Origin of the sequence: Novosphingobium sp., from assembly GCF_019748365.1 — a bacterium.
Classification (GTDB): Bacteria; Pseudomonadota; Alphaproteobacteria; order Sphingomonadales; family Sphingomonadaceae; genus Novosphingobium.
On sequence record NZ_JAIEPN010000100.1, the window covers coordinates 1 to 48,353 of the forward strand.

Annotated in this window: 35 protein-coding genes; 24 read left to right on the top strand and 11 right to left on the bottom strand. The window is 65.5% G+C overall.

The genetic code is table 11. The features are described from left to right. The 8 genes from K5Q19_RS12630 to K5Q19_RS12665 form a co-directional block, all read right to left on the bottom strand. Window positions 1-395, bottom strand: a 395-nt coding sequence (locus K5Q19_RS12630) for an FAD-dependent oxidoreductase (protein ID WP_292945695.1), incomplete at its 3' end; no start/stop codon positions are given. A gap of 2 nt (window positions 396-397) precedes the next feature. Beyond that, a complete protein-coding gene (locus tag K5Q19_RS12635) occupies window positions 398-1,639 on the bottom strand; it encodes an aromatic ring-hydroxylating dioxygenase subunit alpha (protein ID WP_292945698.1) in 1,242 nt (413 codons plus the stop codon). A 4-nt stretch (window positions 1,640-1,643) separates the two neighbouring features. After that, window positions 1,644-4,151, bottom strand: a complete 2,508-nt coding sequence (locus K5Q19_RS12640) for an FAD-dependent oxidoreductase (protein ID WP_292945701.1) — start codon at window positions 4,149-4,151, stop codon at window positions 1,644-1,646. Between the two features lie 283 nt (window positions 4,152-4,434). Beyond that, complete coding sequence (locus tag K5Q19_RS12645) at window positions 4,435-6,084, bottom strand: APC family permease (RefSeq protein WP_292945704.1); 1,650 nt, start codon at window positions 6,082-6,084, stop codon at window positions 4,435-4,437. Beyond that, window positions 6,081-7,748, bottom strand: coding sequence for a choline dehydrogenase (betA, locus tag K5Q19_RS12650; protein ID WP_292945707.1), 1,668 nt, complete (start codon window positions 7,746-7,748; stop codon window positions 6,081-6,083). Before betA ends, K5Q19_RS12645 begins: the two co-directional genes overlap by 4 nt. Further along, window positions 7,735-9,144 carry a betaine-aldehyde dehydrogenase gene (betB, locus tag K5Q19_RS12655; RefSeq protein WP_292945709.1) on the bottom strand — a complete coding sequence of 470 codons (1,410 nt, stop codon included), beginning with the start codon at window positions 9,142-9,144 and terminating at the stop codon, window positions 7,735-7,737. The genes betA and betB overlap by 14 nt, the downstream gene beginning before the upstream one ends. Window positions 9,145-9,314: 170 nt before the next feature. After that, window positions 9,315-11,771: a TonB-dependent receptor gene (locus tag K5Q19_RS12660; protein ID WP_292945711.1), complete on the bottom strand. Its 2,457-nt coding sequence runs from the start codon at window positions 11,769-11,771 to the stop codon at window positions 9,315-9,317. 221 nt (window positions 11,772-11,992) lie between these two features. Beyond that, a complete protein-coding gene (locus K5Q19_RS12665; RefSeq protein ID WP_292945713.1) occupies window positions 11,993-14,335 on the bottom strand; it encodes a transketolase in 2,343 nt (780 codons plus the stop codon). 137 nt (window positions 14,336-14,472) lie between these two features. Between K5Q19_RS12665 and K5Q19_RS12670 the strand changes: the two genes are divergently transcribed. The 17 genes from K5Q19_RS12670 (at window position 14,473) to K5Q19_RS12750 (ending at window position 36,857) form a co-directional block, all read left to right on the top strand. Further along, window positions 14,473-14,946, top strand: a complete 474-nt coding sequence (locus K5Q19_RS12670) for an Lrp/AsnC family transcriptional regulator (protein ID WP_292945716.1) — start codon at window positions 14,473-14,475, stop codon at window positions 14,944-14,946. A gap of 246 nt (window positions 14,947-15,192) precedes the next feature. Continuing rightward, complete coding sequence (locus tag K5Q19_RS12675; protein ID WP_292945718.1) at window positions 15,193-16,401, top strand: CoA transferase; 1,209 nt, start codon at window positions 15,193-15,195, stop codon at window positions 16,399-16,401. Further along, window positions 16,398-17,630 carry an acetyl-CoA C-acetyltransferase gene (locus tag K5Q19_RS12680; protein WP_292945720.1) on the top strand — a complete coding sequence of 411 codons (1,233 nt, stop codon included), beginning with the start codon at window positions 16,398-16,400 and terminating at the stop codon, window positions 17,628-17,630. Before K5Q19_RS12675 ends, K5Q19_RS12680 begins: the two co-directional genes overlap by 4 nt. Before the next feature lie 158 nt (window positions 17,631-17,788). Next, window positions 17,789-19,381, top strand: a complete 1,593-nt coding sequence (locus K5Q19_RS12685) for an acyl-CoA dehydrogenase family protein (RefSeq protein ID WP_292945762.1) — start codon at window positions 17,789-17,791, stop codon at window positions 19,379-19,381. After that, window positions 19,381-20,241, top strand: a complete 861-nt coding sequence (locus K5Q19_RS12690) for a hypothetical protein (protein WP_292945722.1) — start codon at window positions 19,381-19,383, stop codon at window positions 20,239-20,241. Before K5Q19_RS12685 ends, K5Q19_RS12690 begins: the two co-directional genes overlap by 1 nt. Further along, window positions 20,238-21,194 carry an NAD(P)H-binding protein gene (locus tag K5Q19_RS12695; protein WP_292945724.1) on the top strand — a complete coding sequence of 319 codons (957 nt, stop codon included), beginning with the start codon at window positions 20,238-20,240 and terminating at the stop codon, window positions 21,192-21,194. The genes K5Q19_RS12690 and K5Q19_RS12695 overlap by 4 nt, the downstream gene beginning before the upstream one ends. Beyond that, entirely contained in the window at window positions 21,194-22,123 is a 930-nt protein-coding gene (locus K5Q19_RS12700; RefSeq protein WP_292945726.1) for an alpha/beta hydrolase, read from the top strand. Before K5Q19_RS12695 ends, K5Q19_RS12700 begins: the two co-directional genes overlap by 1 nt. Before the next feature lie 86 nt (window positions 22,124-22,209). After that, entirely contained in the window at window positions 22,210-23,145 is a 936-nt protein-coding gene (locus K5Q19_RS12705; protein WP_292945728.1) for a YeeE/YedE thiosulfate transporter family protein, read from the top strand. A gap of 163 nt (window positions 23,146-23,308) precedes the next feature. Then, window positions 23,309-26,302, top strand: coding sequence for a TonB-dependent receptor (locus tag K5Q19_RS12710; RefSeq protein WP_292945730.1), 2,994 nt, complete (start codon window positions 23,309-23,311; stop codon window positions 26,300-26,302). Window positions 26,303-26,413: 111 nt separating this feature from the next. Next, a complete protein-coding gene (locus K5Q19_RS12715) occupies window positions 26,414-27,943 on the top strand; it encodes a tryptophan halogenase family protein (RefSeq protein WP_292945732.1) in 1,530 nt (509 codons plus the stop codon). Further along, the gene (locus K5Q19_RS12720) at window positions 27,940-28,659 is read left to right on the top strand and encodes a SapC family protein (protein WP_292945734.1); all 720 of its coding nucleotides are present in this window, start codon (window positions 27,940-27,942) and stop codon (window positions 28,657-28,659) included. The genes K5Q19_RS12715 and K5Q19_RS12720 overlap by 4 nt, the downstream gene beginning before the upstream one ends. Continuing rightward, window positions 28,652-29,683: a cupin-like domain-containing protein gene (locus K5Q19_RS12725; protein ID WP_292945736.1), complete on the top strand. Its 1,032-nt coding sequence runs from the start codon at window positions 28,652-28,654 to the stop codon at window positions 29,681-29,683. Before K5Q19_RS12720 ends, K5Q19_RS12725 begins: the two co-directional genes overlap by 8 nt. Continuing rightward, on the top strand, window positions 29,680-31,182 hold the full coding sequence (locus K5Q19_RS12730; protein ID WP_292945738.1) for a tryptophan halogenase family protein: 1,503 nt from the start codon (window positions 29,680-29,682) through the stop codon (window positions 31,180-31,182). Before K5Q19_RS12725 ends, K5Q19_RS12730 begins: the two co-directional genes overlap by 4 nt. After that, entirely contained in the window at window positions 31,179-32,120 is a 942-nt protein-coding gene (locus tag K5Q19_RS12735) for a glycoside hydrolase family 16 protein (protein WP_292945740.1), read from the top strand. Before K5Q19_RS12730 ends, K5Q19_RS12735 begins: the two co-directional genes overlap by 4 nt. 3 nt (window positions 32,121-32,123) lie before the next feature. Then, entirely contained in the window at window positions 32,124-33,188 is a 1,065-nt protein-coding gene (locus tag K5Q19_RS12740) for a LacI family DNA-binding transcriptional regulator (protein ID WP_292945742.1), read from the top strand. Next, window positions 33,181-34,392, top strand: a complete 1,212-nt coding sequence (locus K5Q19_RS12745; RefSeq protein WP_292945744.1) for an MFS transporter — start codon at window positions 33,181-33,183, stop codon at window positions 34,390-34,392. Before K5Q19_RS12740 ends, K5Q19_RS12745 begins: the two co-directional genes overlap by 8 nt. 80 nt (window positions 34,393-34,472) lie before the next feature. After that, window positions 34,473-36,857, top strand: coding sequence for a glycoside hydrolase family 3 protein (locus tag K5Q19_RS12750; protein ID WP_292945746.1), 2,385 nt, complete (start codon window positions 34,473-34,475; stop codon window positions 36,855-36,857). Here K5Q19_RS12750 and K5Q19_RS12755 read toward each other — a convergent pair. The 3 genes from K5Q19_RS12755 to K5Q19_RS12765 form a co-directional block, all read right to left on the bottom strand. Continuing rightward, on the bottom strand, window positions 36,850-38,424 hold the full coding sequence (locus K5Q19_RS12755; protein ID WP_292945748.1) for a tetratricopeptide repeat-containing sulfotransferase family protein: 1,575 nt from the start codon (window positions 38,422-38,424) through the stop codon (window positions 36,850-36,852). The genes K5Q19_RS12750 and K5Q19_RS12755 overlap by 8 nt on opposite strands. 9 nt (window positions 38,425-38,433) lie before the next feature. Continuing rightward, entirely contained in the window at window positions 38,434-39,324 is an 891-nt protein-coding gene (locus K5Q19_RS12760) for a sterol desaturase family protein (protein ID WP_292945750.1), read from the bottom strand. A gap of 127 nt (window positions 39,325-39,451) precedes the next feature. Then, window positions 39,452-41,845, bottom strand: a complete 2,394-nt coding sequence (locus K5Q19_RS12765; RefSeq protein ID WP_292945764.1) for a TonB-dependent receptor — start codon at window positions 41,843-41,845, stop codon at window positions 39,452-39,454. A gap of 820 nt (window positions 41,846-42,665) precedes the next feature. Between K5Q19_RS12765 and K5Q19_RS12770 the strand changes: the two genes are divergently transcribed. From K5Q19_RS12770 to K5Q19_RS12800, 7 genes are all read left to right on the top strand, one after another. Next, window positions 42,666-43,688, top strand: a complete 1,023-nt coding sequence (locus K5Q19_RS12770) for a putative urea ABC transporter substrate-binding protein (RefSeq protein WP_292945766.1) — start codon at window positions 42,666-42,668, stop codon at window positions 43,686-43,688. A gap of 4 nt (window positions 43,689-43,692) precedes the next feature. After that, the gene (locus tag K5Q19_RS12775) at window positions 43,693-44,508 is read left to right on the top strand and encodes an ABC transporter permease (protein ID WP_292945752.1); all 816 of its coding nucleotides are present in this window, start codon (window positions 43,693-43,695) and stop codon (window positions 44,506-44,508) included. Continuing rightward, window positions 44,505-45,284, top strand: a complete 780-nt coding sequence (locus K5Q19_RS12780) for an ABC transporter ATP-binding protein (protein ID WP_292945754.1) — start codon at window positions 44,505-44,507, stop codon at window positions 45,282-45,284. Before K5Q19_RS12775 ends, K5Q19_RS12780 begins: the two co-directional genes overlap by 4 nt. Window positions 45,285-45,297: 13 nt before the next feature. Beyond that, window positions 45,298-45,771, top strand: coding sequence for a CopG family ribbon-helix-helix protein (locus tag K5Q19_RS12785; RefSeq protein ID WP_292945756.1), 474 nt, complete (start codon window positions 45,298-45,300; stop codon window positions 45,769-45,771). Beyond that, complete coding sequence (locus K5Q19_RS12790; RefSeq protein ID WP_292945758.1) at window positions 45,768-46,607, top strand: urea amidolyase associated protein UAAP1; 840 nt, start codon at window positions 45,768-45,770, stop codon at window positions 46,605-46,607. The genes K5Q19_RS12785 and K5Q19_RS12790 overlap by 4 nt, the downstream gene beginning before the upstream one ends. Window positions 46,608-46,619: 12 nt before the next feature. Beyond that, on the top strand, window positions 46,620-47,258 hold the full coding sequence (locus K5Q19_RS12795) for an urea amidolyase associated protein UAAP2 (protein ID WP_292945760.1): 639 nt from the start codon (window positions 46,620-46,622) through the stop codon (window positions 47,256-47,258). 151 nt (window positions 47,259-47,409) lie between these two features. Then, on the top strand, window positions 47,410-48,353 hold a 944-nt coding region (locus K5Q19_RS12800), incomplete at its 3' end, for a biotin carboxylase N-terminal domain-containing protein (protein ID WP_292945768.1).

Here is a 48,353-nt window from a genome sequence, read left to right on the forward strand (position 1 = left end):
TTGAAGCTCTGCACATCATGCACATTGTGCGCGAGCATCAGCACGCCGCGCTTCGAATACATGATGTTGTAGTTGAGTTCCTGGCTCAGCCCGTCCCACAGCTTCACCGCATGATCGTAGAGATGCGCGCTCTCGTCGTAGAGGTAGTTCGAGCGGATGATCGTGGTGTTGCGGCCGGTGTTCCCGCCGCCCAGCCAGCCCTTCTCGATCACCGCGACATTGGTGATGCCGTACTTCTTGGCGAGGTAGTACGCCGCGCCGAGGCCGTGCCCGCCCGCTCCGACGATGATCGCATCGTAACTCGCCTTGGGCGCCTTGTCGGGCCAATGCTCGGGCCAGCCCTGATGGCTGCGAAACGCCTCGCCGATCAGGTTGAAACCGGAAAACCGCTTCATCGTCAGTCGATCCCCAAGGCAGCGCGGCTGCGCTCGACGTAAAAGGCCTTGAACGCGTCCACCAGCTTCTCCTCGACCGAATACATGCCCGGGCGATAGCCATCGCCCTTGATGCCGGCATGGTTGATCGCCGAGAAATGGCTGTCCTGCGCATTGGTCGCGCGCCACACCGCAACAAGGTTTTCGGGGTCGTAGTCGACTCCTTCAACTGCATCTTCGTGCACGAGCCATGTCGTGCGCAGCAAAGTCTTGTCCGGGCCGAGCGGAGTAAGCGAGAACGTCACCACGTGGTCGCAGCAGAAATGGTGCCACGAATTGGGCTGCGTCCACACGGAAAGGCTGGTCTGCTCCTTGTCGCCGTGCGGCCAGATCAGCTTCTTCGAGGCAGGCTTGCCATCCAGCGTCTGCGACACCGCACCGTTGGCGAGCGGCAGCCGCGCCACACGGTGCCACCAGCCATCCGGAAACTCGACCAGATCGTAATAGATGCCAAGGTCCTGCCAACGCTGGCGCTGCGCTTCGAGCATGGCATCGAATTCTGCATCGTCGACCACGTCGGCCTCGCCGTCCTCGGGCAATCCCTTGCCGAAACCGTACGTCGAAAGCGACTTCATCAACTCCGGATGGCCCGCGTCGCAGTGATAGCACTCGCGGTTGTTCTCCATCACGAGCTTCCAGTTGGCAGGCTCGATCAAGTCATCCTGCACCGCAACCTTGAGCTTCGTCATGTCGAAGATCGCGATCTGTTCCTCGATATCGGCCTTTACCCGGTCGATCGGCGGCGGATTGTCCGAGAGGCAGAGGAAGATCAGGCCGCCGATGTTTTCGAGCGCGACGGGGCGCAGGCCGTTGTCCGCCTTATTGAAGCCTTCCGGCATGTTGCGAGCGGCCAGCAGCTTGCCATCGAGCGCAAAGGTCCACTGGTGATACGGGCAGGTGATACGCGACGCCTTGCCTGCGCTCTCGCACAGCTTTGCGCCGCGGTGGGTGCACGTATTGTGGAAAGCACGGATCTCGCCCTGCTTGTCGCGCACCACGATCACCGATGTTTCGCCGAGTTCGAACAGGAACTGATCGCCCGGGTTCTTCACATGCGCAATCGTGCAGGCATAGAGCCACACCGACTTGAGCATGACCTCGGTATCGAACTTGTAGGCTTCCTCGCTCACATAGAGCTTCTGCGGCAGGGTGAAGCCGGGCTTGTCCGCCTTCAGGCTTTCGGCAATCGCGTCAAAGTGCATCATGGGATCAGCTCCGCAATGCGTTGTTGTCCGGGTCGAACGGCGAGTCCGGGATGATGACCGCGCGGTGCGGCTCACCCAGGATCACGATTTCGAGTTCGGTGCCGACAGCCGCGTGCTCGGGTGCGACCATCGCCAACGCGAGGCTCTTGCCGCAGCGCCAGCCATAGCCGCCCGAAGTCGCGCGGCCAACCAGCGCGCCGTCGCGGAAGATCGCTTCCGAGCCGCGCGCATCGGCATCAGTCACGCCGAAGACTTCGAGCGTGACGAACTGCCACTTGAGGCCCGCTTCCTTGCGCGCCAGCAGCCCCTCGCGGCCCTTGAACGCGGGCTTCTTGAAGCTAACGAAGCGGTCCAGCCCGCTCTCAAGCGCGGCATATTCGATCGAAAGCTCGCGCGGGATGAGCTTGTAGCTCTTCTCGATCGCCATCGCGGTCATCGCGCGGATGCCGAAGGGCTTGATCTGGAACTCCGATCCCGCCGCCATGATCTTGTCGAAGATGTAGTTCTGCATCTCGATCGGGTGGTGGATCTCAAAGCCGAGCTCACCAATGAAGTTGACGCGCAGCAGATCGACCTTGGCCGAGCCCAGCGAGACCGACTGGCCGGTGAGCCACGGGAACGCCTCGTTCGAAAGATCGCTCCCGGTCAGCTTCTGCAGCACCACGCGCGACTTGGGACCCGCCACGACCAGCACGCCCATCGCCGTCGTCAGCCGCTCGAAGCGCACCGAACCGTCGGTCGGCAGGGCCTTGAGCAGATAGTCCTGGTCATGCCGCTCCAGCGCGCCTGCCGAGACGAGGTAATACTGCTGCGGGCCCTTCTTGTAGACCGTGAACTCGGCGCGCACGCCGCCAGCATCCGTCAGCAGGTAGGAAAGCGTCACGCGGCCAGTCTTCTTCGGTACCACGTTGGAAAGCAGGCCATTGAGCCAGTCCTCCGCACCCGGACCCGAAATCAGGCACTTGGCGAACGCCGACATGTCCTGAATGCCGACGTGGCTCGTCACGTGGCGGCATTCGTTGCCGACATGCTCGAAGTAGTTCGAGCGGCGGAACGACCACTTCTCGCGGATTGGCTCGCCCGGCACATCGGGGTGGTTGTGGTTGAGGATCACGTCGGGCCGGTCGAGATCGGACTCGGTCAGCTCGTAGCCTTCCGGCGCGAACCAGTTGGGGCGCTCCCAACCGAACACGCTGCCGAACACCGCGCCCAGCGCCTTCATCCGGTCGTAGCAGGGCGTGCGGCGCAGCGGACGCGCGGCTTCGCGCTCCTCGTCCGGATAGTGGACGGTGAAGACCTTGGCATAGGCCTCCTCGTTCTTCTCGATGAGGTAGCCCTCGCCCGCATAGTCGCCGAAGCGGCGCGGATCGACGCCCATCATGTCGATGCTCGGCTCGCCCTCGACGATCCACTGCGCAAGCTGCCAGCCTGCGCCGCCGGCCGCGGTGATGCCGAACGAGTGGCCTTCGTTGAGCCAGAAGTTCTTCCTGTCCCACGCCGGGCCGACAATAGGCGAACCATCCGGCGTATAGGCAATCGCGCCGTTATAGACCTTCTTGACGCCGACTTCGCCGAACGCGGGCACGCGCGCGATGGCCGAGAGGATATAGGGCTCCAGCCGCTCCAGCGCATCGGGGAAGAGCTCGTATTCGCTGTTCGCCGCCGGGCCCTTCACGTAGCACGCGGGCGCGCCGACTTCGTAAGGCCCGAGCAGCAGCCCGCCGGCTTCCTCGCGCATGTACCAGCTCGCGTCAGACTCGCGCAGCACGCCCATTTCCGGCAGACCCGCCTTGCGCCGCGCCATGATCTCGGGGTGCTGTTCGGTGACGATGTACTGGTGCTCGACCGGCACGACCGGGATGTCGAGCCCGACCATCTCGCCCGTTTGACGCGCAAAGCTGCCGGTGGCGGAGACGACGTGCTCGCAGGTGATCTCGCCCTGATCGGTCGTCACCACCCATTCGCCATTGGCCTTCTGGGTAATGCCGGTCACGGTCGTGTTGCGGTAGATCGTGGCGCCGCGCTGGCGGGCGCCCTTGGCGAGCGCCTGCGTGAGGTCGGCAGGCTGGATATAGCCATCCGCCGGATGCTGGATCGCGCCGATCACGCCGGTCATGTCCGCCAGCGGCCAGATCGCCTTGACTTCGTCCGGGCTCAGGAAATTGACCTCGACGCCGATCGTCTTCGCGACGCCAGCATAATACTTGTACTCGTCCATCCGGTCGCGCGTGGTGGCGAGGCGGATGTTCGAGACGTTGGAGAAGCCGACATTGAGTTCGGTCTCGGCCTCCAGCGAGGGGTAGAGATCGACCGAGTACTGGTGCAGCTTGCCCACCGAGTACGAGAGGTTGAACAGCGGCAGCAGGCCCGCCGCATGCCACGTGGAACCCGAGGTCAGCTCCTTGCGCTCGATCAGGACGCAATCGCTCCAGCCCAGCTTGGCAAGGTGATAAAGCGTGCTGACGCCCACCACACCGCCGCCGATAACCACTACCCGCGCTGTCGTCTTCATCTCGCCCTCGGCTTTCGCGTTTCTATATCAGGTACCCGATATGCCAGCCAAGCGCGCGCGGCTGAACCGCTCATTGCTGCCATCGCGAAGACTAATGCTGGGTATTAGGTTGAAATAGGTTTCTCGCAGAGACGCAGAGGAGACGGAAGAGCGCAAAGAGGATGTGCAAATCCCGCCGGAGGCTCAACCTCATCAACCACAGTGAGGTTAAGGGCAGCTTCGCTGCGAAACCATTCCTCTCTGCGATCTTCTTTGCCTCTGTGTCTCTGCGAGAAACAGGATATCAACCCACCGCCACCGGCAGCTTCGCGAGCGAATGCGCCGCAAACACAACCACCGCAGCCCCCGCCAGCGCCGCCCACGGCAGCACCCCCGCGCGCTTCACCGCCGGGCTTTCGGCGAAATCCTCAGACATCGCCGCCGGAAACACGCCCTTGTCCTGCACATAGTGGCGATAAGCAAAGACCGGCAGGATCAGCAGCACCCCGATCAGCCCATTGCGCAGCGTCCCCGCGCCATAAACGTCCGCCCCTGCCCCCATGAAGGCCATGTTGACGAAACCCAGTACCGCGCCCAGCGCCAGCAACCAGGTCGGGCAGCGGAACGGGCGTTCCCAGTTCGGCCGGTCCATGCGGTGGATCCAGCCCGATTGCAGGTTGAGGAAATTGAACGCCATGTAGCAGACGTTGCTGATCATCAGCACCGCAAAGTAGTCTGACGCGAGCATCAGGATCAGATTGAAGCCAAGGTCGGTCCACATCGCCGCCGTCGGCGCGCCGTGGCTGTTCACCCGGCCCAGATACTTCGGCAGCCAGCCATCCACCGCCGCCTGATAGAGCGTGCGCGAGGAGCCCATCATCGAGGTCATCACGATCAGCAGCAGCGAGAGGATCAGCGTGGCGATGAAGATATTCGCGACCACTACTGCGCCGCCGCCGCTCACGCCCAATCCCTTGATCACGATGTTCGCCAAGGCCTGCGCAACGCCCGAACCATCGGCAATGCGCGGGTCCATCATCGCCTCCAGCCCCAGCGAGGCCTGAAACGCCAGCGGCACCAGCGCAAAGATCACGATGCAGAGAATACCGGAGGCAATCAGCGCGCGCGGCGTATCCTTCGCCGGGTTCTTGAACTCGCGGGTATAGCACACCGCCGTCTCGAACCCGTAGGTCGACCAGCCTGCAGCGAACATCGCAGCGGCCATCAGGGTCAGGCCATAGCCGTCCCATGTGCCGAAATGCACCTGCCCCGCCGCATCGCGCACCATCGGCAACAGCGGAAACAGGTTTTGCGTCGGCAGGTCACCCGTCAACAACGGCACGAAACCGACAAGGATCAGCGGCGCAAGGCACGCAATGCCGAGGATTTTCTGCGCATTGGCCGCCTTCGCCGCACCGCCATGCTGCAAGGCAAACGTCAGCAGCAGAAACGCCGTCCCGATGATCGAAACGGCATTTATCCGCAGCGTCAGCTTCTCGCGGATAAAGCCCAGATCGAGCAGCGTCACATGCCAGGTGTTGATCGCGGCATCCGGCGCAAACAGGCTCGCCATGATATAGCCCGCCGCCAGACTGGTGCCGAGTGTCAGCACCGGCGACCACGCCAGCCAGTTGCACCATACCGAAATCGGCGCGACGAATTTGGAATAGGGCAGCCACGCCGCCGCGCCATAGACCGAGGCGCCGCCCGACTTGTGCGGATAGAGCCCGGCGATCTCGGCGTAGACGAAGCTCTGCAGGAACCCCATCAGGATCGAGGCGATGAAGATCACCCAGCTTGGCTGGCCGATCATCGTGGCGATCCCGCCGATGGTCAGCAGCACCCCCGCCGGAACGCCGCTCGAAGCCCAGAACGCGCCCTTCCAGTCGAGCGAGCGGTGCAATTGGCCGCTCTCGACCTCCGCGTCCAGGGCATCCAGCGCGGCTACGGTCATCGCTGGCTGGTCTCCCAATCGGGGGCCACGTAGTAAGGCGCATTCGAAGGCGCGAGCAGCGGCTTGCCGAGGATATGGTCGGCGCCCTTTTCGCCGATCATGATCGTCGGTGCATTGAGGTTGCCGGTGGTGACGGACGGCATGACCGAGCTGTCGACCACGCGCAGCCCCTCGACGCCGATCACGCGCAGCTCCGGATCGACCACTGCCATCGGATCATCCACCGCGCCCATCTTGCAGGTGCAGGAGGGGTGATAGGCGCTTTCCACCTTCTGGCGGATAAAGGCGTCGATCGCCTCGTCGCTGGTCACGTCCGCACCCGGCTGGATCTCGCGGCCCCGCCACGGCGCGAAGGCCGGCTGCTGGAAGATCTCGCGCGTCAGCCGCACGCAGGCCCGCATTTCCTCGATATCGTCGGGATGCGTCATATAGTTGAAGCGGATCACCGGCTTGTCCGCCGGATCGGCGCTGCGCAGGGTCACCGTCCCCCGGCTCTTCGAACGCATCGGGCCGACATGGGCCTGAAACCCGTGCTCGCTCGCCAGCGAATTGCCGTCGTAGCTCACCGCCATCGGGAAGAAATGATACTGGATATCGGGATAGCGGATGCCCGCCTTGCTGCGGATGAAGCCGCAGGTCTCAAAATGGTTGGTCGCCCCGAGGCCCGATTTCAGGAACAGCCAGCGCGCACCGACCAGCCCTTTGCCGAACATGTTGGCATATTTGTAGAGCGTGACCGGCTGGGTGCATGCCATCTGGAAGTAGAACTCGAGGTGGTCCTGCAGATTGGCGCCGACGCCGGGCCGGTCAGCCACGATCTTGATGCCGTGCCGCGCCAGCTCTTCCGCCGGACCGATGCCGGAAAGCTTCAGCAGCTGCGGCGAATTGATCGGGCCACCGGCAAGAATGACCTCGCGGTTCGCCTTGACGATCGACCGCTTGCCATAGCGCTCGATCTCGACCCCGACCGCGCGCTTGCCCTCCATCACCACCCGCGTCGCCAGCGTATGCTGCAGCACCGTCAGGTTCGGCCGCCGCATCGCCGGGCGCAGGTAGGCCTTGGCCGCCGAGCAGCGCTCGCCATCGCGGACGGTCATGTCCATCCGGCCGAAGCCTTCCTGCCGGTAGCCGTTGACGTCGTCGGTCAGGCTGTAGCCTGCCTGCTGTGCCGCATCGAGCCAGGCCTGATTGAGCGGGTTCTCGAGCGTGCCATAGCGCGTATCGAGCGGGCCATCGCCGCCGCGATACTCGTTCCCGCCTTCGTCGCGCCGTTCGGCCCGCTTGAAGTAGGGCAATACCGAGGCGTAGTTCCACCCCCGCGCGCCTTCCTCTTCCCAGCGCTCGAAATCCAATGGATTGCCGCGGATGTAGACAAGCCCGTTGATCGAGGACGAGCCGCCCAGCCCCTTGCCGCGCGGCGTATGCAGCACGCGGCCATCAAGCCCCGGCTCGGGCTCACTTTCGTAGTGCCAGTTCCAGCGCGTGGTGTTCATCGGAATCGCAAGAGCGCTTGGCATCTGGATGTAGATCGACTGGTCCGACCCGCCGAACTCCAGCACCAGCACCTTGTGCTTGCCGTCCGCCGAAAGCCGGTCCGCCAGCACGCAACCGGCGCTGCCCGCGCCGACGATCACATAGTCGAAATCCCCGTCAGTAAGGGGCATCGATCGGCTCCATCGCAACATAGACGCCCTTCAGGCGCGTGAAGTGCTGGATCGCCTCGCGGCTGTTTTCAAAGCCGATGCCGGACTGCTTGAACCCGCCGAACGGCATTTCGACCGGGCAGATGTTGAAAGTGTTGATCCAGCACGATCCCGCATCCAGCGCCGCAATCACGCGGTGCGCGCGGGTCAGGTCGTTGGTGAAGACGCCGGCCGCCAGCCCGAATTCCGTATCGTTTGCCCGCGCGATCACTTCCTCTTCGCTGTCGAACGGCAGCACCGTCATCACAGGTCCGAAGATCTCTTCCCGCACCACCGTCATGTCGTCGGTGCATGCGGTAAACACCGTTGGCGCCACGTAAAAACCGGCAGCAGGCACGCCCTCGGTCACGCGGTGGCCGCCGGTCAGCACTACGGCGCCTTCCGCCTTGCCCTTCTCGATATAGCCCATGACCTTGTTCAGATGGGCTTCCGAAATCAGCGAACCCATCTGCGTGGCGGGGTTCATCGGATCGCCCAGCTTGATCCGCTCGGTGCGCGCCTTGAGGCTCTCAAGGAACTGCGGCATAATGCTGCGCTCGACGAACACCCGCGTCCCGTTCGAGCAGACCTCGCCCGCCGAGTAGAAATTTGCGAGATGCGCGCCCGAGACCGCGTTCTCGATGTCGGCATCGGCGAAAATGATCAGCGGCGATTTGCCGCCCAGCTCCAGTGTCACGTTCTTGAGCGTCGAAGCCGCGCCTGCCATGATCTTCTTGCCCGTCGGCACGCTGCCGGTGAGCGAAATCTTGGCGATCCCGGGGTGCTCGGTGAGCAGCGCGCCGGTCGGACCGAAGCCGTGGAGCACCTGGAACAGACCTTCCGGCAGACCCGCCTCGAGGTAGATCTTCTCCACCTCGATCGCAGTGAGCGGCGTCAGTTCCGAAGGCTTGAAGATCACCGCATTGCCGCAGGCGAGTGCCGGCGCGGATTTCCAACAGGCGATCTGGATCGGATAGTTCCACGCCCCGATGCCTGCGCAAACGCCCAGCGGCTCGCGACGGGTATAGCCGAATGCGCTGGGCCCGAGATCGATATGCTCGCCCGCGATGGTCGGGGCGACGCCGGCAAAGAACTCGAGGCAATCGATGCCCGAGACGACATCGACCACCAGCGTTTCCTGGATCGGCTTGCCGGTATCGCGCGTCTCGATGGCGGCAAGCTCATCGTTGCGCTCGCGCAGGATATCCGCCGCGCGGCGAAGGATGCGCCCGCGCTCGGTGCCAGTGCGCTTGGCCCATTCCTTCTGCGCCGCCGCAGCTTTTGCGACGGCCGCGTCGACTTCGGCTTGCCCGGCGATGGGCAGTGTTGCGAGCACTTCGCCGGTGGCGGGATTGATGGTCTGGAAGGTGTCGGTCATCATTGTTCCCAATTGAAGGTAGAACCCCTCCGACCCGCCTGCGGCGGGCCACCTCCCCATTTGTCCCTGCGGGAAAAATGGAGAGGACTTCTCTTCCCTCTCCATTTTGGCGAAGCCCAAATGGGGAGGTGGCTCGCGAAGCGAGACGGAGGGGTTCTTCGTCCTTCTCTTTACTTCCCGAAGTGCCACACCGCATTCACACCCCAGGTGCGCGGCTTGGCATAGACGCCCGTCGTATAGCCCCAGAAAGTCGAGGCGTCGAAGGCGTAAACGCGATACCTGCGCTCGAACAGGTTGTTCACGAAGAACGCCAGATCGAAGTTGCTGTCCTTCGGGGTGAAGCCCACCCGCACATTCGCCACGGCATAGGCGCCCTCGCGCTCCACCGGTGCGCACATCACGGTGAAGCAGAACTTGCTCGTGTAGAGCGCGTCCGCCTGCAGCGAGGCGCGGCCGATTGCGGTGTCGAACTCATAGCGCACCAGCGCATTGCCGGCAAAGCTGGGCGCCTGCGGCAGGTCGCTGGTCTTCACCGTCACGCCATCGGGCAGGAGCACGTTCTTCACTTCGCTGTCCTGCACCGCGCCCGAAAGCTGCAAGGTCAGGCCGGGGATCGGACGGCTGGTGATGTCCGCCTCGATACCCTTGATCTTGGCCGGCAGATTGCGAACCACCTGCGCCGCGAAGACCTGCACGAAGGCCTGGTAGTTCTTGTAGTCGTAGTAGAACGCCGAAAGGTTGAACTGCGTGTTCCCCGGCAGCTTGGCCTTCACGCCCACTTCATAGGCATTGAGCGTTTCCGGCTGATAGGGGATGTTGTTGAGCACATCGATCAGCTGGGTCGGGAACGGCGTGCCGGTCGAGAAGGTGAACCCGCCCGATTTCGAACCACGGTTGTAGCTGGCGTAAATCAGCGTGTCCTCGTTCGGCTTGTAGTCGATTTCCGCGCGAGCGGTCACGCCACGGAACGTCGGGTTCGCCGCGCCAGGCGTCGTCGTCACGCCCGAGGTCGCCCCGCTGTTGAAGCTCCACGAACCCGGCGTCACCGTGCCGGTCGTATCGTTGTAGCGGATGTCATCCGGCCCGAAGTAGAGCGACAGCGCATAAGGCCCCGTCGGCGCGACCGCGTTGTAGACGCCGCGCTTCTTGTCCTGCCAGTAACGGATACCGCCGATCAGCTTCCACTGGTCGTTGATCTTGAATTCGTCCTGCGCGAAGAACGCGAAGCTCTCGGTGCGCTGGGTGAAGTTCACATCTGGGTCGTACTGGATGAAGGGCACAGCATACTTGGCGGCAAACTTGCCGTCGATGATCATGCCGAAGCCGCCGATGGTCAGGTAGTTCTGCCCGAAGGTAGCGGCAGCCCGGATTTCCTGGCTCACCTGGTTGGTGCGCGCGCGCTGGAAGAACACCGTGCCGCTCTCATAGCAGGTCACGCTCTGCGCGGGCGCAGGGCACGGCCCAGGCGAGCGGGGAATGCCCTGCGGCACGTAAGGGAACTCGGGCACGCTGTTGCCCTGCTCGATGTAGAACTTCTTGAGGTGCTGGTAGTCGGTGATCGACGTCACGTCGAACGCGCCGATCTTGGCATCCAGACGCAGCGTTGCGCCGAAAACGTCGCGGTCGACATAGGCATCGCCCGTGCCCGCGGTGCGCCACGGATTGCCGCCCTGCGACGGCGTGATCGCCGGGTTAGCATAGCCGTTGCCGGTCGTGCCCGTCACGCCCCAGTAGGAGCAGACCTGATTGGGCCCGAGAAACTCGCCCTGGAACTGCGCATTGGGGCAGGTCGGCTCGAGCGAATAGAGGCCCGCCTGCCGCTCGCGGTCCGCCTTGGCATAGCGCAGCGTCAGCTTGGCCTTGAAATCGCTGCTCGGCTTCCACTGGATGATGCCGCGCAGCGCCCAGTGGTTGTCCGCGCCGCGGTCGGGCTGGCCGGGGGTGATGTTCTTGATGTAGCCGTCATCGCGCGTGTACTGGCCCGAAATACGCGCCGTCAGCGTGTCCGAAAGCGCGCCGGAAAGCGCCCCTTCCAGCACCACTTGGTTGAACCGCCCGTAGGTCGCCGAAAGATAGCCATCGAGCTGCTCGGTCGGCTGCGCGGAGATGAACTGCACCGCGCCGCCCGTGGCATTGCGGCCAAACAGCGTACCCTGCGGCCCCCGCAGCGCTTCCACGCGCGCCAGATCGAAGATCGGGAAGCTCGCGGCCGTGATCGAAGAGGTGTAGGCATCGTCCTGATAGACCGCGACCGGCGGTTCCTGCTGGTCGCCATAATCGTTCTGCGAGACGCCGCGGATATTGTAGACGACCTGGCTCGAGCCATAGGCGTTGAACTTGAGGTTCGGGATCGCGCGCACCACATCGGTCGCGTTCACGATGTTGAGCGCCTTGATTTCCTTGGCACTCAGCACGCTCACGGCAATACCGACGTCGTTGAGCTTCTGCTCGCGGCGCTGCGCGGTGACGACGATCTCGCCAGCCTCGACCGGCGCCGCAGCGGTTTCCGCACCGGCCTGCGCGTCCTGCGCGGCTGCCGGTGTCGCCAGAAGGCCCAGCGAGATACCCGCAAGGGCCGTGCCCGCCAGCATCGCGCGGCGGATGGTGCTCATGTCCGTCATCTTCATATCTTTTCTCCCCGGAGGACAGCGTCCCTCCCGCTTCTCCAGATGCGCAAAGAAGTGCCTGAAGCCTCCGGCACGTGCAAGCGCGCCCGGCACGCGGGAAACCGAAGCTTGCCGGGCGATGCGAAACGGCAACAAGTATTTCAGATACTTAGGCAATAAAGGTCCGCATCATTTGGGATTATAATTCCCATTAGATGTAGAAATGCCAAGCATCTGGCCCGCTAGCCCTCGAGAAACAGCTCCGCCGCCGCATCGATGATCGCATCGGCATCGAGCCGGTACGTGCGGTAAAGGTCGGGCAAGTCGCCGGTCTGGCCGAACCGGTCGACCCCCAGCGGGCTCACGCGCATGCCCTTGACCGCGCCCAGCCACGACAGCGCCGAGGGCGATCCGTCGATCACCGTCACCAGCCCTGCCCCCGGTGCCAGCGCGCTCAGCAGGCTATCGATATGGCTCGGATCGGGCTTCCTGCCCGTCCAGCGCGCCGCGCGCCGGGCCAACCAGCCGCGGTGGAGCAGATCGGGTGAAGTCACGTTTAGCAGCCCCAGCCCCGGCAGATCCTCGCTTAGCGTTTCCCACGCCGCCATTGCCTCGAGCGCAATCGCCCCGGTGAACACGATCGCGGCTTCGGCGCCTTGTGCCGGACGCTTCAGCCAGTACGCACCCTTGAGCGCATCGGCCTCCCAGCTCTCGTCCTCGCGCGTCACTTGCGCAATCGAACGCGTACTGAGCCGCAGATAGACCGAAGCGCCATCGGGCTTTTGCATATGCTCGAAAGCATGGCGCATCAGCAGCGCCACTTCATCGGCAAAGGCCGGCTCGAAATAATCGAGGTTAGGCTGGCCCATCCCGATCAGCGGCGTGTTGATCGACTGGTGCGCGCCGCCCTCGGCCCCCAGCGTCAGCCCCGAAGGCGTACCCACCAGCAGGAACCGCGCATCCTGATAGCAGCCATAGTTCAGCGCATCGAGCCCGCGCGCAATGAAGGGATCGTAGACCGTCCCCACTGGCAGCAGCCGCGTACCGAAATGCGGCGCCGAAAGCCCGAACGCGGCCAGCACAAGGAAGAAGTTGGTCTCGGCAATCCCCAACTCGACATGTTGCCCGGCGGTATTGCCCACCCACTTCTGCGCCGAAGGGATGCGCGCGGCCTGAAACACGTCCTTGAGTTCGCTACGGCGGAAGAGCCCGCGGCGGTTGACGAAACCGCCGAGATTGGTGGTCTGCGTCACATCCGGCGCGGTCGTCACGATGCGGTCGCCCAGCAGATCGCCCGGCCGCGCCAGATCCATCAAGATGCGCCCGAAGGCACTTTGCGTCGATTGCTCCTCACCGTCCGGCACCGGCAGCCGCGCGGGCACCGGGATGGCCGGGGGCGCATGTTCCGCAGGCTTCATCGCCAGCGCGCTGCGCCCCACGAACGCCTTGAGCTCAGCCGCCAGATTATCGCCCAGCCCGCCCCACGGCTCCCATTCCGCCCCCTCGGCAATGCCCATGCTCGCCCGCAGACCTTCAATCTGGGCGGTGTTCATCATGCCGGAATGGTTGTCCTTGTGCCCCGCCAGCGGCAGGCCATAGCCCTTCACGGTATAAGCGATGAACAGCGTCGGCTTGTCGTCATTGGCCTGTGCGAAAGCCTCGATCAGCGTCTCGGCGCAGTGCCCGCCAAGGTTGGTCATCAGCTGCGCCAGCGCAGCGTCGTCGAAGCTTTCAATCAGCGCGCGAGTCTTGGGCTGATCGCCAAGGTCCTTAATCAGCCGCTCGCGCCAGGCTGCCCCGCCCTGATAGGTGAGCGCTGCGAACTCGGCGTTGGGGCAGTTGTCGATCCAATCTTCCAGCGCCGCGCCGCCGGGCTTGGCGAACACCGCCTTCTGCAGCTTGCCGCTCTTGAGCGTGATCACCCGCCACCCGCAAGTCTCGAAGATATCGTCGAAGCGGCGGAACATGCGGTCGGCGGTCGTCGCATCCAGCGACTGCCGGTTGTAATCAACCACCCACCAGCAATTGCGGATATCGTGCTTGTAGGCCTCGATCAGGCATTCATAGATATTGCCCTCGTCGAGCTCCGCATCGCCCATCAGCGCGATCATCCGCCCCGCATCGGCCTCGCTCATGTGCCCCTGCGCGATGCAGTAGTCCTGCACCAGACTGGCAAAGGCCGTAATCGCCACCCCAAGCCCGACCGAACCCGTCGAGAAGTCGACCGGGATCTGGTCCTTGGTCCGCGAGGGATAGCTCTGCATGCCGCCCAGGCCGCGGAAGCGCTGCAATTGCTCGAGGCTCTGGTTGCCCAGCAGATAGTGGATCGCATGGAGCAGCGGCCCCGCATGCGGCTTCACCGCCACCTTGTCCTGCGGGCGCAGTGCATGGAAATAGAGCGCGGCCATGATCGTCGTCATCGAGGCGCAGCTCGCCTGATGCCCGCCGACCTTCATCCCGTCGCGCTTCACCCGGATGTTGTTGGCATTGTGCACCGTCCACGCCGAGAGCCAGCGCAGCCGCGCATCAAGCGCCTCGATGGCGGGAACGAGTTCGACGCGAGGATCGGCAAGGGCGGCGGTCATGGCAGGCTTTCGATTCCGTCATGGAGCGTGGAAAGTGAAATATAGCGAGACACGCAGCGCAGCGTCTTGCGTAGTTTGCCCCGCACAGGCAGACTATTGGCATAATCTGCCAATTCTGGCGCCATGAGTAAAAGATAATGCCGGATACCGATCTCGACGCGATTGACCGCAAGATCCTGCGCCGCCTCCAGCAGAACGGCCGCCTCACCAACCAGCAGCTTTGCGAGGATGTCGGCCTCAGCCCCAGCCCCTGCCTGCGCCGTGTCCGCGCGCTGGAGGAACGAGGGATCATCACCGGCTATGTCGCGCTGGTGGAGCCCGAGACGATCGGCCTCCCCGTCAACGCCTTCGTGCGCATCCGGCTCGACCAGCAGGACGACCACCACCTCGCGACTTTCGAAAGCGCCGTCGCCGAATTTCCCGAAGTGATGGACTGCTATCTGATGACCGGCGAGGCGGACTATCAACTGCGCGTCCTCGTCCCCTCGCTCGCCGCTTTCGAGGATTTCCTCAGAAAGCAGCTGACGCGCATCGCCGGGGTGGCGCAAGTGACGACAAGCTTCGCGCTGAGGCCGATCGTGAACCGGACCGCGCTTCCGGTGCCGGATTGAGCGCCGCTTTCATCTTCCCCTCGAGAGGGGGACCCCAGACCTGAACTTCCCCAACCTTCGTCATCCCCGCGAAGGCGGGGATGACGAGGAATTGAGTTGCAAGCACCAGCAGACCCGTTCGTGTCGAGCGAAGTCGAGACACGGCCCCACGAAATCGACAACTGCACCCCAACCCCCTTCCCTTAACCGCTCGATTGATTACACGGTTGCACCAACCACAGAACAAGCCTGAAAGCCTGCCCATCCATGTATAACCTGCTCTCCGGCATCACGGTGATCGAGGTGTCCTCCTTCGTCGCCTCGCCGACCATCGGGCTCTATCTTGCCCAGTTCGGCGCCGAAGTGATCCGTGTCGACCAAATTGGCGGCGGGCAGGATTTCAAGCGCTGGCCGCTGACGCCGGAAGGCCACTCGCTCTCGTGGGAAAACCTCAACCGCGCCAAGAAGAGCGTCGCACTTGACCTCACGAGCCGCGAGGGGCGCGATGTGCTGACGAAGCTCATCCAGAGCGTCGGCACCCTCGTCACCAACCTCCCCGTCGGCGGCTTCCTCGCCCATGAAAAGCTCGCCGCCGGACGCCCGGACCTGATCACCGTGCGCGTCATGGGTTGGCCCGATGGCGCCATCGCGCTCGACTACACCGCCAACGCCGTCGTCGGCTATCCAGCGCTCACGGGCACGCTCGCCGATCCGTCGCCGGTCAACCATGTCCTCCCCGCCTGGGACCTCCTCACCGGAGCCTACGGCGCCTTCGCGCTCGTCTCCGCCCTGCGCCGGCGCGACGAGACCGGCCTTGGCGGCGAAGTCCGGCTCCCCCTCACCGATATCGCCATGGGCTCGGCCGCCAATCTCGGCCGTGTCGCCGAAGTGCTGCAATCGGGTGAAGACCGCGAGCGCCTCGGCAACGGCGTCTACGGCACCATCGGCCGCGATTTCGTGACCGCCGATGGCGTCCGCGTGATGATCGTCGCCATCAACGAGCGCCAATGGCAAGGCCTCGTCCGCGCGCTCGATCTGCAGGAAGGACTCGCTGCACTGGAAGCGCAGCACGGCGTCTCCTTCACCGGCGACGATGGCGTGCGCTACCGCCACCGCGATGCGATCTACGCCCTGATCGAGCAGGCCATCGCGCCGCTTTCGCACGCCGCGCTGTCGGAAAAGCTCGATACGAACGGCGTCACCCATGGCCCCTACAAGACCATGCCCGAAGCCGTGCAGGACCCGCGCCTTGTCGGCGAAAATCCGATGTTCCAGCACACGGCGGACAACCCCAGCGGCTTCGCCTACCCCGCCGCTGGGGCCTTCGCGACCTTCCCCGGCATGGAACGCCGCACACCCGCGCCCGCGCCCGTGCTCGGCGCCGATACGCGCGACGTTCTGGCCCACCACCTGTCACTCGATCCCCAAACCATAGACCAGCTCCTTGAAGCCGGTATCGCAGGAACCCCCGCATGACCAAGCTCACCCGTGCAGCCATTTGCGCCCCCATCCGCACCGCCGTCGGCAAGTTCGGCGGCGCCTTGGCAGACCTCAACGCTGGCCAGCTCGGCGCCGTGATCCTCAAGGCGCTGATGGAGCGCACGAAGATCGATCCCGCGCGCGTCGATGATGTCGTATTCTCGCAAGGCTACGGCAATGCCGAGGCCCCCGCCATCGGCCACTGGTCCTGGCTCGCCGCCGGGCTTCCGCTCGAAGTCCCCGGCTATCAGCTTGATCGCCGGTGCGGCTCGGGCCTGCAAGCCGTCATCAACGCCGCGATGATGGTGCAGACCGGCCAGTCCGATGTCGTCGTCGCGGGCGGTGTCGAATCCATGTCGAACGTCGAATACTACACCACCGAAGGGCGCCGCGGCGTGCGCGCCGGGGGCCTCATGCTGCACGACCGCCTCACTCGCGGCCGCCTCATGTCGCAGCCGATCGAACGGTTCGGCGTCATCTCCGGAATGATCGAAACCGCCGAAAACCTCGCGCGCGACTACAATATCAGCCGCGAGGCATGCGACGCCTATGCCGTCCGCAGCCACCAGCGCGCCGCCGCCGCATGGAAGAACGGCCTGTTCGACGACGAACTCGTCCCGGTCGAAATCCCGCAGCGCAAGGGCGATCCGAAGATCTTCGCGCACGATGAAGGCTACCGCGCCGACGCCACGATGGAATCGCTGGGCGCGCTGAAGGCGCTGGAGGCGAAGAATATCCCCGGCGCGGTCGTCACCGCCGGTAACGCCAGCCAGCAGAACGATGCCGCTGCTGCCTGCCTCGTTGTCGCCGAACACAAGCTCGAGGAACTCGGCCTCGAACCCATCGCCTGGTTCCATTCGTGGGCCGCCGCCGGCTGCGACCCGGCGCGCATGGGCATCGGCCCGGTCCCGGCGGTCGAGCGTCTGTTCGCGCGCACCGGCCTTGGCTGGGGCGATATCGACCTTGTCGAACTCAACGAAGCCTTCGCGCCGCAAGTCCTTGCCGTGCTCAAGGGCTGGGGCTGGAGCGACGACGACAGCCGCCACGATGTGCTCAACGTCAACGGCTCGGGCATTTCGCTCGGCCACCCCATCGGCGCAACCGGCGGGCGCATCCTTGCCAACCTCGCGCGCGAACTGGTGCGCCGTCAGGGCCGCTACGGCCTTGAGACGATGTGCATCGGCGGCGGTCAGGGCATCGCCGCCGTGTTCGAGCGCGCGGCCTGATCCTCACCGCCTATGAACCATTCCCCCTCCCGTTCGTGTCGAGCGAAGTCGAGACACCACACGCCGCGCATGGTGTCTCGACTTCGGGTCTTCGACCCGAAGTTTATCCCGAGCTTGTCGAGGGGCTCGACACGAACGGTTTTGACATGATGATGAGCATGCAGATGGACTTGGGCGCCATACTCTCCGCAGCCCAAAACTACCGCGAAGCAGCCCGCGCCGCGCTCGCCCGCCGCCTTGCCAATCGCCCGGTGGACGCGGAGCAGCGCGCCGCACACGGCTTCGCGTGGATTGCCACCAGCGTCGCCGCGCTGGAAGCGGTTGCCGAATGGGCCGAGGGCAGCACCAACCCGCTCGACGCCCACATAGCGCAGCTCGCTTTCGCCGAGACGCTGGGCCAGCTCACCGGCGCGCTCCTCATGGGCCCCGCCGAAATGCTGCGTCCGGCGGACCTCGGCCTCACCGCTGAAGCCCGCGCCCTTGCCGATGCCGCCGCGCCCATGCTCGATGCCGACCTTGCCGAAACCCGCGCCGTGCTCGCCGCCGCGCTGGCGCAAGGCCAGTGGCCGAGCGAGACGCTCCACGACGAAGCGCTCGATGAAATCCGTGCCCAGTTCCGTCGCTTCACCGATGCCGAAATCATCCCCCACGCGCACAAGTGGCACCTCGCCAATGCGCTGATCCCGGACGAGACTGTCCACGCCATGGCCGATCTCGGCACCTTCGGCGTGTGCATCCCGGAGGAATACGGCGGTCTCGGCCTCGGCAAGCTCGTCATGTGCCTCGTCAGCGAGGAATTGTCGCGCGGCTGGATCGGCGCGGGCTCCTTGGGCACTCGCTCCGAAATCGCGGGCGAACTGATTATGCTCGGTGGCACCGAGGCGCAGAAGGCGCACTGGCTCCCGCGTATCGCTGCGGGCGAAACGCTCCCCGTCGCCGTCTTCACCGAACCCGATGTCGGCTCCGATCTCGGCGCGCTCACCACCCGCGCCGCGCAGGATGAAACCGGCGACTGGCATATCCACGGCGCCAAGACGTGGATCACCCACGCCGCGCGTTCAGACGTGATGACCCTCCTCGTCCGCACCCAGCCCGATACGCCCGGTTACGCCGGCCTCTCCATGCTGCTCGTCCCCAAGCCGCGCGGCACCGAGGACAATCCTTTCCCGGCAGAAGGCATGACCGGAAGCGAGATCGAAGTCCTCGGCTACCGCGGCATGCGCGAATATACCTTGCAGTTTGACGGCATGCGCGCGCCTGCCGATGCGCTCCTCGGCGGCAAGCAGGGCGCGGGCTTCAAGCAGCTCATGCAGACCTTCGAAGGCGCCCGCATCCAGACGGCCGCGCGCGCTGTCGGCACCGCCCGCCGCGCGCTGGAGCTGGGGCTCGATTACGCGCTCCAGCGCAAGCAGTTCGGGCAGGCGCTGATCCACTTCCCCCGCGTCGCCGACAAGCTCGCCGTCATGCTCGCGGAATACGTGACGGCGCGCGAGCTTTCCTATGCTGCCGCGCGCGCCAAGGATGCGGGACACCGCTGCGATATCGAAGCCGGCATGGCCAAGCTCCATGCCGCCCGCGCCGCATGGACCGCTGCCGACGCCTCGCTCCAGATCCACGGCGGCAACGGCTATGCGCTCGAATACGAGATCAGCCGCGTGCTGTGCGATGCGCGCATTCTCTCGATCTTCGAAGGCGCCGCCGAAATCCAGGCGCAAGTCATCGCGCGCGGCCTGATGGCGGGGCGTGGTTGATGGCGGACTACACCGCATGGATCGGCCGCGAGGAAGTCCGCCGCGACGTCTTCACCCCCAGCCTTCTCACCCGCTGGTGCGCCGCGCTCGACCGCGCCGAACCCGATGACCAGACTGCACCCCAGGGCCTGCACTGGTGCCTCTGCACACCCGATGCACCCACTGCGATGCTGGGGCCGGACGGACACCCGAAGCGCGACGAGAGCCCCGCGAGCCTCCTCCCGCCGCTCCCGCTCGAACGCCGGATGTGGGCGGCTGGCTCCGCAGAGTTCCTCGCCCCCATGCCCTCCGGCGCCGCCATCGGACGCCGCACCCGCGTGCTTTCGATCACTGAAAAGCAGGGCGGCACCGGTCCCCTCGTCTTCGCCGAACTCGCGCACGAGACCTTTGCGGGCGAAACCCTCGCCATCCGCGAAACCCAGACGCTGGTCTACCGCGATGCTCCGCCCCCCGGCAGTCCGCCTGCCCCGCCGCCGCCCGGCGAAGGCCGCTTCGATCCCGGAGGATGGGATGTGGTCCGCGAAGTGTTCCCCACCCCTGCGCTCCTGTTCCGCTACTCCGCGCTCACCTTCAACACCCACCGCATCCATTACGACCACCCTTACGCAACCGGCGTGGAAGGCTATCGCGGCCTCGTCGTCCACGGCCCGCTGATCGCGACCTTGCTGCTCGATCTCGCCCGCCGCACGCTGGAATCGGAAGCCGCGCTGGCCAGGTTCAGCTTCCGCGCCGTCTCGCCCGCCGTGGCCGACGAACCCCTGCACCTTGCCCTTCGCCGCGAGGACGGTGGCCTGATCCTCGCTGCCCATTCCGCCGATGGCCGACAGGTTATGGCCGCCAAGGCCGCGCCGCTGGCATGATCCGCGTCGCGCTGCTCGGTGCCACCGGAACCATTGGCCGGGCGACCGCGCAGGCGCTGGTTGCGGCGGGGCACGAGGTCGTCGCCATTGTCCGCCGCGCGCCCGCCTCGCCCCTCCCCGGAGTCACTTTGCGCATCGCTGACCCGGCGGATCCTGTCAGCCTCATGCACGATGGTTTTGCGGGCGAGCATTTCGGCGCGGTCGTCTCCTGCATGGCCTCGCGCACCGGCGTCCCCCGCGAGGCATGGGCGATCGACCACAAGGCGCACAGCCACGCCCTCGCCTTGGCCGAACGCTGCGGCGCGCAGCATTTCGTACTGCTCTCCGCGATCTGCGTGCAGAAGCCGCTCCGCGCGTTCCAGCAGGCGAAGCTCGCCTTCGAGGCCGAACTCATCGCCTCGGGCCTGCGCTATTCGATTGTCCGCCCCACCGCCTTCTTCAAGTCGCTCTCCGGTCAGATCGAGCGCGTGCGCCAAGGCAAGCCCTTTCTCCTTTTCGGCGATGGCACACTCACTGCCTGCAAGCCGATCAGCAACCGCGATCTGGCGGCCTATATCGCCGGCTGCCTCACAGAGCCGGAGCGCTGGAACAAGGTCCTCCCCATCGGCGGCCCCGGCCCCGCGATCACCCCGCGCGCTCAGGGCGAGGCGCTCTTCGCGCTGACCGGCCTGCCGCCCAAGTACCGCTCGGTCCCGCCCGGTTTCATCGGCGGCATTGCCGGTGCACTCGGCCTTGCCGCCCGCCTTGTCCCCGCGTTGGCGACCAAAGCCGAACTGGCGCGCATCGGGCATTACTACGCGACGGAGTCCATGCTCGTGCTCGATCCCGCGACAGGCCGGTACAGCGCCGAACTGACGCCCGAAACCGGGAGCGACACGCTCTTCGATCACTACCGCGCCGTGCTCTCGGGCGAGGCTGCCCCGGATGATCGCGGCGAGCATGCGGTGTTCTGATGATCCGCAGAATTCTCAGCTGGACAGCCGCGCTCCTCCTCACCGCCATCGCAGCGCTGGCCCTGTGGCTCTACGCCCCCGAAAAGCCCCGCGCCGCGCTGGAAGCCGCCTACCCCGGCGAGTACCGCACCGTGCTCGGCCTGCGCCTGCGCTATCGCGATACCGGGCCGCGCAATGTCCCGGCACTCATTCTGCTCCACGGCTTCGGCTCCAGTCTCGATACATGGGAGCCATGGGCCAATGCGCTTTCGGCAAAGTACCGCGTCATCCGCCTTGATCTCCCCGGCTTCGGCCTGACCGGCGCCGATCCCACCGGTGATTATTCGGACGCGCGCACGCTCGCGGTGCTTGCTGGAATGATGGACCAGCTTGGCCTGCCCAAGGCGACGTTCATCGGCAATTCGCTTGGCGGCCGCTTCGCCTGGGAATTCGCGGCAGCCTATCCGCAGCGGATCGACAAGCTCGTGCTGATCTCGCCCGATGGTTTCGCCAGCCCCGGCTTCGAATATGGCAAGCCGCCCGAAGTCCCGTTCGTCATGAACCTCATGCCGTGGGTCGGCCCGCGCTCGCTGATCCGCGCCAATCTGGCCCCCGCCTGGGCGCATCCCGATGCGCTGCCCGATGCCGTGCTCGAACGCTACCGCGATATGCTACTCGCCCCCGGCGTCAGGCAAGCCATCTTGGATCGCACCCACCAGACAGTGCTCAGCGATCCCGCCCCGCGTCTGCGCCGCATCAACGCGCCAACGCTGCTCGTCTGGGGCGAACAGGACGGGATGATCCCCTTACAGAACGCGCAGGACTACCTCCGCCTCCTGCCGAACGCGCGGCTCGTGCGCCTGCCCGGCATGGGCCATGTGCCGTTCGAGGAAAGCCCGGCTGCCGCCCTGCCCCCTGTCGAACGCTTCCTCACCCAAACTGCAGGCTGAAACCAAATCCGCCGCCGCCGCGAATAGTGCGGCAGCGGGAGGGAGCTTGCATGACACGACCAGCAGCGCAGCCGGGGGGCTGACCCATGGACGGCATCGCGCTGATCAGCCCCGTGTTCTTCCTCGCGGCCTGCTGCGCAGCGGTGATGGGCTATGCCATCCAGCGCAGCGGCACCTGCATGGTCACCGCGATCGACGAGTTTCTCGATGGCCGCCGCACCGAACGCGCGCTCGCTCTCGTCGAGGCCGGGCTCTGGGTCTCGGGCTCGATTCTTGTCTGGCGCCAGCTCGGCGGACACACCGCGCTGCCGGTCGGCTACCCGCCCAGCGCAATGAGCGCGCTCGGGGGCGTGCTGCTCGGCCTTGGCGCGCTGCTGGCCGGGGCCTGCATGTTCGGTGCGATTGCACGCATCGGTTCCGGTGATTGGGCATTTGTGCTCACGCCACTCGGCTATTTCCTCGCTTGCGCCGTGTTCTCGCCCCGCTTCGGTCAACGCCCGCCGATGGTGGGGGGCGCGCCGCTGCTCGATGCGGGCTGGCTGATCGTGCCGCTCACCGTGTTTGCCATCTGGCGCGCCCTCGGCGCATGGCGCGCGGCGCAGCGCGGCGAGCTTGCCGCCCACGTCTGGCATCCGCATCAGGCGACAACCGTCATCGGCATCGCGTTCAGCCTCCTCCTCATTCTGGTCGGACCCTGGGCCTACACCTCCGCGCTGCTGGCGCTGGCCGAGGGCCATCACTCCGGCCTCGTCATCAAGCTCGCGCTGTTTGTGGTTTTGCTGGCGGGCGCCATTGTCGGCGGCTGGAACGCAGGGTCGCTGCGCATGCGGTTGCCGCCCGCCAACGCTGCGCTGCGCTGCCTTGGCGGAGGCGCGCTGATGGGCTGTGGCAGCCTGCTCGTTCCCGGCGGCAACGACGAGCTCGTGCTGCTAGGCCTGCCGTTGCTGCAACCTTATGCTGCACTTGCCGCAGCAGCGATGGCGCTGTCGATTGTGCTGGGCCGCCTCGGCGTTCGTTCCTGACCACACACACCGCGCTTGCGCAAAAACTGCAAGCATAGATGCGCAAAACGCCGCGGACCGGCTTGACGAAGTGAACGTTCCCAGATAGGTGAACGTTCACAACCAACACGGCACACGCTTACTCAACCGGACAAAACGCCGGATTTCAGGGGGAAGAATCGCAATGAAAGCATCGCGCAAGCCTGCCTATGCCCACCTCATGTTGGGGGCTTCGGCAGCCGCACTCGCTCTCACCGCACAACAGGCCGTAGCGCAGGAAGCCGCGCCGCAGGCCGCTGCACCGGAAGCTGCCGCTGACGGCGCGCCTGCCGCGATCGTCGTCACCGGCATCCGCGCCTCGCTCAAGAGCTCGCTCAACATCAAGAAGACCGGCATCGGCGTGATCGATGCGATTTCGGCGGAAGATATCGGCAAGTTCCCCGATACCAACCTTGCTGAATCGCTGCAGCGCATCACCGGCGTGTCGATCGACCGCTCCAACGGTGAAGGCCAGTTCGTCACCGTCCGCGGCTTTGGCCCCGATTACAACCTCGTGCTGCTCAACGGCCGCCAGATGCCCGCCTCCAGCCTCGGCGGCTCGAGCGGTGCGCCAGCCTCGCGCAGCTTCGACTTCGCCAACCTTGCCTCCGAAGGCATCGCCGGCGTCGAAGTCTACAAGTCGGGCCGCGCCAGCCTCGCCACCGGCGGTATCGGTTCGGTGATCAACATCAAGACCCCGCGTCCGCTGGACCGTCCGGGCCTCCACGGCAGCATCGGCGCCAAGGCGCTCTATGATACCTCGGTGTTCGAAGGTGCTGCGGTGAAGCCGGAGTTCTCGGGCGTCATCAGCGATACCTTCGCCGACAACCGCATCGGCATCTCGATCAGCGGCTCCTATCAGGATCGCCGCGCGAGCCAGGCGCAGTTCAACGCCGGCTGGCGCGAAGGCTATCTCGGCAATGAGAACAACTGGGGCTCGCTCCCGGTCGACGCCAACGACTGGCGCGGCAACTTCGCGCGGACCGAAAACCGCCCGGGTCCGAACACCGTCTATCAGGTGACGCAGAACGCCGGCTACGATTTCACCACGTTCCGCCGCGAGCGCATCAACGGCCAGGCCGTCGTGCAGTTCAAGCCGACCGACACGCTCGTCGCCACGGTGGACTACACCTTCTCGCAGAACACCATCGATGCGCGCACCAACAGCATCGGCGTGTGGTTCAACCACAACCAGACCAGCAGCAGCTGGACCGATGGCCCGGCTGCCGGCCCCAACTTCTACGCGGAAACCTTCGGCCCCGGCGAAGGCAAGGACCTTGCCATCACTGGCGCGGTCGCGGCCAACCGCTCGCGCAACAAGTCGATCGGCGGCAACCTCAAGTGGGATGGCCCCGGCGGCCTGCGCCTCGAACTCGACGGCCACCACTCGACTGCCGAGAGCAAGCCGACCGCGCCTTACGGCACCGGCATCGCTGTTGGCAGCGCGATCTATGGCGTGAGGAGCCAGAAGGTCGATTTCACGTCGCCGATGCCGGTCATCTCGGTCGAGATGTATCCGGGCTCGGAAATCACCGCCGCCAATATCCGCCCGGCAGGCAATGCCTTCCGCACCGCCTACATGCGGGACGAGATCAACGAAGTCAGCTTCCGCGGCGGCTATGATTTCGACGCCTCGTTCATCGACAGCCTCGACTTCGGCGTGACCTACACCGAAAACAAGGTGCGCTCGGCCTTCGGCGTCATCCAGAACGACACCTGGGGTGGCACGCTGTCTGCCGCCGACACGCCGGACGATCTCTACACGATCCGCGATCTGCCCAAGGATCTCTCGGGCATGAACGTGACCGGCACCGGGATCATCCCGAGCTACTTCGACATCAACACGCCGGGCCTGATCACCCTGCTCAACGACCGCATCGGCATCTGCGCCAGCGCCACCACGCCCGGCACCTGCCTTGCCAGGTTCGACCGCGATCGCTCGATCCGCGAACGCACGGTCGCGCCCTACATCCAGTCCACGCACACCTTCGATCTGGGTGAGAACCCGGCGCACCTGCGCCTCGGCCTGCGCTACGAAAAGACCAAGGTGAATTCCTCGGCCCTCGTGCCGGTGCCGACCGGCACCGTCTGGACCGGCGGCAACGAAACGGGCATCGTCTACGGCGCGGAAAGCTCGTTCGTCACCCGCACCGGCGAATACTCGAACTGGCTGCCGGCCGTCGATTTCGACATGTCGCCGTTCAAGAACTTCAAGTTCCGCGTGTCGTACAGCCACACTATCACCCGACCGGACTATAACAGCCTGCAGGGCGGCACGACGCTGGACTCGCCGATCCGCATCGGCGGCAGCACCGGCGCGAGCGGCAACCCGAACCTGCTGCCCTACAAGTCGAAGGGCGTCGATATCTCGGGTGAGTGGTACTACGGGCCGACGAGCTACATCTCGGTGGGCTTCTTCCACAAGGTCGTGAAGAACTACATCAACAACACGCAGGTCAATCAGCCGGCATTCGGACTGACCAACGCAGCGGCCGGTGATCGTGCTCGGGAAGCGCGCGCCGCTCTCGGTTCGGATGCTTCCGCACAGGCAATCCTGAACTTCATCGGCAACAAGTATCCGCAGACGGTTGCCGGCCGCGATGGCAATGGCAACGTGACCGGGGTGAGGTCACAGGCGGACGATCCGCTGGTCAACTTCATCATCACGCAGCCGACCAACAGCGACCAGCGGGCGCGCATCTGGGGTTGGGAGTTCGCGATCCAGCACAGCTTCTGGGAAACCGGCTTCGGTACGATCCTGAACTACACGGTCGTCAAGAGCGATACGAGTTTCAACAACGCCCTGCGCTACACTGTGCCGCAGTTCGCCGTTACCGGCATCAGCGACAGCGCAAACGCGGTGCTCTACTACGACAAGAAGGGCATCCAGGCGCGTATTGCCTACAACTGGCGCGCCGGGTTCCTCGGTGGCTACGGGTTCGATCCCTTCTACACCAACCCCTACGGACAGTGGGACATGAGCGCGAGCTACGAGATCAAGAAGGGCGTCACGGTCTTCGTTGAAGGGATCAACATCACCAACGCCGACCGCAAGGGCCACCAGCGCAACGACCAGACCGTGTTCTTCGCGGCACCCGGTTATGCGCGCTGGGCGGGGGGCGCCCGCTTCACCTTCTGACCGGTTCACGCCGCGAGAAAGGTCCTGCAATTGCAAGAGCCGCACTGCCCAAAAGCGGTGCGGCTCTTCGCTTTGGCAACACGCTCTGAACTGCGCTAAGGTCGCCTCACCATGAGCAGCCCGGTCCAGCATATCGTCATCGTCGGCGGCGGCACCGCCGGATGGCTGTCGGCCTGCGTGCTTGCGGCGCGGCTGCGGGACAAGCGCATCACCCTCGTCGAGGCGCCCGACATCCCGACCATCGGCGTAGGCGAAGGCACCTGGCCGACGATGCGCGAGACTTTGGCAACGATCGGAATTGCCGAGGCCGAGTTCCTCACCCAGTGCGACGCCGCCTTCAAGCAGGGCTCCCGCTTCGATGGCTGGCGCGATGGTTCGCCTGACGACAGTTACCTCCACCCCTTCAGCGCGCCGCCTGCGGCCGAGCTGCGCGATCTTGCGGCGGCATGGCAGGCCGGCGGCCAGCAAGGCCCGTTTGCGGCGGCGATCACTCCGCAGCACGGCGTCTGCGCGGCAAACCTCGCGCCGCGCCAACGCGCCATGCCGGACTATGCCGGCGCGCTGAACTATGGCTATCACCTCGATGCCGGGAAATTCGCCGCGCTGCTGATGCGGCATGCCACCCAACGCCTTGGCGTTACACGGATTGCTGCACAGGTCATCGGCGTTACCCGCGCAGCAAACGGCGATATTGCTGCGCTCATGCTGCAGAATGGTGCGGCGCTTGGCGGCGACCTGTTCCTCGATTGCTCCGGGCAGGCAGCGATCCTGATCGCGGGCGAATGCGGCGCCGAATGGGTCGACCGTTCGGACGTCTCGTTCAACGACAGCGCGCTCGCCGTGCAAGTCCCGGTCGAGCCCGGCAGCCCCATCGCCGCGCAGACCATCGGCACCGCGCATGAAGCGGGCTGGCTCTGGGATATCGGCCTGCCCACCCGGCGCGGCATCGGCTGCGTCTATGCCTCACGTTTCCTCTCGGATGACCGCGCGGCGGACATCCTCATGGCTTATGTCGCTGCCAAGGTTCCCGGCGCCGATCCCGCCAGCCTCACCCCGCGCAAGCTCGCTTTCCGCACCGGTCACCGCGACCGCTTCTGGATCGGCAATTGCCTCGCCATCGGCCTCTCCGCCGGGTTCATTGAGCCGCTCGAAGCCTCCGCCATTGTCCTGATCGAGCTCTCGCTGAAGGCGCTGGCCGAGAATTTCCCGCAAAGCCGCGCCGTGATGGATATCCACGCCGGACGCTTCAACGAGCTGTTCCGCTACCGCTGGGACCGCGTGGTCGAATTCCTCAAGCTCCACTATGTGCCGAGCCAGCGCAGCGAGCCCTACTGGCAAGCCCAACGCGCGCCCGAGACGATCCCGCCGCGGCTCGCCGAATGCCTCGCACTCTGGTGCGAACAGGCGCCCTCGGCCTGGGACTTCCCCCGCATCGACGAGATGTTCCCCGCCGCCAGCCAGCAATATGTGCTGCACGGCATGGGGGTTCCCGTCCCGCTGGCAGGCGCTGCGCCTGCCGCCCCTGCCCGCCTCGCCGATATCGCCGCCAAGGCCCGTGCGCTTGCCGCCGCGCTGCCCACAACCCGCGATTACCTCGATCGTCTTGCCGCGCAGAGCCCGGCTGCCAGGATACCAGCATGAGCCAGCACCAGATCCTCAATGCCGCTGATCACGGCCAGCTTCGCATCCACACCGAAGCGGGCGCCGCATTCGGTGACAATGTCATGGCCAGCCTCGCCATGCCCGCCGAATTCCGCGAAGTTCAGGCGCATTACCCCATCGTCTTCCGCCGCGATGCCGAAACCGGAAAGCTTGCCGCGCTTGCGCTGTTCGGCTTCGAGGCGGGGGAGAACCTGTTTCTGAACGGCAGCACATGGGAGGCCCGCTACCGCCCGATGGCCCACGCGGTGCAGCCCTTCCTGATCGGCCGCCCGGCGGAAGAAGGTGCCGCCCCGCAAGTCCACATCGACATGGCAAACCCGCGCGTCGCAACGGGCGGCGAAGGCATGCGCGTGTTCGACGATACCGGCACTCCGACGCCTTACCTCGAGAGCATCGCCAGCATGCTAGGCGATCTCGACTACGCCTGGCAAGAAGGCGCAGCCTTCTTCACCGCGGTCGAAGCCTACGGCCTTGTCGAGCCGTTCACGCTCGAAGTGACGCTGGATGATGGCTCGATCCAGTCGCTCGTCGGCTACCTCACCATCCATGAGGAACGTCTTTCCAGCCTCGATGGGGAAGCGCTTGCGGCGCTGATGGCGGAAGGCCACCTCGCCCGCATCTACATGGTACTCGCCAGCCTCGCGCAGTTCGGCAATCTTGTCTCGCGCAAGAACAGGAAGGTCGCGCTTGGCTGAGGCGGATGCCTCGATCTTCGCCGCGATGCCTGCGGTGGAAGAGCGCGCGGCGGGGGATGCCGCAGCGCTCGATGCCTTGCTGCAGGGCGCACGCACGCCCTTCGTGATCCGCGGTCTCGTCCGCCAGTGGCCGCTGGTGCAGGCCGGGCTCGTCTCGGCCCGCGCGGCCCGCGCCTATCTCCTTGAGCGCGCCCGCCCCGTCCCCTTCTCGGTCTCGCTGGGTGAGCCCGGCAAGGATGGCCGCCTGTTCTACGGGGCGGACATGGAAATGAACTTCCGCGAAGCGCGCGGCAAGCTGGCCGACATCTTCGGCGGGATGGACGCCAACGAAGGCCGTGCCGATGCGCCCGCGATCTACCTCGGCTCGATCGACGTCCCCACCCACTTCACCACCGTCGCCGCCGAAAATGCCATCGACTTGGGTCGCCGCGAACCCGTGATCAGCCTGTGGATCGGGACGCCGACCCGCATCGCCGCGCACAACGATTTTCCCGACAACCTCGCCTGCTGCGCCGCCGGCCGCCGCCGCTTCACGCTGTTTCCGCCCGAGCAGTTCGCCAACCTCCACCTCGGCCCCATCGACAACACGCCGGCAGGCCGCGCTGTCTCCATGGTCGATTTCCACGCGCCGGACCTCGACCGCCACCCCCGCTTCGCCGAGGCGCTTGGCGCTGCGCAGGTCGCGGTGCTTGAACCGGGCGACGCGCTCTTCATCCCCTCGATGTGGTGGCACCATGTCGAAGGGCTCGCCCCCTTCAACATCCTCATGAACTACTGGTGGCGCGATACGCCGCGCTGGCTCGGTCAGCCGCAGGATGCGCTCAACCACGCGATCCTTGCGATCCGCGACTTGCCCGCCGAGGACAAGGCGATCTGGCGCGCGCTGTTCGATTACTACGTCTTCGACAACGGCCCCGAGGTCACCGACCATATCCCTGAAGGCGGGCGCGGCATTCTGGGTCCGCTCGATCCGGCTGCCGCCGGCCGCCTCCGCGCGTTTCTCCTAAGGACACTCAGCAAATGACCCAAGCACAGCCCAAGCGCCGTATCGTCGTCGCCGGTGGCGGCACCGCCGGCTGGATGGCCGCCGCCGCGCTCGCGCGCACGTTGGGCGATGCGATCGAACTCACGCTCGTCGAATCCGAGGCGATCGGCACCATCGGCGTGGGCGAGAGCACGATCCCCCCGCTGGTCGCCTACAACCGCCTGCTTGGCATCGGCGAGGCGGATTTCATGCGCGCCACGCAGGCCACCTTCAAGCTCGGCATCAATTTCGAGAACTGGCGCGTGCCGGGCGAAAGCTACTTCCACTCTTTCGGCGTGACCGGGCGCGATCACTGGAGTGCGGGCTTCCAGCATTTCTGGATGCACGGCCTGACGAAGGGCCATGCGGCGAGCTACGACGACTATTGCATCGAGCTGCAGGCCGCGATGAAGTCCAAGTTCGCGCACCTGCCGGACAACCGCATCAACTACGCCTATCAGCTCGATTCCGGCCTCTATGCCGTGTTCCTGCGCAAGCTGGCCGAAGCGGATGGCTGCCGCCGCGTCGAGGGCAAGATCGCCGAAGTCGAGCTCCATCCCGAAACGGGGGACATCACCGCGCTGCGCCTCGAATCCGGGCAGCGCCTTGGAGGCGATCTCTTCCTCGATTGCACGGGCTTTCGCGCGCTGCTCATGGAGGGCGCGCTCCATGTGGGCTACGATGACTGGACCCACTGGCTGCCCTGCGATTCCGCCATCGCGGTGCAGACCGCCAGCGTCCGCCCGCCCGTCCCCTATACCCGCGCCATCGCGCATGATGCCGGCTGGCAGTGGCGCATTCCGCTGCAGCACCGGCAGGGCAATGGCATCGTCTATTGCAGCCGCTATCTGGACAAGGACGCAGCGCTGGAACGTCTGCTGTCCACCGTCGAGGGCGAAGTCCTCACCAAGCCAAACGTGATCAGCTTCAAGACCGGCGCGCGCCGCAAGCAGTGGCACCGCAATTGCGTGGCGGTCGGCCTTTCCGGCGGCTTCATGGAACCGCTGGAATCGACCAGCATCCACCTCATCCAGCGCGCGATCCTGCGCATCGTCCGCATGCTGCCCGCCGGTGCCATCAGCGCGCGCGACATCGCGGAATTCAACGATCAGCAAATGACCGACATGGAGCAGATCCGCGATTTCCTGATCCTCCACTACAAGGCCACCGACCGGCGCGACAGCCCATTCTGGCGCCAGTGCGCCGCGATGGAGATTCCGGACAGCCTCACCCACAAGATCGAGCTGTTCCGCGAAACCGGCCGCGTCTTCCGCAAGAACGAGGAGCTTTTCGTCGAGAACAGCTGGGTGCAGGTCATGATGGGCCAGGGCATCATGCCGCAGAGCTACCACCCGGTCGCGACCAAGCTTTCGGATGCGGAACTGGCGCATCTTCTCACCGGCCTGCGCGAAAGCGTTGCCAAGACGGTTGCCGGCCTCCCCGATCACCACGCCTATGTTGCGCAATATTGCGGCGCCCAGGAAGCGCGCGCGGCATGATCAGGCGCCTGCTCGCGCTGGCCGCGATGGCGGTGCCATTGCCGGCTTTCGCTGCGCCCGCGGGCGACGACTGGCAGCTTGTCTGGTCCGACGAGTTCACCGGTCCCGCGATCGACAGCGCGAAGTGGAGCTTCGACGTCGATTGCTGGGGTGGCGGCAACAACGAGCGCCAGTGCTACACCGATCACCAGGACAACGCCCGCATCGTGGACGGCGCGCTGGTGATCACCGCGCTGCGGGAGACCGTCACCGGCCCCGCCCTCCCCGCCAGCCAGCGCGCCAATCCGGCAAAGCCCGGCGAACTGGTCAAACGCGACTACACCTCCGCCCGCCTCAGCACGCGCGGCAAGGCATCCTGGCGCTTTGGCCGCATCGAAGTGCGCGCCAAGCTGCCGCAGGGCCAGGGCACATGGCCCGCGATCTGGATGCTGCCGGAAGCCAATTCGTATGGCCCATGGGCAGCCTCGGGCGAGATCGACATTCTCGAAGCGGTCAACCTCGGCGTGCCCTGCAAGGATTGCCCCACCGGCAAGGAGGACACGATCCTCGGCACGCTCCACTTCGGCAAGCCCTGGCCCGGCAACACCCACAAGGGTGACGAAGTCCACAAGCCCGCCGTGCTCGAAGGCTTCCACACATACGCCATCGCGTGGGAGCCGGATCGCATCGTCTGGCAGTTCGACGGCGAGACTTATGCCGTCCGCCAGCGCAGCGAATGGTTCACGTCCGGGTCCACCACGCCCGGCGCGCCGTTCGACCAGCCCTTCCACCTCATCCTCAACCTCGCGTTCGGTGGCGGTCTTGCGGAATCCCGCGGGCTCAAGGGCGTGTCGGACAGCAATTTTCCCAAGCGCTTCTTGATCGATTGGGTCCGCGTCTGGCAGAAGTCCCCCACATCCGTCGGCACCGCGCCGGCAGGGCAAGCAGGGGGCCAATAACGCATGGCGAGGCGTCGTCAGGCGGTCACGATCAGGCACGTTGCGGCAGATGTCGGGGTTTCGCTCCAGACGGTCAGCCGCGTGATCAACAACGAGCCCAACGTCCGCCCCGAACTCAAGGAGCGTGTGCTCGAGGCGATCAAGCGCCTCGGCTATGTGCCGTCCATCGCGGCCCAGCGCATGAGCGGATCGCGTTCCTACCTGATCCTCGCACTCAACGACCGCGACCGCACGATTGCCGACTGGCGCGCGCGGCAGGGCACCGACTGGGTCGACCAGATGCTGCTGGGCGGCATGCTCAAGTGCGCCGAGCACGGCTACCGCATGATCGTCGAACTGGTCGATACCCATTCCGACCATGTGGAGCGCGAGCTTCTCGCCGCCGTTGCCGCGCTTCAGCCCGATGGCATCATCCTCACCCCGCCGCATTCGGATAACCCGCTGATCGTGCGCTGCCTTGCCGATCAGCAGATCCCCTTCGCGCGGATCGGCTCCAAGGCGGGCGATGCCGGCATGCCGATCCTGATGGACGATGAAGGCGCCGCCGCCACCGCCACGCGCTATCTGGTCGATCACGGCCACCGCCGCATCGGCTTCATTGCAGGCGCGGCCGAGTACAACCTCAGCGGCTGGCGCGTCGATGGCTGGAAGGCCGCCATGACCGAAGCCGGGCTTCCCACCAATGGCCTGCTGCAGGCCGGCGACTTCACCTATGCCTCGGGCGAGACCGCCGCGCGCGCCTTGCTCGCTTTGCCCGAGCCGCCCACCGCCATCATCGCCAGCAGCGATCAGATGACGCTCGCCACGCTGGAAGTCGCGCGGCAAGCCGGGCTCGTCGTTCCGCGCGATCTCTCGCTCATCAGCTTCGACAACACGCCGATGATGCAGTTCACCCAGCCCCCGCTCACCGCGATCGACCAGCCCATCGCGGCGACCGCTTCCAAGGCTGTCGAGCTCATCATTGCCGCGCAGAAGGGCGATATGCTGCCCGATACTCTCACTGTCATCCCGGCAAGCCTCGTCGAGCGCGGTTCGGTCGCCAATGCCAGGCAAACCGTGAGTGCCTGACACGCCCGGCGAGGCCCAGGCGCGCCAGCCCCTCTGGTTTCTCGTGCTCTATGCGCTGGCCTGGGCCGGCGGTTCGATCGCCTATGTGCCCTTCCTCACCATCCTGCTGCCGGTGCGAATCTCCGCGCTGGTGCCGGGCGAACAGGCGATCATGTGGCTCTCCGCCATCGCTTTCTGCGGCGCCATTTCGGCAAGTCTCGGCCATATCCTGTTCGGCTGGCTGAGCGACGTAACCGGCATGCGCCGCCCTTGGGCCGCGCTGGGCCTGGCGTTCTCGTGCCTGCTGCTCCTCGTCGTGCCATGGGCGCACAGCCTGCGCGACATCGTGGTGATTGTGGTGCTCTGGCAGCTTGGCCTTAACATGATGCTTGCCCCGCTGGCGGCCTGGGGCGCGGATTGCGTGCCCGATGGCCAGAAGGGCCTGCTCGGCGGCCTGCTCGCCTTCGCGCCGGGCCTGGGCGCGCTGACCGGCGCCCTTGTCACGATCCCCGGCCTCGCCTCGGCGGACGGTCGCCTCGCCCTTGTCGCGCTGCTCGTGGGGGCAGCCGTGCTGCCTGCGCTCCTCCTCGGCAGCCGCGCGGTCGTCAGGGCTGCGCCCTCCAAGGCCCCACCCGCAACCGACCAGCAGCACACCCGCAAGAGCGCTGCTTTGCGCATGTGGGCGGCGCGCCTCCTCGTGCAAGTCGCCGAAGCCGCGCTGTTCTCGTTCCTCTATCTCTGGCTGCGCTCGATCGATCCGAGCGTGCAGGATCACCTCGCCGCGCGCGTGTTCAGCATGGTCCTCGTGCTGTCCGCCCCCGCAGCGCTGCTCGCGGGGCGGTGGGCCGATCAGCGCGAGCATCCGTTCCTGCCGCTGGTCGTCTGCACCCTGATTGCGCCGATCGGCCTTGTCGGCATGGCGCTGGCGCAGAGCGTCGCCATCGGCATCGCAAGCTACGCCGTGTTCGGATTCTCCACCTCGATCTTCCTCGCGCTCCATTCCGCGCAGACCTTGCGCACTTTGCCCGACAGCAACCGGCGCGGTCGCGATCTCGGCCTGTTCAATCTCACCAATACCATGCCCTCGCTGGTCATGCCCTGGTTCACCTTGGCGCTCGTGCCGTGGTTCGGTTTTTCCGGCCTTTTTCTGCTATTTGCCGCACTTGCCGTGCTGGCCGCGCTGCTGCTGCGCGGCCTTTCATCCGGAACGGTTCGCGAAATCTGACAGCCCCGCTTGATTTTGATGCTTTCTCATGCGACGAACCTTCCTGAGAACGTTCACAGAAACAATTGGGAAGGGTGAGAATGATGGTTCGGCGCGCGCTTTTGGCAGCCATGTTGCTGGCGTCGGGAAGTGCCCTTGCTGCACCCGGCGAGATGTCCGGCACCGCCCATCCTGCGCTCTGGCCCGCCGCCCACAGCCCCGCCGCGATCACCAGCCCCGCCAACGAGCGCCGGATCGCGCGCATGCTCGCAGCGATGACGCTCGAGCAGAAGGTCGGGCAGATGATCCAGGCGGACATCAGCGCGATCACGCCTGAAGACCTCGCGAAGTATCCGCTCGGCTCGCTCCTCGCGGGTGGCAATTCGGGCCCCTGGGGCGATGAACGCGCCAATGCTGCCAAGTGGGCCAAGCTCGTCCGCGAATTCCGCGCAGCATCCGCCAAGTCCGGCGCCGGCATTCCGATGCTGTTCGGCATCGATGCCGTGCACGGCCATTCCAACCTTCCCGGCGCCACGATCTTTCCGCACAACATCGGCCTCGGCGCCGCAAACGATCCGGCGCTGATCCAGCGCATTGGCGAAGTGACCGCGGTGGAAGTCGCCGGGAGCGGCATCGACTGGACTTTCGCGCCCACCCTCGCTGTCCCGCAGGACTTGCGCTGGGGCCGCAGCTATGAAGGCTATGCCGCCGATCCCGCGCTGGTGGCGCGCTATGCCAAGGCGATGACGATCGGCCTGCAGGGCCCGCTCGTCCCCGGCAAGCCGCTCGCGGCAGACCGCGTCGCCGCGACGGCCAAGCACTACCTTGCCGATGGCGGCACCGATGGCGGCAAGGATCAGGGCGACGCGCTGATCTCCGAACGCGAACTCGTGGCGAAGCACGCGCAAGGCTATCCGCCCGCGATCAATGCCGGCGCGCTCACCGTGATGGCCAGCTTCTCGAGCTGGAACGGCATCAAGAACCACGGCAACAAGAGCCTGCTGACCGACGTACTCAAGGGCCGCATGGGCTTCCAGGGCCTCGTCGTGGGCGATTGGAACGGCCATGGCCAGATCCCCGGCTGCACCGTCACCGATTGCCCGCAGACCTTTACCGCCGGGCTCGATCTCGCCATGGCGCCCAACAGCTGGAAGGGCCTCTACGAAGCCACCCTGCGCGAGGCGAAGCAGGGCACGATCCCGATGGCGCGCATCAACGATGCGGTCGCGCGGATCCTGCGCGTCAAAGCCAAGCTCGGCCTGCTCGGTTCGAATCCGGTTGATCGTGGCAACCCTGCCGTGGTCGGCGCCGATGCACACCTCGCCCTCGCACGCGAAGCGGCGGCCAAGTCGCTGGTGCTGCTCAAGAACAACGGCGGCGTCCTCCCGCTGCGGCCCGGCGCCAAGGTGCTGATCACCGGCCCCGGCGCGGATTCCATGGCCATGCAGGCCGGCGGCTGGACGATCACATGGCAGGGCACTGACACCACCGCCGCCGATTACCCCAAGGGCCAGACCATTGGCCGCGCCATTGCCGCTGCGATCAAGGACGCCGGCGGCAGCGCCGCCATCTCGGCCGATGGCAGCTTCGCCGATCGCCCCGATGTCGCCGTCGTGGTCTATGGCGAACAGCCCTATGCCGAATTCCAGGGCGACATGCCGAACATCGCCTTCCGCGCCAACGCTGGCGAGAAGGATATGCTCGCCAAGCTGAAGGCGCAGGGGATCAAGGTCGTCTCGGTGTTCCTCTCGGGCCGTCCGCTGTTCGCTGGCGCGGAAATCAACGCTTCCGACGCCTTTGTCGCCGCCTGGCTTCCGGGTACACAGGGACAGGGCGTGGCGGACGTGCTCGTCGCCCGCAAGGATGGCGCGCCTGCGCGCGGCTTCACCGGCAAGCTACCCTTCCCCTGGCCCGCCGATGCGGTCTCGCCGGTCAAGGCCCCGCTCTTCGCCGCAGGCTATGGCCTGACCTATGCGAGCAAGGCCATGGTCGGCCCGGTCAATGAAGACCCCCACGTCGATCTCGTCGCTTCGGCGAGCGAGGGCGTCTACTTCGCGCTCGGCAAGGTCCCCTCGCCCTGGCACATCAGCCTCGATCCCGGCATCGCCGCCCGCGCAGTCGATCTTGGCGCGCAGGAAGATGCGCAGCAGTTTTCGTGGAGCGAAAGCGGCGCCATCGGCATCGACGGCCCGCCGGTCGATCTCATGCGGCAGCTCGACGAGGAATTCGCCCTGAAGCTCGAAGGCCGCCTCGATGCCGCCGCCAGCCCCATCGCGGTGACCATGGCGGGCGCCACGCTCAAGGTCACGCCGACAGCCGGCCCGCTCACGCTGCGCATTCCGCTGCGCTGCTTCAAGGATGCGGGGGCGGACTTCAAGGCGGTCGGCACCCCCTTGCGCATCGCGGGCGACAAGGGCCTCGTCCTCACCCTGCGCGGGGCGAGCATCGAAGGCGTCGGTCAGACCTACGCTTGCCCGGCTAGATAGCGATACCTTCGGCTTCAAAAAAGGCGATCACCGGGGCCAGCGCGTCCCGGTGTTTCATCCAGCGAGCCACCGAATCGGTGTACATCGGGCGCCGAACCTGCGCCGCGCTCGGCGTTGAAACCGGCGCGGTGTTGCGGTGGAAATCGAGGCAGGCGGCATCCCATTCTAGCCCGCAATGCGCCAGCAGCAGCCGCGTGGCGCCTTCCTGGTCCGCCACCAGATCCTCGTAGCGCAATTCCAGAATACGCCCCGGCAGCGCCGCGCGCCAGAACGCCATCAGCCGGTCGAACCGCGCATAATACCGCGCGATGTCCATGAGGTCGTAGCTGTAGTCATAGTAGCGCGAGGAAATCGCGAACAGGTTCCTGAAGTTCGCCAGTACCGTATCGAGCGGATGGCGCCTGAGGCACACGATCCGCGCTTCGGGCAGCGCCCGCGCGATGAACCCTGCATACTGGAAATTGCCGGGAAACTTGTCGACAAAGCGCCCCTGCTCGCGCGCGCCCGCATGGCTCAGTGCCCGCGCCATATAGTCGCGCCCGATTGCGCCAAGGTCCTCGCCCGCCGCCGCCTCGATCGTTTCCGGATCGAGCACCACCCGGCTCGCCGTGCCTGCCGCCATTTTCACGGCCAGCGGCATCGCCTGCAATTCGCCTGCGCTGCGCACCATGGGATGCGAGGACAGAATGCGGTCGACCAGCGTGGTTCCCGTCCGCGGCATGCCGATGACGAAGATCGGCGCGTCCTGCGGCGCCCCCTTCACCGGTGCCGCCGCAACGCGCGGCCAGGTCCGCTCGATGGCATCGAAATTGGCGGCATCGCGCGCAAAGGTATAGGGCAGCCGGGCACGATGCTCGGCATTGGCCTCGGCAAGCCGGGCAAACGCTGCCTGCTGCTCGCCGATATCCTCAAGTTCCTTGGCCAGTGCATAGCCCAGCAGCAACCTCGCGTCCGGCGCCCGCGCGCGGGCGAGCGCCGCCGTCAGCCGCTCGGTGTGGTTTCGCTCGGCGCTGTGCTTGCGCATTCCCGCCAGCATGTGATGGGCCCGTGCATAATCGGGATCGATGCCGATCAGCATTTCGGCCTCCGCTTCCGCCCCGTCGACATCGCCGATGAAGTTGAGCGCCGCCGCCAGATTGTAGCGGAACGAGGCATTGCCGGGCGCAAGCCGCACCGCCTCGCGGAAATGCGGCACCGATGCGGCATGTTCGCCGAGCCGGGCATAGACGCAGCCGATCGTATCGCGCCCCAGCGCATCCGCGGGCAGCGCCAGCTCTGCGGCGGCCAGGGTCTGCGCCGCCGCCGCATCCTGCCGCAACATGACCTGCAGCCGCGCCAGCTGCGCGCGGTATTCCCCGCGCGGATCGAGCTCCACCGCATGGGCGATGTCGGCCATCCCGGCGCTCACCCGCCCGGCCTCGGCGCGGGCCATGCCCAGCAGGAACCGCGCTTCCGCATCTTCCGGAAAAGCCGCGACAACGCTCGCGGCGAGTTGCTCGGCCGCCGCCAGATCGCTTCGGCTCAGCGCGCGGCGGACGGCAGCGATCCGGGCCGGTTCAGCCTTCACGCCCCGCGATCAACCGGCCGGGGACGACGTGTCCTTGCGCCGCTCGAGCATCGCGATTACCGGCTTGAATGGGAACACGAACTGTTCCCAGATCGTCAGCCGCCGCCGATCATCCTGCCCGACGAGCACGCCTTCGCCTTCCTTGTAGGTGCCGAACAGACGGTCGATCAGGATCAGCGAGTTGCCATAGTTGCAGCGGGTGTTCTCATAGCCCACCGAGTGGTGGAAGCTGTGGTGGCGGATCGTGGTGAAAAAGAAGCTGTAAAAGAACGGCGGATCGCTCTTCACGTTGGCGTGGGCAAACGTTGCGATCGTGTTGGTCACGGCAAAGGAGCAAAGATAAGCCGCCGGCGAAACATCGAGCAGCGCGACAATGCCGATGCTGATCAGGAACAGCTCGATCGGATTGCCCACCGCGCCCTTCATCGCGTTGAGCTGGGTGATATGGTGGTGCGGCGCATGGGTCAGCCAGAACGGCTCCCAGTTGTGCATCAGCCGGTGCATCCAGTACTGCCCGAACTCCCACAGGAACACGACCAGCGCGACCTGCGCGAGGAACGGCATCGCCGTCACCCACGGCGTCGCGATGCCCCAGGCTTCCTTCAGCGCATGGAGCGGCGCTTCCGAAAGCATATAGGCCACGCGGCTGATGACGGTGTTGATCAGCACGAAATAGAACAGGTCGGTGAAAAATTCCTGCCGGTTGATCCGCCAGCCCTCATGCCGCTCGAGCACGAGTTCGAGCCCGAGCACAAAAGCGGTGACAAGGCTGTTCACGGCCAGCAGCGTCCACGGATTGGCCACAAAGGCCGCCGGCGCCCAGGCCCAGAACGCCACCACCGCCGCTACTGTCGCGGGCGGAATGCAATCGACCGCCAGCTTCCTGATGCCCGAACTCATGACTCTGTCGCTCCTCGCCTCTCGTTCCTTGTATTCCCGTCCTGCTGCCTTGTTTTCTCGCAGCAGGATTGCGCAATCGGGGGCGAGGATCAACCCCGCCCCCTTTTTTGCCATCACCCTCTCGAACTCAGTACTTCAAGCGGAACTCCAACCCGAAGGTGCGCGGCGTGATCACCGTGTTGCGCAAGTAGCGCAGCACGACCCCATCGTTCACACCGACGCGCGAGCGGTCGTTGGAAACCGCGGTCACGGCGTACTTGTTGAAGATGTTGTTCGCGAACATGCCGATTGTGACCGTGTCGTTCTGCCACGTCAGCGAGGCGCGGTGCAGCACGAAGCCGGGCAGCTTGTCGCCAAAGGCACGGTCCCAGCCCAGACGCGTCACCACATCGCCGCGATAGGTCGCGGTCCAGTCGCCGATGAGGTCGCCGCCCATGAACGGCATGGTGTAGTTCACCCCGAGGCTGCCGCTGTTGCGGGTCGAACCCGGCAGGCGGTCGCCCTTGAGCGCGTCCAGCTGGATCGGCCTGCTTGGGTAGGTGGCCGCCGGACTGTTGACCGCGATGATGGCCGGCACATTCTCCGTCAGCCTCGCGTTCGTATAGGCATAGGTGCCCTGGATCGAGAGCGCCGGGATCGGCCGCCACTGGAACGAGACATCGAACCCGTCCGACTTGGCCTTGCCGCCATTGACGGTGATACCGACAATGCCGTTGACCGTGGCCGAGGCGACCTGAATGCCGCTCCAGTCGATCGTGAAGGCGTTGAGGTTCAGCGTAAGCTTGCGGTTGAACAGCTCCGCACGCACGCCGAATTCGAGGTTCTTGGTCGAATCCGGGCCATACTGAAGTTCGTTCGGCAGCGCGCAGACGTTCTGGAACGGCGGCGGCTTCAGCGGGAAGACGCATGGCGCGACCGTGTTGGGTCCGCCAATGCGATACCCCTTGCTGTAGGTCGCATAGACCATCAGACCGGGGTTGAACTTGTAGGAGGTGTTGAACTTCCAAACCCCGCCGCTCTTCTCGGTCGTGCCGCCTGCCGGGGTTGCGTCATAGGGGCTGATCGGATCGCCAAGCAGCGGGACGACAGCGCGGCCGGAAACCCGCGAGGTGTAGTTGAAGTAGCGCCCGCCGGCCGTGACCTGCCACTCGGGCGTGACCTTGAAAGTGGCTTCGCCGAAGACCGCCTTCTCGGTCACCTTCGAGCGGTTGAACGAGGCATATTCGATCTCTCCGGGGTTCGTCGCAAGATCTACCCACGGGTGGCCGGGAATACGCTCGCGGTAATCGGCCTGAAGCTTCTGCTCGTTGAAGAACCCACCAAGCACCCAGCTGAGCGGACCGCCATGAGTCGAGACGAGGCGGATTTCCTGGTTGAACTGCTTGCGGGTGTTCTCGCTCTCGTTGAAGCTCGTGAACTGCGGGAACGTCTCGTAGTCGTAGTCGAGGTCGAGCAGCAGGTCGGTGTTGTCGCCGATGCGCTTGTTCCTCACCTGCGTGTAGGCCGTCGTCGCCACGACATCGAAGACTTCGCCGACATGGGCATTGATTTCCATGCTCGCGAGGTGGGCCTGGCGATCGACCGGCTCGGCATAGCGTGCCGCACTCTCATACCGGCCCGTGCCCAGCACGAAGTCGCTGTTGTACTGGCCACCGTCGGTCTTCGTGTGCTGGTAGGCGTAAGTGAAGTCTACCGAGAGATCGGGCGTGATCTGGAACAGCAGCTGGTTGCGCGTCGTGAAGGTGCGCTCGAAGTTGAGGTCCTTGCGCCGGAACAGGTTCGCATCATACCCCGCCTGCGAGATCGAGCGCGGGGGCGTCGTCACGAAGCCGTCGGGCTGGGGGTTCGAAACGCCGGGCGTCTTCACCAGCAGCGGATAATCGATGAAGCCCGGATCATAGTAGTAGCCAGTCGCCGAACGGAAGGCGATCACATCCTTCACGATCGGAATGTTGATCATTCCGTCGGCCTGGAAGCCGCCCTTTGATGACTCGTTCTTGCCATAGACGCGGCCATGCACGGCCGCCTCCCACTTGGTCGGATCGGGCCGGTTCGGGATGTTGCGGATCGCGCCGGCCAGGGTACCGAGGCCGTAAAGCGTGCCTTGCGGCCCAAGCAGAATCTCGACGCGGTTGAGGTCGAGCATCTTGAAATCGTAGTAGAGCGGGACTTCGCCGAGGTAGACGCCCAGTGCGTTGTCGTACGTCGCGCCGGTCACGTCGGTATCCGAGGCGTTCAGGCCGCGCAGCACGATCGTGCCGGCGCTGCCCGGGCCGGTGTCGGCGATGGTCACGCCGGGGGTGAAGTCCGCGATGTCGCGCACGTCATCGATGCGCTGGCGGGAAAGCTGCTCCGCGCTGACCGCCGCGATATTGATCGGCACGTCCTGCAGCGTCGTGGCGCGCCGCGTCGCGGTCACCACGATGGCATTGTTGTCCTCGACCCCGGCAGCAGCCTGGGGCGCATCAGCATTGGCTTCCGGAGCCATCTGTGCAAAGGCGGGAAAGGCGGTGCTGCCCATGAGGATCGTCGCACACACCAAAGTTGTCTTGTACGTTTTCTTGGTCACTCGAGCCCCCGCGTTGCTTGCGTGAAAGCCTTCTCGAAGCGACACCCAGTCCCTGTTTGCCCGCATTTGGCGGGGCTCGCCGACCCTTTGCAGATCTGGCGCCTAGTCATTCCCTCACTTCATGATCGCCAAGAAGGCGACCGAACTCTTCAACGCACCAGATGACCAAAGAGGCAATTCGACCAGAAGGGCCGGTCATCCAGCAATAGATACTTCAAGTGATACTGTTCGTTTTCGAATGTCCCTTTCGAAACCAAACAATACCTCTTCCGCCCGATTGTTATCGTGCAGATCACATGTGCCAGAAGATCAGATCGCCCGGCATGGAATTTCGTTGCTGCCACTGCAAAGGACTATCACCTTTGCGACATTTCGGTTACGCTATCGATATTACATAACAGGTCAAGCGTAATAATTCGGTGCTGGCGCGGTATTATCAGGCCAACGCTGCACTGCGGAATTCCTTGATTTTTTCGCTGTGCAGATCACGCATCGGCCCTTTCCGGAAGCACACTGCGGCTCCGGCAGCGTTGCGCGGATTCAACACAATCGCGCGGAATTCCTCGCCCGATTCGCGAAACCCGTAGGCGCATGCCCGAAAGTGGTATTACGTTTTTTCAAGAACGTAACATTTTGCCATGGACAAGCAGGTTGTTTCTCGCAATGCTGCACTGCGAAAGGAGACAGAATCGTGTCAGCCACTTCTCCCACCAGGAAAACCCGCGGGATAACCGGTTCGCTCCTTGTCGCGGCACTTGCCGCCACCTTTGCGCTGAGTGGCTGCTCGGGCGGCAGCGCCCCCGCTGAAAAGAAGACCGAATTCAGCATCGGCTGGTCGATCTATGCCGGCTGGATGCCCTGGCCCTATGCGCAGCAGGCCGGCATCGTGAAGAAGTGGGAAGACAAGTACCACCTCAAGATCAAGATCGTGCAGGTCAACGACTACGTCGAATCGATCAACCAGTACACCGCCGGCAAGCTCGACGGCGTCACGCTCGCCAATATGGACGCGCTGACGATTCCGGCGGCGGGCGGCAAGGACACCACCGCCGTCATCCTCGGCGACTATTCCAATGGCAACGACGGCGTCCTGCTCAAGGGCGCGACCAACCTCTCCGCGCTCAAGGGTCGCTCGGTCAATCTCGTCGAGCTCTCGGTCTCGCACTATCTCCTCGCCCGCGCGCTCGAGAAGGCCGGCATGGGCATGACCGACGTCAAGACGGTCAACACCGCCGACGCCGATATCGTCGGCGCCTTCGCCAGCGCCGATGTCACCGCCGCCGTCGCGTGGAACCCGCAGCTTTCCGTGATGCGCGCGCAGCCGGGCGTCACGCAGGTGTTCTCCTCGGCCGACATTCCTGGCGAAATCCTCGATCTGCTCGTCGTCGATACTGCCACGCTCAAGGCCAATCCCGATCTCGGCAAGGCGCTCGCGGGCATCTGGTACGATACTGTCCAGTTGATGATGAAGCAGGACGCCGCAGGAAAGGCCGCGCGCGCCGCCATGGCCAAGCTTGCCGGTGCCGCGCCCGAAACCTTCGACAGCCAGCTCACGACGACCTTCCTCTACACCGATCCCAAGGCCGCCGTCGCCGCCGCGCAGTCTCCCGCGCTTGTCACCACGATGACGCGGGTGCGCGATTTCAGCTTCTCCAAGGGGCTGTTCAAGGGCGCGACCTCGGCCGACGCGGTGGGCATCGCCTTCCCCGGCGGCAAGACGCTGGGCGATGCGGCCCACGTCACGCTGCGCTTCGACGACAGCTTCATGAAGCTCGCCGCAGACGGGCAGATCTGAGCCGATGCGGCTGATCAACCGGCACTTTTCCAAGCGCGACCGCCTGATTGCTGGCGGTACGCCGATCCTGCTGCTCGTGGTGTTCTACCTGATCACCGCGCTGCAGCGCCACGCCGCCAATCCGTCGGACAAGATCCTGCCCCTGCCCTCGGGCATGGCGAAGGCGATCACCGATCTCCTCACCACGCCCGATCCGCTTTCGGGCAACCTCGTGTTCTGGGCCGATACCTTCGCCAGCCTCCAGCGCCTTGGCCTTGGGCTCGGCATCGCGACGCTCTTCGCGCTCGTGCTCGGTCTCCTCATCGGCGCGCTGCCGCCGGTGCGCGCGGCGCTGAGCCCGCTCGTCACCGGCATCGCGGTGATCCCGCCGATTGCGCTGCTGCCGATCCTGTTCATCGCACTTGGCCTTGGTGAGACCTCCAAGGTCGTCCTCATCGCCATCGGCGTCGCGCCCGTCATGGTCCGGGATATCGCCGCGCATGTCGGCAGTCTGCCGCGCGAACAGATCATCAAGGCCGAAACGCTCGGCGCCAATTCGTGGCAGATCATCGCCCGCGTCGCGCTCCCGCAGGCCATGCCGCGCCTGCTGCAGGCGATCCGCCTCGCGCTCGGCCCGGCCTGGGTGTTCCTCATTTCTGCCGAAGCCGTCGCCTCCGATATCGGCCTCGGCTACCGCATCTTCCTCGTCCGCCGCTATCTCTCGATGGACGTGATCATCCCCTACGTCGCGTGGATCGCGCTGCTCGCCATCCTGATGGACGTGACGCTCGCCGCGATCAGCAAGCGCGCCTTCCCCTGGGCGCACGGAGAGGGCCGATGAGCGCGCTCCTCTCGCTCAAGAACGTCTGGGTCGAGTATGGCGACAAGGTCGTGCTCGAAAAGGTCAACCTCGAGGTTTCCGAAGGCGCCTTCCTCTCGATCATCGGCCCCTCGGGCGCCGGCAAGTCGAGCCTGCTGCGCCTGATCCTTGGTCAGGAGGCGCCCACGCGCGGCAAGATCCTGCTCGATGGCGAACCTCTCAAGCCCGAATGCGGCCCCGATCGCGGCGTCGTGTTCCAGCGCTACTCGGTCTTCCCGCACATGACCGTGCTCGGCAACGTCACCTTCGGCCTCGAATGCCCGGCAGCCCCCTTCGCTGCGCGCCTCTTCGGCACCGCGCGCCGCAAGGCCGAGGCGGAGGCGACCGCCATGCTCGAAGCGGTCGGCCTTGCCGACAATCTCAACCTCTACCCCGCGCAGATGTCGGGCGGCATGCAGCAGCGGCTGGCCATCGCGCAGGCCCTGATCAAGCGACCGCGCATCCTGCTGCTCGATGAACCCTTCGGCGCGCTCGATCCCGGCATCCGCGCCGACATGCACGGCCTGATCACCCGCCTCTGGCGCGACTATTCGCTGACAGTCGTGATGGTCACGCACGACATCAAGGAAGCCTTCACGCTCGGCACGCGCGTCCTCGCGCTCGACAAGCGCCGGCACGATCCCCACGCGCCGCACCGCTACGGCGCGACGGCGGTCTACGACCTGCCCTTGCGCGGCCCCCCGGTGCCAGCGCCCGAAGCCACCCCCGAACCCCAGCCCGCAACCGCCGCCAGCTGAGAGAGTACAGCCCATGAGCACAGAACCCACCGGCCTCGCCCGGCTGAGCATGAGCCTTCCGGCCGAACTGTTCCGCAAGCTCGACATGATGGTGAGCGAGCGCCAGCTCCCCTCGCGTTCGCAGCTCATGGCCGAGCTGATCCGCCACGCGCTTGCCGCGCACGAGGCGTTCACCCGGCCCGACGAGATGCTCGCCGGCACGATCACGCTCGTCTACCGGGGCGAGCGCGGCCGCGTCCGCCACCAGCTTGCGCAGACGCAGGCGCACTACCTCAAGGAAGTGATTTCCTCGCAGCACGTCTTCCTTGAAGACGACCAGTCGCTCGAAGTGCTGCTCGTGCAGGGCCCCGCCGCCCGCCTCAAGGATCTGTCGGACGCGCTGCGCCGCGTGCGCGGGGTCCAGCAGCTCGAACTCGTCACCACCACCGCGCTCCTTCCGCAGCTCTACGAGCCCGAAGCCGATGCGCCGCAGGGAGAAGCCGCATGACCCCCGCACCCACCAGCGCGCTTGCGAACCCCAACGCCGCCCGCGATCACGCCCGCGCCCAGGGCGGCACCGTGGTCGAGGCGATGCCGATCCTCCCGCCCGTCGCGCCAGACCTGCCGGAAGGCGTGCCCGCGTCCGATCTGCTCTGGGAAGAGACCGTCGCCCCCGGCGGCTATGCCACCCGCCGCCTGCCGCGAGGGAGCCGCCTGCGCCTCGTCGACACGAAGGGTGATGCCAGCGCCAGTTTGCAGATCTTCAACGCCGAAATGCCGACCGAGCGCTACAGCTTCGCCGACACCGTGAAGATCCAGTGGAACGCCTATCTCGCGGAGGGCAAATTCCTGCTCTCCGACATGGGCCGCGTCCTTATGAGCATCTTCAAGGACTCGACGGGCGGCACGCACGACACCTTCTCCGGCACCTCCAACGCCTATACCAACGCCGCCAAGTACGGCGACGGGCGCAACAGCGGCCAGTTCCCCAACGGGCGCGACCGCTTCCTGCTGGGCGCCGCCAAGCACGGCCTGCAGCGCCGCGATATTCACGCCGCAGTGACTCTGTTCAAGGGCGCGAAGATTGCCGATGATGGCACGATCGATCCGCAGATCGGCCCCTTCGAGCCGGGCCGCGAGGTGATCCTGCGCGCCGAGATGGAGGTCATCGTGGTCATCGCCAACGTGCCCCACGTGCTCGATCCCCGGCCCGACTACACCGTCACCCCGCTGCGCCTCACGGCATGGCGCGGGGTCGTGGCCGCCGAGGACGATCCCATCCGCACCGCGACGCCGGAGGGCCTGCGCGCCTTCCTCAACGTCGAAGACTACTACCGCCGCTAAGGAGGCAGTCCCATGCAGAACCGCGATCCGCACCATGACGGCCTGCCCGATACCATCGTCCACGACGAGGTCGTCCCCGCCCGCGCGCCCTGGATTCACCACATCAAGAAAGGCCAGACGCTGCGCATCGTCGACCTCGAAGGCAACCAGGCGGTTGATTTCCTGCTCTACAGCGAAGCCGACGACACCGAGCGCTATTCGGCGCAGGATACCGTCGCCGCGCAAGGCAACCTCTTCCTGCGCACCGGCACCGTGCTGCGCTCGAACGAAGGGCGCCCGATGATGACCATCGCCGGCACCACGGTCGAATACCACGACACCATCGGCGGCGCCTGCTCCTGCGAGAGCAACACGCTGCGCTATGGCCACCACACCAAGGCCCAGCACGCCTGCGTCGAGAACTTCCTTGAGGCGAACCTCACCGAAGGCCGGGGCAAGCGCGATATCGTCGCCAACATCAACTTCTTCATGAACGTGCCCGTTGAAGCAGACGGCGCGCTCGGCATCGTCGACGGCATTTCCGCGCCGGGGCTGACGGTCGATCTCAAGGCCGAGATGGACGTGATCGTCGTCGTCTCGAACTGCCCCCAGATCAACAACCCCTGCAACGGCTTCAATCCCACGCCCGTGCGCATGATCGTCGCCGCATGATCAGCACACCGCTGCGAACCTCCCTGCTTCTTCCCCTCCCCCGCTCGGGGGAGGCCGGGTGGGGGTGCCCAGCGCCTGAAACCGCAACCGCCGTACCCCCTGCCGCAACCCCTCCCCGCCGGGGAGGGGAGCAATGATTGATAGCCAGCACATGAGCTTCGACACTGTCCTCATTGCCAACCGCGGCGCCATCGCCACCCGGATCATCCGCACCTTGCGCCGCATGGGGCTGCGCTCGGTCGCGGTCTATTCGGAAGCGGATACCGGCTCGCTCCACGTCTCGGAAGCCGACGAAGCCGTCTGCATCGGCGGCGCGCGCCCGTCCGAAAGCTATCTCAACATCGAAGCAATCCTCGCCGCCGCAAAGCAGACCGGCGCTGGCGCGATCCACCCCGGCTATGGCTTCCTCGCAGAAAACACCGATTTCGCCGAAGCCTGCGCGGCTGCCGGAATCGTGTTCATCGGCCCCACGCCGGACAATATCCGCATGTTCGGCCTCAAGCACAGCGCCCGCACGCTCGCCAAGGCGCATGGCGTGCCGCTCGCGCCGGGCTCTGAGCTGCTGACGAGCGAGAAGGAAGCGCTCGCCGCGGCCAACGAGATCGGCTTCCCCGTCATGCTCAAGGCGACCGCCGGCGGCGGCGGCATCGGCATGCGCGTGTGCGAAAGCCAGGCCGATGTACGCGAAGGTTTCGCCACAGTCGCACGCCTCGGCCAGAGCAATTTCGGCGATGCGGGCGTCTTCCTTGAACGCTATGTGCGCCGCGCGCGCCATGTCGAAGTGCAGATTTTCGGCGACGGTCAGGGCCGCGTCGTGGCGCTTGGCGAACGCGATTGCTCGCTTCAGCGCCGCAACCAGAAAGTGGTGGAGGAATCCCCCGCCCCGCTGCTCCCCGAGCATATCCGGCAAGACCTCTACGCCGCCGCGATCCGCCTCGGGCAGGCCGCGCGCTATCGCAACGCCGGCACGGTCGAATTTCTCTACGATGCCGAACGCGAGCAGTTCTACTTCCTCGAGATGAACACCCGCCTGCAGGTCGAGCACGGCGTGACCGAGATGGTCATGGGGATCGATCTCGTCGAATGGATGGTGCG

What these genes read in the sequence shown, in the direction of transcription:
- K5Q19_RS12635 (WP_292945698.1), bottom strand. Translation starts at nt 1,639, where the DNA reads ATGATGCACTTTGACGCGATTGCCGAAAGCCTGAAGGCGGACAAGCCC.
- K5Q19_RS12640 (WP_292945701.1), bottom strand. Translation starts at nt 4,151, where the DNA reads ATGAAGACGACAGCGCGGGTAGTGGTTATCGGCGGCGGTGTGGTGGGC.
- K5Q19_RS12645 (WP_292945704.1), bottom strand. Translation starts at nt 6,084, where the DNA reads ATGACCGTAGCCGCGCTGGATGCCCTGGACGCGGAGGTCGAGAGCGGC.
- betA (WP_292945707.1), bottom strand. Translation starts at nt 7,748, where the DNA reads ATGCCCCTTACTGACGGGGATTTCGACTATGTGATCGTCGGCGCGGGC.
- betB (WP_292945709.1), bottom strand. Translation starts at nt 9,144, where the DNA reads ATGACCGACACCTTCCAGACCATCAATCCCGCCACCGGCGAAGTGCTC.
- K5Q19_RS12660 (WP_292945711.1), bottom strand. Translation starts at nt 11,771, where the DNA reads ATGAAGATGACGGACATGAGCACCATCCGCCGCGCGATGCTGGCGGGC.
- K5Q19_RS12665 (WP_292945713.1), bottom strand. Translation starts at nt 14,335, where the DNA reads ATGACCGCCGCCCTTGCCGATCCTCGCGTCGAACTCGTTCCCGCCATC.
- K5Q19_RS12670 (WP_292945716.1), top strand. Translation starts at nt 14,473, where the DNA reads ATGCCGGATACCGATCTCGACGCGATTGACCGCAAGATCCTGCGCCGC.
- K5Q19_RS12675 (WP_292945718.1), top strand. Translation starts at nt 15,193, where the DNA reads ATGTATAACCTGCTCTCCGGCATCACGGTGATCGAGGTGTCCTCCTTC.
- K5Q19_RS12680 (WP_292945720.1), top strand. Translation starts at nt 16,398, where the DNA reads ATGACCAAGCTCACCCGTGCAGCCATTTGCGCCCCCATCCGCACCGCC.
- K5Q19_RS12685 (WP_292945762.1), top strand. Translation starts at nt 17,789, where the DNA reads ATGCAGATGGACTTGGGCGCCATACTCTCCGCAGCCCAAAACTACCGC.
- K5Q19_RS12690 (WP_292945722.1), top strand. Translation starts at nt 19,381, where the DNA reads ATGGCGGACTACACCGCATGGATCGGCCGCGAGGAAGTCCGCCGCGAC.
- K5Q19_RS12695 (WP_292945724.1), top strand. Translation starts at nt 20,238, where the DNA reads ATGATCCGCGTCGCGCTGCTCGGTGCCACCGGAACCATTGGCCGGGCG.
- K5Q19_RS12700 (WP_292945726.1), top strand. Translation starts at nt 21,194, where the DNA reads ATGATCCGCAGAATTCTCAGCTGGACAGCCGCGCTCCTCCTCACCGCC.
- K5Q19_RS12705 (WP_292945728.1), top strand. Translation starts at nt 22,210, where the DNA reads ATGGACGGCATCGCGCTGATCAGCCCCGTGTTCTTCCTCGCGGCCTGC.
- K5Q19_RS12710 (WP_292945730.1), top strand. Translation starts at nt 23,309, where the DNA reads ATGAAAGCATCGCGCAAGCCTGCCTATGCCCACCTCATGTTGGGGGCT.
- K5Q19_RS12715 (WP_292945732.1), top strand. Translation starts at nt 26,414, where the DNA reads ATGAGCAGCCCGGTCCAGCATATCGTCATCGTCGGCGGCGGCACCGCC.
- K5Q19_RS12720 (WP_292945734.1), top strand. Translation starts at nt 27,940, where the DNA reads ATGAGCCAGCACCAGATCCTCAATGCCGCTGATCACGGCCAGCTTCGC.
- K5Q19_RS12730 (WP_292945738.1), top strand. Translation starts at nt 29,680, where the DNA reads ATGACCCAAGCACAGCCCAAGCGCCGTATCGTCGTCGCCGGTGGCGGC.
- K5Q19_RS12735 (WP_292945740.1), top strand. Translation starts at nt 31,179, where the DNA reads ATGATCAGGCGCCTGCTCGCGCTGGCCGCGATGGCGGTGCCATTGCCG.
- K5Q19_RS12740 (WP_292945742.1), top strand. Translation starts at nt 32,124, where the DNA reads ATGGCGAGGCGTCGTCAGGCGGTCACGATCAGGCACGTTGCGGCAGAT.
- K5Q19_RS12750 (WP_292945746.1), top strand. Translation starts at nt 34,473, where the DNA reads ATGATGGTTCGGCGCGCGCTTTTGGCAGCCATGTTGCTGGCGTCGGGA.
- K5Q19_RS12760 (WP_292945750.1), bottom strand. Translation starts at nt 39,324, where the DNA reads ATGAGTTCGGGCATCAGGAAGCTGGCGGTCGATTGCATTCCGCCCGCG.
- K5Q19_RS12765 (WP_292945764.1), bottom strand. Translation starts at nt 41,845, where the DNA reads ATGGGCAGCACCGCCTTTCCCGCCTTTGCACAGATGGCTCCGGAAGCC.
- K5Q19_RS12775 (WP_292945752.1), top strand. Translation starts at nt 43,693, where the DNA reads ATGCGGCTGATCAACCGGCACTTTTCCAAGCGCGACCGCCTGATTGCT.
- K5Q19_RS12780 (WP_292945754.1), top strand. Translation starts at nt 44,505, where the DNA reads ATGAGCGCGCTCCTCTCGCTCAAGAACGTCTGGGTCGAGTATGGCGAC.
- K5Q19_RS12785 (WP_292945756.1), top strand. Translation starts at nt 45,298, where the DNA reads ATGAGCACAGAACCCACCGGCCTCGCCCGGCTGAGCATGAGCCTTCCG.
- K5Q19_RS12790 (WP_292945758.1), top strand. Translation starts at nt 45,768, where the DNA reads ATGACCCCCGCACCCACCAGCGCGCTTGCGAACCCCAACGCCGCCCGC.
- K5Q19_RS12795 (WP_292945760.1), top strand. Translation starts at nt 46,620, where the DNA reads ATGCAGAACCGCGATCCGCACCATGACGGCCTGCCCGATACCATCGTC.